This is a genomic window from Pseudoalteromonas sp. XI10, assembly GCF_001469895.1.
GTDB lineage: Bacteria > Pseudomonadota > Gammaproteobacteria > Enterobacterales > Alteromonadaceae > Pseudoalteromonas.
Map to the genome: position 1 here is coordinate 57,672 of NZ_LOPY01000038.1, position 57,671 is coordinate 115,342.

Here is a 57,671-nt window from a genome sequence, read left to right on the forward strand (position 1 = left end):
CTGGTTGTGAGTAGCACGCCGTGTTCATTGATTTCGACGCCACCGCCTTCAAGAACCAGATCACTTTGCTGATAACCATTTTTAGGGCTTGCGACTTGATTTACAAGTACTTGATTAATTTGATTATCAAGATCACTTGCAAATTTATTGCCCCAACCATTAAAAATAAAATCCATTACTTTTAACTCTGTTGCGTCATCAATATTTACACAGGTCAATGGGCCATGGTCACGTGCCCAAGTATCGTTACACGGTGTCACCACAAAGTGAATGCGATTAGCATCGACATCCGCATTTGCAAGTAAAGCTGCAATATGTGCTTTAAGAGCATTATCATGAGCTACAATCACAACATCTTGCTGTTGGCTTATTGCTTGGCAAAGTGCTACATACACAGGCTCAACAGCGGTTAAATTTGCTGCCCAATCTGTGTCTTGATGAGGCCAAGTGAGCATAACGGCATCTTGCTCAGCCCATTCAGGTAAAAGTCTAAATTTCATGAAGGTATTAAACAAACTAAGGTGGGGCTAGTTTAGCATTTTAGCCATAGATGTCAGCTTTTTGTGCGCGATAAAGCGTGATTTTTAACTGTCTTGCTGATTGTTTTCTTGCTGACGTTTTTTAAGTTGGCGTGTTTGTGCGTGCAGGGCTGCTCTTACGACTAAATCTTGGTCAGCATCGCGAATGGCAGTAAACAATAATGTGTATTGGTATTTATCATCATCGCATTTTTCAATGGCCACTAATTCGGTATAGCAATAAATAGCTGATGCTTCGTGTTGTAAGAATAACTTAGTGCGAAATGTTTGCCCTAATTCATACACATCAGCGGAGGTAAGTTTTACACCGCCACCGCCATAACTATCACAATAGTTTGCGTTATCATCAGGTTGTTCTGAGGCTAAGATGTGACTCATGATTAAATCAATTTTACGAGACTGCGCCTGTAAAAAGGCTGCCAGTTCTTGTGCAACATCACCCAGGTTACGCAGTGGTCGTAAGCTTGTTTGCTCAAGTTCGTTTACTTCGTTGGCAAGTTTAAATAGGGCAGGGATATCCGCTTCAAGTTCAGCATTGGTTTTTGGCACAGCACTTGGTTCAACCGCATATAAATTGACACGGTTGCTTTCGTTGATTTGAAAATATTGTTCAAATTCGGCTAATTTTTGATTATTCATGCTGTACTCCACACATCTTTCCTTAATACTAGCGTTCGAAGCAGTAAATTGCTAGTAATCAAATAATCAAAAAAAAGGGCAAACTCATTGTTTGCCCTTCATTTTTTATAGGTTACCCTCTTGGGTTTTAACATGTTCTTGTTGATGATGTTCTGCTATCTCATCAGCAAGCTCTTGCCTTGAACGTTTTTCAGTTAACTTACGCGCCGTTAACCAATAAAAGAACAGCGGCACAAAGAATACTGCAAGGAATGTCGCTGCCATCATACCGCCCATGACACCGGTACCAACACTGTGACGGGCACCTGCACCTGCGCCAGAGCTCAGTACTAAAGGTACTACGCCTAAAATGAAAGCAAGCGAAGTCATAATGATTGGTCGAAAACGTAAACGTGCAGCCTCAAGTGCAGCCGTACTTGCGCTCCAGCCTTGTTGATGTTTCATCAAAGCATATTCAACAATAAGAATCGCGTTTTTACTAGCAAGACCAAGTAGTGTTACTAGACCAATTTGGAAGTACACATCGTTTGTCATGCCAACAACCCAAACCGCTATAAGCGCACCAAATGTACCAAATGGCAGGGCAAGCATCACAGACAGTGGTAGTGACCAACGCTCATACAGCGCTGCTAGAATCAAAAATACCATGATCACAGCAAGGCCTAAGGCAATTCCTGTGGTGCCTGAACTGCGTTTTTCTTGGAATGCAGAGCCTGTCCACTCGTAGGTCATATTAGGTGGCAATACTGCTTGTGCAATACGCTCAATTTCAGCAATCGCTTGACCCGAACTGTAACCCGGAGCTGCATTACCCATCAGTTTAACCGCTGGTAAGTTGTTATAACGATTTAGGTTTTCAGGGCCACGGCTATACTCGATAGTGGTAAAGGCTGAAAGCGGCACCATAGTACCTTGGTTGTTTTTAACATAGATACGACCAATGTCGTCAGGCTTCATTCTAAATTCAGCGTCTGCAGACATTAGTACTTGCCATGCGCGACCAAATTTATTGAAGTCGTTAACATAATAAGTCCCTAAGTTACCTGCAAGGGCAGTGAACGCATCATCAATCTCTACACCCATGGCGCGGGCTTGTTCACGGTCAACATCAACACGTAGCTGTGGTGCGTCAGGGCGCCAAAGTGTTTGCAGGCCACTGATGATAGGGCTCTTTTGTGCTTCAGCTGTCATCAACTGCATTGCATGTTGTAGTTTGTCTGGGTCGCTATCACCTTTGTTTTGAATGTAAAACTCAAAACCACCTGTGTTACCTAAACCAAAAATAGCCGGAGGATTAAAGGCGAGTACGAGCGCCTCTTTTATACCTGCTGTTTTCATGAAGAGCTCTTGCACCAGTGCCTTGGTATCAACTTCACGCTCATCCCAGTGCTTTTGTGTCACGAATAAGGTTGCAGCACTGTTTTTGTAACCACCGCCAATAAAGTCAAAACCGGTAAACGCCACCACGTTTTCGTTCGCTGGGTTTGATTGCACGGCCTCAACAACCTGTTGTGTGACTTGCTCTGTGCGCTCAAGTGATGAACCGTCAGGTAAGAAAATTGCTGAGATGTAATAACCTTGGTCTTCATCTGGCACAAGTGAACCTGGGGTGTTTTGCCAAAGGCCAATTGTTGCTGCAATCATACCTGTCATTAAGATAAGCCCTAACAGGCCACGGCGCACCATAAAGCCAACAGCACCAACATAACGGCCGGTGATCTTGGTAAACATATCGTTAAACCATAAGAAGAAGCGGGCAGTTTGCTTGTGTTCTTGTTTTAAAATAAGTACACAAAGCGCAGGTGTCATCGTTAAGGCCACAACACCCGATAAACTTACAGCAATCGAAATAGTAATAGCGAACTGGCGGAATAGCTCACCGGTTAAGCCACCTAAAAACGCAATTGGCACAAACACTGAACAAAGTACTAAAACAATGGCTACTACAGGGCCGCTTACTTCGCCCATCGCTTTAACAGCGGCGTCTCTGGCACCTAGCCCTTCTTCGTGCATGATACGCTCAACGTTTTCAAGTACCACGATGGCATCATCAACAACAATACCAATCGACAGCACCATACCGAATAAGGTGAGTGAGTTAATTGAGTAACCCAGCATATACATGCCGGCAAATGTGCCCAGTAGTGATACTGGCACTGCAAGGGTTGGAATAAGCGTTGCGCGCCAGTTTTGTAAGAATAAATACACCACTAAGAATACCAATACCATGGCTTCAAGTAGTGTTTTTACAACTTCACGGATTGATACTTCAACAAAGCGGGTTGTGTCGTAAGAAGTTAAATGTGCAAGCCCGGTAGGGAACTGGCTTTTCATTTCTTCAATAACACTGTTTACTTCTTCAGCTACATCAAGAGCGTTTGCACCCGGTTGTAAGAAGATACCTAATAGTACCGCTTCTTTACCGTTAATCGTTCCTTTGAAGTTATAGTCTTTTGATCCGAGCTCAACGCGGGCTACGTCTTTTAAGCGTAAGCTACTACCGTCTGTGTTTGAACGAATAATGATATTTTCAAACTGCTCAGGCTCAGACAAACGCCCTTGTGCAGTCACACTGTAAACCAGCTCTTGTGGAGATTGTGTAGTAGGTGTGGCACCAATTTTACCTGCCGCGTATTGTGAGTTTTGTACGCGAATTGCCCCTGCAATTTCTTCAACAGTAACACCTAATTGGCTCATTACATCAGGGCGCAACCAAATGCGCATTGCGTAATCTTTGGCACCAAAAATTTGTACACTGGTGGTACCAGGAATGCGTTTAACACGGTCTAGCACGTTCATAGTGACATAGTTTGATGTCCATAAACTTGAACGTGTTCCATCTGGTGAGTAGAAGGCATGAACTTGTAAAAAGCTAGAAGAACCTTTTTGAACTACCACACCTTGGCGGCGTGTTTCTTCAGGTAAACGTGCTTCAACCTGCTTAACACGGTTGTTTACGTTTACAGCTGCTTGGTCAACATCAGTACCAATTTCAAAAGTAACTTCGATGGTCGTTGAACCTGCACTGGTTGACGTTGATGACATATACATCATGCCTTCAACACCGGTAATGGCATTTTCAATCGGTGTCGCAACCGTTTGTTCAAGTACATCAGCAGATGCACCCGGGTAGGCTGCGGTTACTTGTACAACCGGTGGTGCTATTTCAGGATATTGCGCAACAGGTAAGCTGCGCATCGCAGCAAGGCCCGCAAGCACAATAACAATAGATATAACAAACGCAAAAATGGGTCTGTCTATAAAGTAACGAGAAAACATAAGACTCCCTGTGCTTATTCTGCGTGGCTTGGGTTAGCGGCAGGTTGGCCAACATTGACTGGCATACCCGGGAAGAAAATACGTGCCATGCCATCAACAATAACTTGGTCGCCTTCTTTTAAACCACTGCGAATTAACCAAAAGTTTTGGTATTGCTCGTTTTCTGGTTTTTTGATCCATTCACCTACAGTAACAGGGGCAGGTAAAGCGACATCCATGCCTTGCTCGTTTTTACTTACTACATAAACAAACTTACCAGTGCCGTTATCAAGTACTGCACGTTGCGGAACAATGAAAGCGTTTTTGCGTACTGCACCACTTAACTCAACGCGAACGAATTGGCCCGGGCGAAGTTGAAAATCAGGGTTAGGAATAATTGCCTGAAACTCACTGGTACCTGTGTTTGGATTAATACGCACATCAGAGAAGTTAACTTCACCGGTTTGTCCGTATAACGAACCATCTTGCAGTTTAATTTGTGTTTTCCAGTGGCCTTGCTCAGGTAAAGTCAGTGAGCCATTTTTAACATCTTGACGCATTTGCAGTTGTTCACGCTCAGATAAGCCAAAGCGAATACGAATAGGGTCAAACTGAGTCATTTGAGTTAGTAATAAATCTGGACCAGAAACATAGGTTCCTTCAGAAACAAACTCACGTCCCATTACACCTGCGACAGGGGCTTTTACTTGCGCATATTCAAGATTAAGCTGCGCTTCTTTTAACGCAACTTTTGCAGCGGCTAAATCTGTCTTAGCAATATCATTGGCTGAGCTTGCGTTATCGTAGTCACGTTGTGAAACGGACTTTTCGGCACGTAGTTTAGCTAATCGTTTAACGTCACGATCAGCTTGAACAAGCGCTGCTTTTGCACCATCAAGTGCAGCTTGTGCTCGATCAACCGCAAGTTGATAAGGTTCAAGGTCAATTGTAAACAGTGATTGGCCTTGTTTTACACGCTGACCTTCTTCAAAGTTGCGTGATTCAAGAATACCAGTGACACGGGCACGAACTTCAACCTCTTTTGAACCAGACAGCGTCGCTGGTAGCTCAATCGTAAAAGGGGCATCGTGAGTTTCCATTGTCATAGTCGCGACAGCAGCGGGGTGCATTTGACCCTGTTGTTGCTGTGGCGCTTCAGAACAACCTTGCAGTAGCAAAGGAGCAGAAACTAATAACAACGCAGATAATGATAATTTGGCAGGTGCGAAAGGCAGACGCATGTTTACTCCACAGTCCAATTGTTAAGTAGGTATGCATAAAAAATAGTCTATTAGCATGAAAGACGTCACTATGCATATTCATTTAGCGTTTAGTTTATACCCAAAAAAGAGAAAGGTACACCCTGTAGTTTACTTTTTTGTTAGGCGCAAAAAAACGCAAAGCATTTTCGCTTTGCGTTGATATAACGGTTTAAATCGTTATTTACTTTTTCGTTAGTAAAGAGGCTAACTCTTCTAGGTTTTTAACAATGTAGTCTGGTTGCTTTGCCAGTGGGTAAAGCGCTTTACCGGGCCTTGCGATAAACGCTGTTTGCATACCCGCTTCTTTAGCGCCTGCTACATCCCAACCGTGCGCAGCAACCATTAAAGCTTCGTGAGGCGCTACATTTAATTGTTCAAGCAACCACTTGTAAGCGCGCAGATCGGGTTTATACACTTTAATATCTTCAACACTGTAACGGTGAGTAAAGTAATCTGTTAAGCCTGCATGTTGAAACTGCGTTTTTACACCGTTATTTGACGAATTTGTAAAGCTGACTAGTTTATAGTCTTGCTTTAATTTCGCTAAAGCAGGTTTAACATCGCTATGGGCAGGTAAAGATAAAAGCGGTGGCACAATCGCTTGCTTTGCTTGCTCTTTAGTTAACGAAATTTGATTATTACTTGCCACCATCATCAGTGCAGCAACGCCAATTTCACCAAAGTCATGATAGTCATTCGACACCGTACTCACTAAGGAATGATGCAGCATGGTAGAAAACCAAAGCGGTAATAGCTGGGTATTACCATTAAGCGCTTCAGCGACTGAGCTTTGCATTTGTTCAAGATCAAGCAAGGTTTCGTTGACATCAAACACAATTACTTTTGGTTTTGCTTGGTGTTGAGACTCTGCCATTGTGCCTCCCGAGTAAGTTAGGGTTACCAATAAAACTAGACTAAAAAATGCTTTTTTAAACATGGTTTAGTGCCTTAACAGCGTTAAGAACATCTAAAGGCTCTGCTCTAAGTGTGTAATCTTCATGAGCAAATGCAAATTGAATCACTCCTTGGCTATCAATAACATAGCTTGCTGGTAGTGGTAATTCGTAGCTTTCGTCACCATTGGCTTTTGGAATATCTAAACCAAGTTGATCGTAAACAGGGATTAAGCGTTCATCTAATGTGAATACCAAGCCACACTTTTTAGCCAAAGAGTTAGACACATCAGAAAGCACCGTATAAGCCAGCTCGTTTTGCTGTTGGGTAGACAGTGATTCATCAGGTAACTGCGGCGAAACAGCAATTAACTGTGCATTTTGATCAGCAAACGCTTGTTGCATATTGTTAAGCGCGCGAAGCTCTAAGTTACAATACGGGCACCAGCCACCACGGTAAAAACTCAGCACAAGCGGGCCTTTCGCTAGCAACTCAGCCGAGCTGATTTGTTTGCCCTTGCTGTCGGGTAATTCAAATGCTGGAAACTTATCACCGACTTTTAAAGCATGTTTACTTAATTGTTCTGCAATCAGTTTTTCAGTCGTGACATCCATCAAATTTAAGATATCAGCTGGGACATTGGCTTTCTTTTGCACTTCAAATGCGTCGATTTGGGTTTTTAAAGACATACATACTCCAATCATTTTTTACAATTTGTAGCAAGTATAGAGTTTTAAATTTTTATATATACAATACAAAACTGAAACCTAAATTCGAAAATATTGAATCAAAGCCATGTACAGTTTATGTGATTTAGAAACCTTTATTGCCATAGTTGAAAACCAAGGTGTAGTTGCCGCCGCTAAAGCTCAGGGCCTGTCACCTGCGACGGTAAGTCATCGCTTAAGTAAGTTAGAAAAAGCATTAAGTACTGTATTGTTGTTTCGTGACAGTCGGCGAATACGCTTATCACCTGCAGGGGAGCTGTTTTATCAACGAGCTGGTGCCATTTTAGAAGCTTTATATGATGCTGAGCATCAAATTGGCGCAAGGGGTTCAGCAGTGTCAGGGCTTTTACGAGTCACTATGCCGCCTTGGGTCTTTTCGAAATTTGTGATGCCTGAGCTTGGCCACTTTGAACAGCAATTTCCCGACTTAAAACTCGATTTTATGATTACAGATCAATTTGTGAATATTGTTGATGATGCCCAAGATGTGGCTATTCGGGTAGGTCAGTTGGCAGATTCAAACCTGCTTTCTCGTAAGCTTGTTAGTAACTCTCGTATTTTGTGCGCAGCACCGAGCTATATTGAAAAATATGGGCAACCTAAGTCGGTGGCTGATCTTAAAGACCATTACTGGGTGTGTTTGCCATGGCAGCGACAGGTTAAATTTAACGAAGGCGGACAAGTCATTAATTATAATGCGAGAACGCGTTTTACTGTATCTAACTCAGATAACATGACACAGGCGGCGATTGCAGGCCATGGCATAGCGATTAAATCTTATATTGCAATTAAAGATGATTTAGCCGAAGGGCGGTTAATCGAAATACTCTCTAATAGCCTTGTTGATGCTGACGCGCCAGTATGGTTTTTAAAACCACAAAACAGCCTAGTGACGCGCAAAACAGAGGTTTTTTATGAGTTTATGAAATCTTTGTTTACCTGAGGTACAAAAACTTAACAAATGGCTTGTAATTAAACTGAAATCTCGTACCCTAAAGCAATAAAAATATAATAAAGGTGAGTTAAGGATGACAGATAGAACTGGGGTTATCACCGCTTTTACCGAGATATCGAGCAAGCTTAGGCGCTTTGTATCACGTATCGTCAGCCCTGATGATGTAGAAGATATTGTGCAAGAGACGTTTATAAAAAGTTATGAAGCTGATCTTAAGCAAAATATCGAATATACTCACAGTTATATGCTGAAAACAGCTAAGCATTTGGCGCTAAATCATATTGCTAAATGGGACAATAAATACAAAGAATCGTTAGATGAACAACAGCAGGTTGAGCATCACATGCGTTCAATGGCACTTGAAGATGAAGTGACTTCTAAAGAGCGTTTTTTGTTTTTTTGCCGAGTGACTAACGAATTAAGCCCTCAGGTTAAAAAATGTTTTATCTTAAAAAAAGTCTATGGCTTAAGCCAAAAGGAAATTGCAGCTAAAATGAGTCTTAGCGAAAGTACTGTTGAAAAACATATAGCCAAAGGCTTATTACATGTTCACCGAGCAATGAAATCACACGATGTACAACCCCAGGCATTTACCCCAACCACAGAGTTCACTGCAAAAGAGGTGAACAAATGAGTAATGTCCATCCATTTTCATCAAAAGACATGATTCAAGAGCAAGCGAGTCAATGGATCAGCGCAATTGATCGTGGCCTATCTAAAGATGAAGTAAGCCAATTACATTTGTGGGCTCACCAAAGTGCAGCTCATCAAGAGGCATTGTTTGAACTTGCGACCTTATGGGATGAAATGAGTGTGCTTAATGAGTTAAGTAGTTTGTTTCCTTATAAAGCACCGCAAAAACAACCTGCAGTGTTTGGTATGGCAACCGCCGCCAGCTTTTTAGTCGCAATGCTGCTTGGTTCTATCATTCTTATTTATTCAAGCTATTGGCAAAGTGAAGAAAACGATTACGCCAAATTCGGCAAAATTTACCGCACAAAAGTGGGTGAGCAAGCTGAATTTGTGTTACCAGACAGCACTATTGTGCAGCTTAATACCAATACTAAACTCGAAGTTGCCTACTCAGGCGATCGCCGTCAGTTGATTTTGAGCCGAGGAGAAGGGCGCTTCAATGTAGCCAAAGATCCGAGCCGTCCGTTTACGGTTATTGCTGGTGATAAATCATTTACTGCACTTGGTACAGTGTTTAATGTTCAGCGAAATACTGCTTCAGACTTAGAGCTAGTAGTGACTGAGGGCAAGGTGATGATTGCTGATCCGAATACTCAGGTTGATGCTAGCGACTTTAATCGTTTAAAAGATGCCTCAGATAACAGTGCAGATATTAAAGCACTTCGCGCTAATGTTGTTGTATCTGGTGAGAAAGCCCTGATAAAACAAAGTAAAACTGAGCCAATTAAACAGTTATCGGTTGATGACGTTCAGCGTGATTTGGCATGGCAACAAGAAATGCTGATTTTTAATGGTGAGTCTTTAGGCGAAGCTCTACAAGAAGTAAGCCGTTATACTGCAACACGTTTTGAATTAAATGACCCAGAACTTGCCTCATTAAAAGTGGCTGGTGTGTTTAAAACTGGCGACATTAAAGGTTTGCTTGATTCTTTACAGGCCAACTTAGGTGTAGAACATCAACGTTTAGGTGAACATCGTGTTAGCTTAACTATCGCTGCAAAAGGTTAGTTCTGCCCATGAGAATACGCCAATGTAATGATGTTAATTGTGCGCCACCTTCTCGTCACAAAAAATTAATTAAAAAAAAGTTAAATTTACATAGCGGATTTTTCTTCCTCACTTGTTTGTTTAAATTGCGCAGTAAGCAATTGCCGTTGTTACCTGCCTCTTTTGTTATTTATGGCCTCACAGCAGGCCAAGTAGCAATAGCGGCTGAAAAACAAATGCTGCAATTTGACATCAAAGCGCAACGAGCTGATTTGGCGTTAATCGAATTTGCAAAGCAAACCGAACAAACAGTCATTTTTTCTTTCGAATTAGCAAAGCAATATCAAGCGCAATCTGTGTTTGGCTTTTACACCAAACTTGATGCACTGAATGCGATGCTAGAAGGCACTGAGCTCGATGCGGTTGTTGATCAACAAGGCTTGCTGAGTATAAAACTCAAACAAGTAGATAGGATAGATAATAACATGATCAAAGTATCAGGGGTCAGCGCTGCAGTCGTGCCATTACTGCTTGCCGCCAATACGCAAGCGTTAGCAGAAGATCAATCAGCAGAACAAAACATCGAAAAAATTGCCGTTGTCGGTAGCCGTGTAGCAGGACGCTCGGTTGAAGATTTACCGGTTCCGGTTGATATTTTAAGTGCCGAAGCACTCGAGAATACAGGTCAAACAGAAGTAGGCCGTATGCTTCAGGCTATTGCACCGTCTTTTAACTTTTCAAGCTCGTCTATCAGTGATGGTACTGATGCACTTCGTCCTGCAACATTACGTGGCTTAGGGCCAGATCAAACCTTAGTTCTTATCAATGGTAAACGCCGCCACCAAGCGAGCCTTATTCACATTAATACGTCAGTAGGTCGTGGTACGGCGGGTACCGACATGAATGCTATTCCTGCTGCTGCAATCAAACGTATTGAAGTATTACGTGATGGTGCTGCTGCGCAATATGGTTCAGATGCCATTGCAGGTGTTATTAATATCGTATTAAAAGATGCTGAAGAGGGCGGTAAAGCGGCTATCAACTACGGTGAGTATTCAGAAGGTGATGGCGAAACTGTAACTGTTGATTTCAACAAAGGTTTTGCTTTAGGTGATGAAGGTTATTTAAACACCACAATTAACTACCGTGACCGTGCGCCGACAAACCGTGCAGGCCTGCATGGCTCATGTCAATTTTACGGCTGTACTGAACTTGATGACGGTACGCTTTTAGCAGGCGACCCTCGTGAGTTAACGGCACCTCGTGATACGTTTAGAATTGGTGATGCAGATTCACAACAATTCGCTCTAACCGTTAACACAGGCTATGAGCTTGCTGGTGGTGAGCTATATGGCTTTATCACTTATTCAAATCGTGAAAACGAATCAGCTGCGTTTTTCCGTCATAACGCAAATGCTAATGGTAACCCTGTATTACAAGATGGTGATGCAACCATTCCTATGGGTTTCTTACCAAAAATTAATACTGTCATTGATGACGTGTCTTATAACTTTGGTTATAAAAAGTCGTTCGATAATGACTCAAGCATTGATTTATCGTACACCTACGGTGAAAACAGCATTGATTACACCACAAGCGACACTATCAACGGCTCTTACGCTAACTACCTTCGTTATGACCAAGGTTTAACGGCTGATGAAATTCGTGCCACTATTCCGCGTTCAGCATATGCATATGGCCTTGAATTATCACTGCAAACTTTAAACCTTGATTACACTAAAGATTACGACAACTTTTCATTAGCACTAGGTGCTGAGCTTCGTACCGATGAGTTTCGTATTCTTGAAGGTAGCGAATACGCTTACCGTGATTACGACACTGTTGATGGTATGAGCATCTATTCTGGCTTAAATGGCGGTGTAGGTAGTGTTGACGCTGCAAGCGGTACGCAAGGTTTTGGTGGTTCAGATCCGGCATCATCAGTTGATGAGTCGCGCGATGTGATCTCATTCTATATGGATGCAGAAACCTATGTTATCGATGATGTAATTATTTCAGGTGCGGTACGTTACGATAACTACAAAGGCTTTGGTGACACAGTTAACTTTAAGTTAGCGGGTAACTGGTCTGTAACTGAAGATGTGTCTTTACGTGGTGCATTAAGCACAGGTTTTAGAGCACCTTCAATGCAACAACTTTACTTTAATAACGTAAGTACACAGTTTGTTGTAGGAGATGATGGCAGCTTAGTGGCTGAGCAAGTAGGTACATTCAGAAACGACAGTACTTTAGCGCAATCAATTGGTATTCCTAAGCTAAAAGAAGAGAAGTCACAAAACCGCAGTTTAGGTATTGTGTATAACGTAACCGACAATATCAATTTAACCGTTGATTACTACTCGATTGATATCGACGACCGTATCGTTATTTCTAACCGTTTAGGTAAAGGTTTATCAGATACGCTAGATGCTGCACTTGAAAGCTCAGGCGCAGGTGCGGGTCAGTTCTTCTTAAATGGTGCAGACACAGAAACAGAAGGTGTTGATTTAGTTGCCACATGGAACACAGAAGGCCTTGGTGGTACGCTAGATTTCACCTTTGCTGCTAACTTCACTAAAACAGATGTAGTTGATTTATTCACGCCATCAGGCAGTGGTCTTGAGACTATTCCGGTAGAAGATGTGTTTTCTGCTCAAGAAACATCAATTATCGAAGAATGGCAACCAGAAGACCGCATTAACTTAAGTGCGCTTTACCGTTTAGAAGATTGGACAGTAAACCTATCTCTAAACCGTTACGGCGAATACACAGTTGAAGATGGTGGCCGTCAAACATACGGTGCTGAAATCTTAACTGATGTTAAAGTTAACTACTTCTTTAACGAAAACCTGTCATTTAACATTGGTGCAAATAACTTATTTGATGTTTATCCAGATAAGAACACCATTGGTAATTCACGCTCGGGTACGATTGTTGATGCTAGCGGCAACACAATTGTTTCAAGCCCTGGTGTATTCACTTACTCACGTCGTTCAGCACCATTTGGTTTTAACGGTGCGTACTACTACGTAGGTGCAGAGTACAAGTTCTAAACTCCCTTTAGATTCCTTTATTATTTAACTTGCAAAGGGCCGTTAGGCCCTTTTTTAGTTATAAAGAGGTGCTTATAGAAATTGGCACATCTTGATATTGTTTTATTTTATCAAGCAAGGTTACTAAGGTTTTGTGGCTGCTTTGCTCACTTGCTGTTACTTGCACATTGGTCATTTCAAACTGTGCAGCAAATAACGCAAGGTTAGCTATTATTTGCTCTGGTGTGACAAGCCGGTTTGCAAAGTAAATACTGTCGTTTTCAGTGATAGTAAATTGCGCTTGTTTTTTTGGGTTTTCAAGACTTGGTTTTGCTAAAGGGCGATTGACTTCAATAGCGTGCTCTTTAACAAATGAGGTTGTGACGATGAAAAATATCAGCAAGATAAACACAATATCGAGCATAGGAGTCATATCTACATCAGCGTTTGCAGTGGATTTTTTATGTTGTTTCACCATAATTAGGTCCTTGTTGTTTTTGACCAAGCCACAAAATTTATGATTAAGTGGACTAGCCATAGTCGTGTGAAGAACACGGATTATTTTTAAAATGCTGGGCGCCACAGCAGTTTTTAGGATCCTAAATTTAAAGTTAGCAGCTTTTAAAAACACGGTGGTTAAATAAATATTCTAAGTTTATTAAATGTTTGTAGCGTTTTTGTTGGTAAAAATATTTATTAGCTTTGATGAAATGATTTTCAGGTTAGTCAGGTCATTTTTGTTGGAACTAAGTTTAAAGGATGGATAAATGCTAAAAGTTAAGTCTTTAGTTTGTGCTATGTGCCTTGTTTTACCAACAGTAAGTTTTGCTGAGCAACCAGTAAACGGGCAAGATTTTATCAATTTATTTGAAAAGCTTTCAGGGAAGCACCCCGGAATCAGAAAAGGTCACGCCAAAGGGGTGTGCGCTGTTGGCACATTTACACCTAATCAAGCAGCAAAGCAGTATTCAATCAGCCCTTTATTTAACGCACCGTCAAAAGCAAATATTCGCTTTTCTATGGGCGGGGGTAACCCTAATGCTGATGAAACATCACGCTCGCCGCGAGGAGTGGGGGTGCAGTTTGTACTAGAAAATGGTGATGTACACAATATTGCAGGGCTAACTACGCCGGTATTTGCAGGCAACAGCCCAGAAGCGTTTTTTGGCTTGCTTAGTACCTTAGTACCTGACGCAAAAACAGGTCAAATCGATTTTGCAAAAGTAAAAGCATACAGAGAGCAAAACCCGAGTACTTTAGGACAATTTAATTGGCTACAAAGCCATAACCCGCCAGCATCGTATGTGTCTTCGCGTTATTTTGGCGTGCATACCTTTTACATGGTAGATGAAAAGGGCGCTAAGCATGCCTTTAGATGGACCATGGTGCCAGAAGAGCCAGAACTGGTGCTAACAGAAGAGCAAATGAAAACCTTCCCTAAATCATTTTTGGCTAAGCGACTTGAAGAAGATTTAGCAAAAGGGAAGGTGCATTATCGTTTTCAAGCACAATTAGCCGAGCCCGGTGATGCATTAACTGATCCTTCAGTACAATGGCCTGCTGATCGCAAAACAATAAATTTAGGAAAGCTCACCATAGAATCGACAGGTGAGTCAGGCTGCGACCTCACAAATTATGACCCAAATCTACTATCTAAAGGCTTTATGCCAAGTGATGACAAAGTACTTAAATTACGCTCAACAGCTTATGCGATTTCATTTGCAAAGCGTTTGACGGGGCAATAAAAAAACTAAATCGCTTGGCGGTGCTCCCGATTATTTGATAGCAAAATAAACTTGGTGGCTTAACGACCAAGCGACTTTAATTTAAAAGTTGTCGTAAATAGTTAAAGTCATATCTTTCAATTATGTATTGTTTTTATTCACTTTACCCATATCTATACATTTACTGAAAAATAAATAAAGGGAATTTTATGAATGTAACTTTGCGTGATGTTACGAAGGATAATTGGCTGGATGTAATTCACTTAGAAATAACTAAAGAGCAAGAGGATTACGTAGCGTTAAATTCAGAGTCTATCGCTGAATCAAGCTTCTATCCCCATTATGTTAATCGGGCAATATATCGTGAAGATGAGGTTGTCGGTTTTATTCAATATTACCAAGAGCTTGAAGAAGGGCTACCTGATGAGTTTTACATTGCTCAGTTTATGGTTGATGTAAAATATCAAGGCCAAGGTATAGGTAAAATCGCAACAGAATTAGTAATTAACGAGATGAAAAAAATTCCAGAATGTAAAAAAATAACCATACTCTACATGCCTGGCCACCATACGATGCGCAAATTTTATTCTCAGTTTGGTTTTGTGGTCACCGAAGAGGACGATGAAGACGGTGTTGTAATGGAACTTGATGTTAAATAGTTGAAACGCACTTTTTGGGACATAAATGAGTTAGAGTATTTATTCTGTAACGCCCGAATCATGGGCGGATTTTGCTTGGTTACACTTAGCGAAGAATGAGCGCCAGCCAAATGTTACGCGTCCCGTCAATTTTAAGTGCCTTACTATGTGTGCTTCAAAACTGAACCAAACCGATATATTAGTATCCATATTTGTCGGGGGTTTGGAAAATTGTTTTTACGATTTTTAAAGCTTCTTCTCTGGCTAGCTCACATTGAATTAGAATGTTCACTGCCTGATGAGTACTTTTAGATTTAATTGCTTCATCGAATGCTTCAAATTTATTGAGTGTAAAAAGCCGCTCATTTACAGTCATTCCTTTCAGCTCGTTCATTGCATCACTCCTAAACACAAATACATCGCAATATGGGCCGTATTAAGCTTGGTTAATATTAGCGACGATGGAATACAAGCTATGCGTTTTGCGCCCATACTCATTACGCACTGAACCAGATTTGTTGCATAGCTGATAAGAACTCTTCTGTAACAGGATAACCAGAATCATCGCCAATGACTGAATCTATGTCACAAGTTGGACAAAGAGCTGTATCCCCATCATCTGTCCAATATAGGATATTTTTGTAATCGAATATATCGAGGCAATAGAAACAACCACATTTGTTGCTATTTCGCAAAGAATCTCGGTGATATATCGATTTTTTGTGAGCCGCTTTCGCAGCATATAGTAGTTCAATATCCATATTTTAAAAGGGTATATAATGCCCCGTTTAGGTGGTAGTTATGGGCTAAAAAACGAAAGCAGCGAGTAAATTCAACTGTTTTGCGTCCATTGATTGATTAATTTATTTGTTAGCTATACACATTCCATTCTGTAGCTCAAAGTTAAATTAGTTATGCTATCAGAGTTTGCAATGTAACGAATAATAGCCTTTTCGCTGTACCAGTCACCAGACCATTTAAATTTGAACTCACCATCTAGAGTTTCAGATTCATACGCTTCACCGTTTAGCATCAAATGTATAACGGAAGAACCGGTAGAGTTTCCATAGCCTTCTATCTTAATAGCTATAACTTTATCTCCACATGTACTCGTTAATGTAAAAGTTTGAGATTTTGTTAAATTCTTATAATTGATTGTAGAAACTTGATAATTATTACTACAAGCTATTAAACCAACTAATAAAAAGTAGACTAAAACTCTCATTCGATTACACCATATAGCTAACGCCGCGATAAACGGCAAAAAGTAGTTGCAAAATTTGTGACGCACGAACAAAGCCAACTGTTTTTGTCCGCACTTTTAATTTACCTTGTTAGGTGTATGTATTCCAAATTAGAGTAAACAAAACAAAAATTGAAAATGTTGCATACGAGACGATACCTAACCAAAAACAACCGGGTGATTCACTGCGCTTAACAGTTATTGCTTTAATTACAACGTTATCATCTTTTTTAACAGAACTGATTGGTGACTTACACTTAGAACCAGTTTTCGGAGAGATTCCTTTATTTCTATTGTCTATTTCTTTAAGTACAATTTGATACCTATGATGACATTTATCCCGATCAATATGCTCTAAAACATCTAAAAGTTCCTCATGAGTATATTGAGAATAATTTGGTTCAGAAGTAAACACCAAGTACACCTAACGCCTCATTCAGAGGCAAATAATTGTTGGCTAAAATTGCGATGCAGGAGCAAAGCCAACTGTTATTTGTCCTGCTGTAATGACTTGTTAGGCATATTTTCACCCAACTTGTTTATTAAAGAATTTGGTACCATTATTTTAAACAAATCCAATGGTAAAAATTTACTGATTTCACGCATTGATTGATTATGCGATTTTGAAGTTCCGTAACTAATACCGGGATAATTTAAGGCTGTATTTGCAAAGTACGCAGCTTCCATAAGTAATTCCTTGGTATCAATTTCGCCCATATAAACGGGTGGAACAAGTAAACGACCTATAGTAGTTCTTTGTAAGTTAACTTGACCAATATACTCACTAATTTTAGGGTCAGTATCTTTGCCGTATTCAAATAAAAAAGCCGAACCTTCAGAATACCAATCGGTTTCCATAGCGTCTTCCCATGAGATTTCACCTTTGCAAAGTTTCTCAGCAGCTTCAACACCTTTTCTACTACCTGAGTCAGGAAGTAGCTCCCAGATTCGCCTACAGCATTCAAGTAAGTATTTTTGAATAATAGTCATTGATTCGGGATCTTTAAGGTGTCCACGCTCTCTTAAAAGATAAATAATCTCCCAAGAGGATTCTTCACATGCTTGATCTACAGGTTGAATATTATCGACAGGGTTCACCATATGCCTAACATGTTTATAGCGAGCAAATTGCGCGTTTTTCTTATTGGTTTATTTTTAACAAACTTGTTAACTAATTGCTAGTGTTATAAAAATCTAGTAGTGCAAGCTTTTTAACTGTATAAAACGAGCGAAAGGGTCGTTTCTTGACTATGCGAGTGATTAAATTGTAGCTTTACGTATATACAGTTGAAGGATTGTAAATTAAAAACTCTCTCCGTATTTTAATTACATTGAGGACTATATACTCTATCGACAGTACTCATTAAAAACTACAAGTACTTAATTTAGGTAAGTTCGCGATTGTTGTTCACTTTCGCAACATACGTCACCAAGATTAATAGAGGATACAGAAGCCGAAGCTTTTATATCTTTAGCTCTGTGTGAAAAGGCACGGACTCACGAACTAGCTAAGCAGCAATATAAGTCTAACAATTTAACGAAGAAAGAGTATGGGTATATAGTTGCAAATATAGATCTTGGTTTGGCTACAGTGAAAAAGTGCACATAATTGTTACTCTAAAGGACGTGAAATGGTTAGCATGAACTCCTTAGTTGCACATATAAGCCTTTTAATTTAGACCCGGTTAGTAGTTCGTTCTATTGGTGAGAATCGTGCATATTGCTATAAGTTTTAAAAGTACAAAGTTTGACGTCTCAAAAGAGCGAACAAATCCAATTAATCCGATTTTTGGTGAATCACTTTTAAAGTGGTTTAAATCTGAAATTGAACCTGACTTTGACGTTACTGAACCAGATGCAGAGGATTGGGGTTGGTATAGCTATATTGACTGGAAGGGACGTCAATACATGCTTGGTGCATCTACTTATTTTGAAGAAGGTGATGATCCAAAGTCAGAACTCGAGTGGATTTTACAAATAGATAAAAGCCTTACTTTCATTGAGAAGCTCTTTGGAAAAGCAAAAATAACTGAGACTGATGAATGTGTTTTGTATTTAAAATCGAAACTTGAGTCAGAGCCTAAAATTAGCTCAGTAAGTTTTGAGTAATAACACAAAACAACCGTTGTAGTGAGGTGTTTTTAGTGGTTGGCTTTATTTATTGCGTTCTTTTTTATCTAAGTATTAAACGCTGGTGTAATGTGTTCACGGAGAAGCGGCGCATTTAGGAAACTGGGATAGCGCAATTATTAAAGCTTGTCATTGGTAGACTTTGGAGTGATTGTAATAACACTGGTGATGGGTTCGCTCACTACAAACGAAAGTGATATAGCTGGCTTATTTACATCAAGTCGCGGGTAATACATATTAGATAAAAGAGAGGTTAAATTGAAGCGGAGTGTTCATTTCAAAGTAAATTTGGGTTTGTTAGTGTTTTGCATAATAGGCTTTCAATTTCAATCTATAACCGTTGATGGCTTCTTTGTTAACCCATTTTATATAGGTAGCATGGTACTTGGTTTTCTATTAGTGGTTAGAGCTTTGCGTTATACCTGCCAAAAGTGTTTAAGAAATCAAATAATGCTAGGCTTTTACAAATATCGTTTACCAACGTCAAAGTGCTACAACTGCGATTATGAAATTGATCAACATCATAAATAACAAAAAATTCACTGCAGAACAAAAACATAGAATTAGAATATGGTCCGCTTCACATTTTAGCTTAAACATTCTTGCCGGTTACAAAAGCTTTAGCAAACATCTGATCTTTAAATCAAGTATAAATAACAAACCGCTCATCTAAACAGATAAAAGCCCAGCTTAACTGGGCTTTGCACTCTCACAATTTAATGCTTTTTCATTTTACTCATTTCAGCATGACAACTTTGAATTGTCAGTAGGGTTTTTGATAACGCGGCTTCACAATCATGTGGTTGTGGCTTTTTAAGCGCGTGTTTGATCTCTGCTAGTGTTTTATCTTCAACTTCTTCAAGCTCGCTAACGTAGGTGGCATTTTTGTCGGCACCGAGTTTGGTGATTACTGATGTATAAGCTTTACGCGCTTCTACAGCAAAGTCAGAGCCATTTTCACGCTCGCCATTTTCGTTAATAGCATAAGGTTGTAAGCGCTCAACACTTACTTTTCGCGCATCTATCATGCGTTGAAATAAGGCAATTATGCTTGGGTCGGTTACTTTTTCCTGTGCTTTTTCATAAAAATCGATACCGCTATTCATAACTTGGATGATATCTGCAATATGATGAACGTCTTGTCCTTGATGAGTATTCATAATGACCTCTTTTTGAATATTAAAAACAATGCAATTAGATACTTGCAAAGCATATTCCAGTTCATTACCAAAATATAAAGTCATTGTATTTCAAGTGGTTATTGGTTTTTAATAGGAGGGGTACTGCTGATAAGCTAAGCTAACATCTTGCTTATCAGCAATAATTACAATTTGGTTGGTAAAATCTTACTTAAGCTCGTCGGCTACTTCTGCAACCTTTTGGCGTAACCAAATATGGCTTGCATCACGGTGTAATAGCGGGCTCCAAATCATATCTAGCTCAAACGGCGGAATAGGGAATGGCGGCTCAAGAATTTTAAGGCCCGGATCGTCTAAATAAATATTCGCGGCTTTTGAAGGCAGCGTTGCAACCAAATTTTGCTCTTTCGCTAAGTGGATGGCAACGTGGTAGTTACGGGTAAAGGTGGCAATATTACGGTGTTTACCAAAGTGAGCGAGCGCCTCATCTACCCAACCTAGCTTTTGCACATCTTTAGGGTCCATACCAACGCCCACACCAAAGCCTGTTTTACTTACCCAGATATGGCGCGCTTTTAAATAGCTGTCGAGGCTGAAGTCTTTGATAATCGGGTTATCTGCTTTTACTAGGCAACAAAAGCTGTCTTTCCAGATTTGTTTATAGTGAAACGATTGCGGTAAGTTTTCAAAGCGGTTGATAGCCATATCTACCTTACCGTTTTCAACGTCGTGGAAGGTTACATCACTCGGGGTCAAAATATCGAGTGTGGTATCGGGCGCTTCTTCGTGTAATTTACTTAATAAGCGTGGGGCAAGAGTGCTTGCTGCGTAGTCACTGGCCATGATACGAAAAACACGTTTACTTTGTGATGCTTCAAACTCGCGGTTTGGTGCAAGTGTTTCTTCAAGAGTCATTAAAATACCGCGGATCACCGGCTGTAGCTCTTTTGCGCGCTCTGTCGGTACCATACCTTCACTGGTACGCACTAAAATAGGGTCGTTGAATAAATTACGGAGTCTTTTTAGGCCATTACTCATGGCAGGCTGGGTAATGCTTAGCTGGTTAGCAGCTTTAGTTACATTACACTCCCTTAGTAAAGTATCTAGGTAAACAAGTAAGTTTAAATCTATTTTACTTATATTCATTGTGTGTCCTTGGTGTTTACCAATAATGGATAAAACGTTGTGCAGCAGGGTATGGATAAATGTGGCTAACTACACCTTGCTTATAATTGTATTGTGCTTGTCGCCAATAGGCTGGATCTTCAAGCTCTGGGTGTGTACTCAATAAATATTGCTTATACACTGGGTTTGCTGTCACAAAGGTACATAATTGCTCTGGAAACACATCTTGCGGTGCCACAGAGTAGCTTTGCTCATTGGTTAAGTAATCATCGTACGACTTTGCTTTTGGTAAGGCGCGAAAGTTCATGTCTGTTAGGTACTGAACTTCATCATAGTCGTAAAAAATAATGCGATTATGTTTACTTACCCCAAAGTTTTTCAACAGCATGTCGCCTGGGAAAATATTTACGGCGATCATTTCTTTTAAAGCTTGGCCATATTCTTCTATTGCTTCAAACGCTTGTTGTTCACTGGCATTTTCAAGATACAGATTTAACGGTGTCATGCGTCTTTCTATATACAAATGCTTGATGATTAACCATTCGCCTTCAATAATCATCGAAGAACCAATGGTTTTATGTAACTCTGCAAGTAATTTACTATCAAATCGGGCTAGTGGAAATACGACGTTCGAATACTCTATGGTGTCGGCCATCCGGCCAACACGGTCATGGCTTTTTACTAATTGATAGCGTTTTAATACGGTATCGCGGCCAAAGGGTTTGCTTTCTCCAAAGGTGTCTTTAATTACTTTAAACACATAACCAAACGAAGGCAGGGTAAATACCATCATCACCATACCCGGTGTACCTGGGGCAATTACAAGTTGATCGTTTGAATGATCTAAATGACTTAAAAACTCTCGGTAAAACTCGGTCTTACCTTGTTTATGAAAACCTATGGCATTGTATAGCTCTGCCAGGGTTTTGTTTGGCATAAGTTGATTTAAAAATCGTACTAACGCAGATGGTGCATGGGTTTCAACCATAAAATAAGCACGCGCAAAACCAAAGATAACCCGCATTTGCGATGATTTGGTGAGTAGGGCATCAAGGTATAGCCCTTTGTCTTCATGGTGCAATACCGCAATAATAAATGGCTGTACGCCACTTTCTGATACCACGCGGCCAACAATATAAGCCGCTTTGTTACGGTAAAACGGGGCTTGCAGTATATCAAAGCGCATTTGCCATGCTTGATGATGTGTGTCGGGCGCTTGTTTATAAAAGGCTTTTACCAGCAAGCGAATATCGCGTTCTAAATCAACAAAGGGTGCTTTAAAATCAAACTGATTAATAATTTTGCGTATCGTGGGTCTTAAGCCATCAACAACAGGGTGGTAACTGCGGTATTCAACTTCCATTGGTAGCGCGGGGGCATCTGCAAGCGTTGCTTTTACAAAGATAAAGTCATTATTAAAATAACGACGATGAAATAAACGACAAAAAACAGAGTTGTAAAAGGTTTCGGCAAGTTCTGCCTGAGGGTGAAAGCACAAAAATTGCTGATAAAGCTGTTTGGTTTCGAGCCAGCAGGTTTGATCTAAGGTAATAATTTGCTGTTCGTTGAGTGACTTTAGCTTAGCAATGGTTTCGTTAACCCGATCATCGTAATGGCTAATTCTAAGTTTGCTAATCTCATTTATTTTTTGCCAATCACGATGCGCAAACGCAAGTGGTGCTTTGGCAGTAATTGCTTGAAAGAGTTTATAGTGATTGCGAAACCCAGATAAAATTAACTCTGCAATGTGTTGTGGCTGCATATAAACTCCTTACTTATACCCTCGTAGAGCAATAACTCTATTAGTGTTAAGAATATGTTATTTATTCTTCAAACCCAATAGTAAAGTGTATTTAATTATAGCGAGCTAGTTTTTTCTCAAGTTTTGCGAGTTTTTTATTAACACTTTTCACGTCGCGCCCGTATTGCTTGTTAATTGCTTTTAGCTGTTTTTTAATGTCTTTATTAATTTGTTTCGCTTCTTTATCAGACAAAATTCGGTTTAAGCGCTGCTCTTGCTGGTACTGGGCTCTGTCTCGATCACGGCTTAAAATATCTAAACGGTGTTTATAGCTGCGAATTTCAGCTTCGAGGTTTCTGATAATTTGCTGGCGCTCAAGCTCATTGAGCTCTTTAACAAAGTTTTGCGGAGCTTGTAAGTCTGGGTCGGTTACTTGAATTTTGTGCTTGGTTGCACGGCTACCACAGGGGAACTCACTAAATACCGTGCCTCTGTCTGTGACACATTTATAGTATTCTGTGGTGGCAGCAAGTGATGTGTTGGTAAAACAAAGTAGTGTAAGCGATATTAAATAAATGATTATGGCTTTCATGACGTCCGTGTCTCCTAATCAATTAATGTGTCTAATATCTAAAGCTAGCTCGAAATAATGATTTATCAATAAGAGCTAGGGCGTATATTGTTTCAGCTTTTTAATGCTTTGCACTAAGAATGGAATATCTAATCCTTGTTCAATGGCAAAGCCTTGTGCTGCTGAAATGTTTTTAAAGTTACCGTCTGAATCTATCAGGGTAATTCTGTCTTTTTTAAATGCGATAAATACATTTTGCGAGTAGTTAACACCGGTGTCGTCATGGCGTTTGTATAAGTTGCTACCCAACATGCTTTGTTTTGCGAGTGTTTTACAACCAAGGTAATGCCCCACGCTGGTGGCGATAATATCACTTGGTTGAATAAGGCCTTCGGTTTGTACAACTTTTTTATCTGAGCTGTATAAACGAGAGGCTGTAACAATACCATTGCTCTGCTGTGCAAGACTAAAGGCAAATACGGCATTAGCAGATTCACGTGCTTGTGTTGTAGCGTCTGCGCGTACAAGGCGAACCGCTGGGTTTTGGTCGTCGTTATTAATAAATTCGAATTGCTCAAAACCATTAATTTGAATTGAGCGATTATCAGCAAGCCACACAGGCAGTTGCTGTTTGTCTAGAATAGGGACTTTGTAAAATGCTGGCAGGCCATACACTAAACTAAATAGCGTATCTTCGGTTTCTACAGGTTGTAAGAACAAGTCTGTCTTACGTAGTGCAGGCTCAGTGGCAACAAATTGCTCTAGGTCAGCATTATTTTCAAATACTAAAATATCGATAGTCGCACTCGACTCAGCTTTACACTCGGCAAGTGGAGTAGGTGCTAAGTAATCAATATTATGTGGGTCAAGCCTCACATCGTGTGCTTCTTTGTAGCTTTCTAAATCGAGCAAATCGTTTTTAGCTAATAAGCTTTTTGCTGTAGTAGGGTAAGACAACGGCAATACATTATCTTGTTTAGTGATATCAAATTTTAAATTGGCATCTGCCCAAATATGAATACTGTGGCTAAGTGCAAAGCACACTAAAATAGTGCTGGTTGCATAGCGCGGGAACTTATATTGTTTTAAACGCGCTAAGTGGTGCCAGGTGTAGTTACTGACTAATAATTGGAACGCTAAAATTAGCAGCACAATGCCGCCTGCAAGAATTGTTGTTAATGCCGGTGAGCTTGTTAAACGGTGCCACAACAAAGAAACGATTTCAGGTAGAGCAGACGTATTTAAGTGATAACCCAAGTTAAAATAAACATAGGCATCAAGCGTTAAGAATGACGCGCCAAGGGTTGCAATAATGGCTGCCATCCCTCGGATATGCCGAGGGTATGGAAACACTAAGCTTAATGGAAATATCGTTAAAACAAAGGCAATAAAAGTAATAAAGCTGGTGTGGCTTAACCAGGTCACGAGCATGTATAAATAGCCCATGAAGGTTGTCGGTGCACTGTCTGCAACTAAGTAGCTTAAGCTAATAAATAGCACTAAACCTATGTTTGCAAAGGTGAACCAATGGCCCCAACTTAAAAGCTGACTTACTTTTGAAGAAAACTGACTTTGTTGCGATAAATTCATAAATCTTATTTAACCGACTGCGCTAATGCTTTGGCAAAGTTGTCGGCAACAGCTTGTCTTTTCTCTGATGGTACATGCTCTTTTAATATATGCGTGATAGAATTTCCTAAACACATAAGGCTTAAATCAACAGGCGCTTTGTGCTCTGTTAGTACATCAATCAGCTGATCAACGATTTGTTCTACTTGGTCATTAGAATATTTTGATATGATAGGCATCAGTTGGTTCGATAAAAAGAGTTATATTCCCGTATTTTAACACCAGAGGCGTGAAAAACAAAGATGACAATAGATGTTAAAAAATTAGTCGTTCATTATGTAGACAAAAAAGATGACGATACAGATATTCATTTACGCAATGATGAGATGGTTGTTAACGATAAAGTAGCCGTTTTTATAGAGCAGCTACACCATGCATATAATGGTAAGCCTGGTAAAGGCTACTGTGCATTCAGCGGCGAGAAAAACAGCATTGTTGCTTCGGCAATGCAAAGTTACCGTAACGACGAACTTGGCTTTTGGCACATGACAGAGCAAGCAACGAATGTGCTAAAAGAAGAGTTAAATAAGTATGCCTTTAACGAAACGGGTTATTTAGTTTTTTGCCATTATCAATATGTTGCAAGCGACTTCTTGTTAATTGCGATGATCAATATTAAAGAGCATTACTCAATTACTTCTGAGCTTGATTTAGCGTCATCTCGTCACTTAGATATTTCGCGTATGCAACTAGCTGCACGTGTAGATTTAACAGCGTGGGATACACAACCAGAAGATAATCGCTATGTGTCGTTTATTAAAGGTCGTGCAGGTCGTAAAGTAGCTGATTTCTTTTTAGACTTTTTAGGCTGCGAAGAGGGCATTGATCCTAAACAGCAAAGCCAAGTTATGCTTAGTGCTGTAGAAGATTATTTATCTGAGCAACAATACGACAAGTCAGAGAAAGATGAGCTACGTAAGCAAGTTTTTGATTACTGTAATGATTGCGTAACCACAGGTGAAGATGCCAACGTTAAAGAGCTTTCTGCAACCTTATCGAAAAATGACGACAGCCCATTTGAAAGCTTCTGCCAAGAGCAAAGCTATGACTTAGAAGAGTCGTTCCCTGTTGATAAGAAAACAGTCACTAGTATGGTGAAGTTTTCTGGCATGGGCGGCGGTGTTAGCGTGAGCTTTGAACGTAAACACTTAGGTGAGCGCGTCATGTATAACGAAGCAACCGATACACTGGTGATTAAAGGTATTCCACCTAATCTTAAAGACCAGCTTCAGCGTTTTATGGAGCAAGACGAAAGTTAATCGGGTTTAAGCTTCAAGTTTTAAGCGATAAGACGATAGATAACCGTTTTTAGCCCAGCACTTGCTGGGCTTTTTAGTTTTGGGTACTTTAAAACACTATCTACTACAAGGAAGAAACATTGCATCACTATAGTTTTGTAGCGGTAAATAGTTTAGATACTAATATGTTAAATAACTTAGAGTCTCGGTTTGAGTTGCAAGAATCTGTATGCCTGAATAATTTAGAAGAGCTCAAATTATTGCTTGCAATGCTCGGGCTGAGTTTAAGCAAAACAATTAATCTCGATTTAATAGATATAGAGCATTGTTGGTTAGTAGAAGGGGCCTCAAAAGAAATTGCTTATTCTGACTTTGATGACTTTTACCAGCATTGGTTAGGTGTATCTCACAGAGAATCAACTATGGATGAATACGGTCAGTTAATTTATTTAAACTCTTTTATGAATCGCTTTAAAAAAGCAAAGTTTAAACTTATATGCCAAGAGATTAAGGATCAAAAGCCATCTTAATACCATGCTAGGTTGGCACGCTAAGAAGCTTGTAATGGCACATGATAAACTTTTGTTGGGTGATGCTCATTTGTTCTTAGAGAAGTATTTTGAATGGTTAAATAACAACAAAAATTAGCTCGTATAGTAATGACAAAGAAACTTATATTATTCATATCACTGTTTGTTCTTGGTTGTTCACCGCTTTGGGAAGAACCTCCATATCAAGTCTATTTTAGTGATAACTCAAAAAAGTTAGGCTACTCGCTTGGTGAAGGTGCATTCATTGGACGTATAGATGAACCTAAATTGATTGCGTCTAACGATAAATACATTTCTGTTTTGGCTTGCCCTGAAAATATTTGTTCTTACTTTTATATTGATAAAGTGAACGATCATAAATATGCAGAACATAATGAGTTCGTTTTTGGGCCCTACACTAGAAATGAATTTACAGCTTTAGAATTTCAACTCGCTTTACCTAAGCTTAAGTAAAAATTTACTTCTAATATTTACTTTGCTTTTGTTCATCGGACAGTTCATGTTCTGACGGCGGCGGTGATTGCGGTGGCGGAGATTAGATAAAGTAGTTCCATTTGCCATCATTGATTTAGTAAAACATCTACAGATGGTTTTTAGCATGATTAATATAAAAATTCGAATAGTGGAAGGCGTAAAAGTGCTTTTCTTTTCTTTCAGTATCGCTTAGTTTTAATACACTCAAGGTACAAACTTCCCCGATGGCTAAGGAGAGTCATAAATGAAACTTGCTCAATTGAATATCGCTCTTGCTAAATATCCATTAGATGCGCCAGAAATAAAAGATTTTGTTGATAATCTTGATTTAATAAATGGCGTTGCTGAAAGCAGTGCTGGTTTTGTATGGCGATTAAAAGACGAATCTGGTGATGCCACAAATATTAAAATGTTTGATGATCCGAATATGATAATCAATATGTCTGTGTGGGAAAGCGTTGAAGATCTCAAAAATTTTATGTTTCGTACTCACCACAGAGATTTTATGCGCAGAAAAGGTGAATGGTTTCACTGCTTAGCAGAAGATAGCTATGTTTTATGGTGGATTGAAGATAACCATATTCCAACCCCTCAAGAGGCATTAGAGAGGTTGCAGTATCTGCGAGAAAACGGCGACACACCACATGCTTTCACATTTAAAAGCAATTTTACAGCTGAAGAATTTAAAAAATAAATAACAATTAACTGCGATAAAAATAAGGAAAAACTATGCATGTTGTATTAGGTGTTTTAGGTATTGTAGTGACCATTTTGGTGTTACTGAATCGACTTCAAGAAGGTGGGATAGATATTGGTTGGTTGAATCCTTTTAGCTGGCACCGACGTCGTAAGTTCAGAAAACACCATGATTTAAATCCTGCATTTAAGTTAGATTCACCCATGGATGTGGCTGCGTTATATATGGTCGCAGTGGCCAAAATAGACGGTGAAATGAGTAAAGAACAAAAAGAAAAAATTTTAGCTCTTTTTAACAGTGAATTTCATTTAAGTATGAAAGAAGCAACAGATTTATTACGCTCAAGTGTGCATTTATTAGGGCATACTAGTGACGTTTACGATAAACCTCACAAAGTTATTGAGCGATGCTTAGATAAAGTAACAAAAGATCAAGCAGCTTCAATTTGTTATCTCGTCGATGAGGTAGCTAATGTTGAAGGTGAGCCGACGTCTCAGCAAAGAAAGCTTGTTGCAGAGATAAAAAATGCATGCCCTCAGGAGGCCGCAGGCAAGTGGTAATTAATCCACAAAACCAAACAGCTGAAAATTATAATGACAATTATAACCCCTTAACTGATTTTGAAACGTTTTAGTGAATATCGTGAAGATGTAACAACAAATCTAATTTTTAAAGGTGTTTATAAGGGAGTTTTTATGAAAAAACAGTTATCGGTGGCTTTTTTGGTTTTATCGTCTTTTGCTAACTCAACAACGTGGGGAGAGTTAGAAGTAGATGACCCAATAGTTAAGGATGCAAAATGCAAGGTTGCTGAGCCTGCAAGCTATGGTGGTTATATTTACAGTTGGCCATCAAAATATGACCAGGTATTTTGGCCACATACGGATAGTAATGGCATTTGGTTTTGCGAAACATCGGGTTTTATAGCTTTAATTGGTGATTTTGACGAACTTAAACCTGTAGAAATTGAGAGAATATCGGAATTTCTTTCGTCTCAACACATTTCGAAGCCAACTCTCGAGCAAAAATTAGCTTTGCTCGAGCAAACTTACGCACTTCGCGAAAAAGATGAATTTTTTAAAAATAAGTTACTAAGAATCCTTGCTCGTTGGCAGCAGTCTTTAGGGAACCTTGATAAGGCAAATAATTATCGAGCTAGAGCATTTAAAGATATTCAACATGCCCTTCACGGAGATTTAGATGGATATAAACGACTTGAATATCTTTATCTGGCGACTAACTACTCAAAACAGTTTGCAGAGCAAAATAAAAATGTAGATTACTTAGACGATTTGGAAACATCATTGAAATTGGTGACTGATCCTGAGTTAAAAGGCTATGCAGGGTACTTGTCTGAATTGATAAAGGACAGCGTTTATATCAACGAAGGCGGGAAGCTCGACCCTGACTTACCGAAACAGTAATGAATACCGAATAACAAGGTTGATTATATGAAGTACAGGGTTCTAGTGTTGTTAATGCTTGCGTCAAGCTTTCAGGCTAAATCGGTTCAGAAGCTGTCTAATACTGAACTTAGCTTTATACTTTCTTCTATGGAAGTGCTTTATAAGAATAAATCTTTCCCGCAAATTAGGGTCATTCAAAGCTGGGAGTCGCAGACTGAATGTGATGGTGAATATCAAACTTGCCCAAATGCTAGGTTATTCATATCAGTAAATACAGGCGATCTTTACGAAGTTCCAGCCTTATTTGAATTACCAAAATCCAAAGGTTGGCAATACGTTAGTTTTGTAGAACATGATGATTCATTCTTACTTATGATTAAAACAACGCTAGATCATGCAAATGTATCCGCTGAGTCGAGAAGTAAGTGGCGCAGTAAAGCCTATGCAATAAAAATTTCAAAATATGAATACGATGTACTAGAGGTCATAGAAAAGTAACTTCATTTAATAATTTTGCCTTGCAGCAACATGGATATTCAGGGCAGAAGTAATGTAAAAAATGAGTACTAGGAATAAAGCAATAGCTAAATAAGGGACGCGACCATGGTAAAACGTAACAAAGCTAATACTGGGCTATTTTTTTGTATCGGTGCCGCTATTGGATTTTCAATCTTCATTGCATATCAGCAACTGCTTATAGGTCTTTTATTTGCTGTAATAAGCGTTAGTGTTGCAATCTTAATTGTTTCAAATAAATGGCTTAACTAATGCTTTTCTGGGTGATGAAAAATGAATTTATCTTTCACTACGAAAAGATTAAATGTGATTGAAATAGACGCAAGCTCGTCAATGGTTGAGCATCATCAATTAACGATTGCCTTGCCGGCGATATTAACCCCCGCTGTAGTTGCTAATTTACCAGGTTATTTTCAAGGTATTGATTCTATAGCTGCTGCAGAAAAGTGGTTGGCTAACATGCTTAACGAGTGCCGCCTACTAATACTGCAATCTCAACATCAAGAAGTTGTTGGGTTTTTATTTATATATACCGAAAACCGTGATGCTCATATTGGTTATTTATTAGCTGAGCAGCACTGGGGGCAGGGTCTTGCATTTGAGTTATTGCAGGGATTTATAAGCTTGGCTGGCACTCAGTCACACTGGCATAAGCTCATTGCTGGTGTTGATGAGTCAAATACACCATCAATTAAACTTTTAAAAAAGTTGGCTTTTGAAGAAAAAGCTTCTGAAGAAAATGGCATGCTGTTCTATCAATTAGATTTAAGAAAATAACCTGTTGAGGAAGAAACTCTATGACTTACGAAGCTGTAAACTTTAAAGACAAGTTTTCTAAATTCACCGAGCAATGGTCGCCACGGGTTATTGCTGAAATGAATGACTATCAATTTAAGCTTGCTAAAGTTGAAGGGGAGTTTGTATGGCACGATCATCCAGATACTGATGAAGTATTCATCGTTATTGAAGGCTTACTTGAAATTGAGTTTAGGGATGGTGTAGTGATTTTGGAAGCTGACGAGTTATTCGTAATTCCTAAGGGTGTTGAACATAAACCTAAGGCAAACACAGAATGTAAAATAATGCTTGTTGAACCCAAAGGAGTTGTAAATACTGGTAATGCGGGTGGGCAATTGACCGCGGTTAATGATGTATGGGTGTAGCGGTAGCTTAAATGTCGAATTTAGAACAGCAAGAATTAAATAACTTAAGAAAGTCAGCACATCGTAGTTTTTTGGTGCTTTTAGTATTAAATGTCAGCCTGTTGCTATTGTTTTTATTCACTAATTCTGAGCTCTTTATTGTTGCTGTAGTGATACAAGTTAGCATTATGATTTTATGGCTTCTACCAGTATTTTTGTTTCAAGTGATTTATAAAAAACAGCCAATTTGGGTTTCAGTCTACAAGTCACTTATCTCATATCGCAATATTATGGAGCAGGTGCAATGGCCATAGCTCTTTACTTAAGTTTGGAAATACAATAATGACAATAACTGCATTTTTAGTTAACTCGTTTAGTGCAAATAATACAGGCGGCAACCCAGCAGGTGTCGTGTTGAATTCAGATAAACTCACAAACGCAGAAAAACTGACGATTGCAAAAGAAATTGGCTTTTCAGAAACCGCATTTGTGGCGCAAGATCATGAAGTTGACTTTGCTGTGTCATTTTTTACGACAACGGAAGAAGTTGATTTTTGTGGCCACGCAACCCTAGCGGTGTTTGCTACGCTCTTCGAACAAGGGTTATTAAAACCTGGTTATTACACTCAGCGAACAAAAGCGGGCTTGTTAGGCGTAACAATTGCCGAAGACGGTCAAGTTACCATGGAGCAAGCCTTGCCAAAATACTTAGGTAATTTTGCTTATGACGACATTGCAGGCTTATTAGGGCTTGATGAAACGACTCTGGTAGAAACAGGCTTGCCAATCGATGTAATAACTACAGGATTGCCAGATATTATAGTCGCTGTACCGAATGGCTACTTAGATCAAATTGTCATTGATGAGGCAGCGCTTAGCGAGTTCTGCCAACAACATAACGTGATAGGTGTGCATGCCTTTGAATTATGTGAAGAGCAAAGTGAGCTGACCGCAAGTTGTCGTAACTTTGCGCCTTTGGTTGGTATACCCGAAGAGTCAGCAACCGGTAGCGCAAGTGGCGCGCTTGCATGCTACTTATCAAAACACGTATTTGTACAGCAAGAAAACCATTTCAAGTTTGAACAAGGCCGAGCAATGGGGTGCAGTTCACATATTTCTGCCAGTGTTTATTCGGATGAGCAGGGGGTTTATAAGGTTCTTGTAGGTGGCTATGCCAATCACCTAGGTACTCAACAGGTTGTTATTTAAAAGCATTACATACAAAAAAGCCGCGTTATATAACGCGGCTTTTTTATTAAGCGACTAAATTAATCAGCCGCTAAGGTTTTTGCCATATCAGCACGGGCTCTGCCAGCAGGTTTAATTGAACCTGCTCGAAGGCCGCTATCTGGAATAGCTGTACGCTTGTCATGGGCCATAGCTGCTGGTGTTGGCTCTGGCTCACTATCTGCAACTGGCGTAGGTTTTGCCATTGCAGCGCTTGCTGAACCTTTCACTAAAACAGTTTTTTCATTTTTAGCAGGTTCTTCAGCTTTAACTGGTTCTTCAGCTTTCACTGGCTTCTCAGCTTTCACTGGCTCCTCAGCTTTCACTGGTTCTTCAGCTTTCACTGGCTCTTCAGCTTTCACTGGTTCTTCAGCTTTCACTGGCTCTTCAGCTTTCACTGGTTCTTCAGCTTTCACTGGTTCTTCAGTTTTAACTGGCTCTTCAGTTTTAACTGGTTCCTCAGCTTTCACTGGCTCTTCAGTTTTCACTGGTTCCTCAGCTTTCACTGGCTCTTCAGCTTTCACTGGTTCTTCAGCTTTCACTGGTTCTTCAGTTTTCACTGGTTCTTCAGCTTTCACTGGTTCTTCAGTTTTCACTGGTTCTTCAGTTTTCACTGGCTCTTCAGTTTTCACTGGCTCTTCAGTTTTCACTGGTTCTTCAGTTTTAACTGGCTCTTCAGCTTGAACTAGTTCTTCAGTTTGAGCTTGTTTCGCTTTTAGCTCAGCTTCATATTCAGCAGCAGCTTGGTCAGCAACTGGAATAAATGCTGGCGCATCAGCTTTCTCATCAGTTGATTTTTCATCATGCTCAGGGCGACGGCGACGTTGACCAGCTGCACGTAAATGACGTGGTGAACGACGAGAGCGTGTACGAGGTTGAGCTTGTTCTTCATCCGTTGATGATTCAACTACCGATTCAGTTTGCTCTGCTTGTTTAGGCTCAGCGTCAGCTTTTACTGGTTCTGCAGGTACTTGCTTTTCAGCAACTGGCTGTTTTTCTTGTTCAGTTTCAACTGTTACTTTTTCTTTTGCAGGCTTAGCTGGTTTTTCAGCTTTAGGTGCTTGCTCAGTTGTTTCAGTCGTTTGTACTGCTTTTGCTTCATCTGCGCTTTCATCTGTTACGCGAACTTTTTTGCGTAAGTTGCGACGTTGACGACGAACCTTAGGTTTAGTTTCCTTTGGTTGCTCAGATTTCGTCTCTGGTGCAGTGTCTTTATTCTTTTGTTCTACATCATCATTACGTTTTTCATTACGTTTTCTGTTGTTAGAATTACGACGACGTTTGTTGCGATTCTCGTTACCTTCTTTTTGCTCAGGCTTATTTGAAGTATTTGTGTTTTCTTCTTTAGCTTGTGCATCGTCAGGACGTTTATTACGAGAGTTGCGACGGCGTTGGTTGTTGCTACGACGACGGTTGTCGTTGTTGCGACGATTATTGCTACGTCTTTGTGCTGCTTTTTTCTCTTCTTGCTCTTTTTCAGCTTCTTCTTCGGCATTGCTGAATAACGACTTGAAGAACTTACCAAGTGCAGCAAATAATCCACCTTCAGACTTTTTAGCCGCAGGAGTCGTTTGCTCAGCTTTTGGTGCAGCTTGAGGTGCAGGTGTAGTAGGCATAACAACACCTTTAAGAACCGGCTCTTCACGAACTGGTGCTGAAGGCGCTTTAGCCATTTCAAATGCTTCTGGCTCAGGAGCAACAACTTGCTCGTAGCTTACTGTTTCGATTGTTTCGTCTTTACGTAAGCGAACTACTTCGTAATGTGGCGTTTCCATGTGTTGATTAGGAATGATCACAACATCAACGTTATGGCGCTTTTCGATGCGCTGAACACTACGACGTTTTTCGTTTAATAGGTAAGCGGCAACAGCCACAGGCACTTGTGCATTTACTTGTGATGTGTTGTCTTTGATTGCTTCTTCTTCGATTAAACGAAGGATAGACAGTGCAATTGATTCGTTAGAACGAATCGTACCTTGACCATTACAACGAGGACATGGACCTTGGCTTGCTTCACCTAATGATGGGCGTAAGCGCTGACGCGACATTTCAAGCAGACCAAAGCGTGAGATCTTACCAATCTGTACACGGGCACGGTCAGGACGAGCAGCGTCTTTTAGACGATTCTCTACTTCGCGTTGGTGGCGTGGTGGAGTCATATCGATGAAGTCGATAACAATAAGACCACCTAAGTCACGTAAACGTAATTGGCGGGCAATCTCGTCTGCTGCTTCTAAGTTGGTATTAAGTGCTGTTTCTTCGATATCACCGCCTTTAGTGGCTTTAGATGAGTTGATATCGATAGACGTTAGCGCTTCAGTTGGGTCAATTACAATTGAACCACCTGATGGTAAGCGAACTTCACGTTGGAAAGCTGACTCAATTTGGCTTTCAATTTGGTAGTGGGTGAATAGTGGTACATCGCCCTGATAAAGCTTAACGCGGCTCATGAAATCTGGACGGAAACGCTCAATATGCGCTTTCGCTTCTTCAAATACGCGTGCTTTATCAATTAAAATTTCACCAATATCACGACGTAAATAGTCACGGATTGCGCGGAAAATTACGTTACTTTCTTGGTGAATTAAGAACGGAGCAGGGCCGCTATCAGCAGCTTGCTGAATCGCTTGCCAATGCACTAATAGTGCTTTTAAGTCGTACTCTAGTTCTTCAAATGATTTACCAACACCTGCAGTACGAACAATTAAGCCCATGCCTTTAGGTAGTTCTAAACGGCTCAGTGCTTCTTTAAGTTCAGTACGCTCATCACCTTCGATACGGCGAGAAATACCACCGGCACGAGGGTTGTTAGGCATAAGTACTAAATAACTACCTGCAACGCTGATGAAAGTCGTTAACGCAGCGCCTTTTTGGCCACGTTCTTCTTTATCAACTTGCACAATGACTTCTTGGCCTTCTTTGATCACGTCACGGATATTTGGACGACCTTGGAATGTATAGCCTTGTGGGAAGTAGGTGCGAGCTATTTCTTTAAGAGGAAGGAAACCGTGTCTTTCAGCGCCATAATCAACAAAGGCAGCTTCTAATGACGGTTCGATACGGGTAATTTTACCCTTGTAAATATTTGCTTTTTTTTGTTCGTGACCTGGGCTCTCTATGTCTAAATCATACAGGCGCTGGCCATCAACCAGTGCAACGCGCATTTCTTCTTGCTGCGTCGCATTGATTAGCATACGTTTCATATTGTTACTCTACTAATTCTGTCGCTGACATGACGATATAAACTCGTCTGTTCAGTGGTTTCTGACGGTTGTTTTTGTGCAGTCTCACGACTGGGTAAAGTCAAAACCTGAAGTTGTTTGCTTACATTGAGCATCACTAAGTGTGGCTGACAATAACATGTTCTCACGTTATTAAATTCTTATAGGTGTCAAAACTGCCGCCAATTCTGCGGTTTTAATTTACGAGTTTTGTCCCGAAGTCGACCATGTTCAAATTTTTATTCAATGTCTTGCTACAACAGCTGCTTCTGAATGACGTTGCTACGTCGTCACTATCAGTCAATTTATCTTGTTCAATTGCTTTTTATGTTCATTAATCAACATTCGTGCTCAAATTATTCAGGCAATATATTACGCGCATCGCCGATAATTGAACGCTCGTGTTGGCTGGGTAATTATAAAAGCTTTGGAAAACTTAGCGCGGATCTGTATGATCGGCAACCCAGAATATGCTTCACGAATGTATTAATGTGATAAAAGCACCGTTGTTACTTGCAAACTTTATGTTCGCGACGGTGATTATCCCACTATTACAGTCGCGTTAGCAACTAAATTATTTACTTAAATCAGTGATTAGGCAATGTCAGAAAAAACCGGCTTACAAGTTTCGTTTGTTACCATAGGTGAAGACCATCTAGGTCAACGTATTGATAACTTTCTTATTACTCACCTAAAAGGTGTGCCTAAAAGTGCAGTTTATAAAATCCTTCGTAAAGGCGAAGTGCGAGTAAATAAAAAACGCATAAAACCTGTCTACAAACTACAACTAAATGATGTGGTTCGTATTCCACCTATTAAAGTGGCCGAAAAAGAAGAGCTTGTGCCAAAGAAACTCGATAAAGTAAAACAACTTGAAGACGCCATTTTGTTTGAAGACAAGTATTTAATGGTGATCAACAAGCCTTCGGGTATGGCTGTGCATGGTGGCAGTGGCCTAAGTTATGGCTTAATCGAAGCACTTCGCGTACTTCGTCCTGAAGAGCGTAGTTTAGAGCTTGTACACCGACTAGACCGTGACACATCAGGTTGTTTGCTTATTTCTAAACGTCGTTCAGTGTTAACTGATTTACATAAACAGTTACGTGAAAAAACCATGGAGAAAAACTATTGGGCATTAGTTGATGGTCAATGGGATTCTAAAACGAAAAACGTTACCGAAGGACTTCGTAAGAATACCTTGAAGTCTGGTGAGCGTGTGGTTCGTGTTGATAATACCGAAGGTAAACCATCACACACGCGTTTCCGTGTGCTTGAGCGATATGCTGAGTGCTCATTAGTGCAAGCGTCGCCAGTAACGGGGCGTACTCACCAAATTCGTGTACATACGCAATGTAAAGGTCATCCAATTGCGTGTGATGATAAATATGGCGTTGCAGAGTTTGATCAATACGTAAATAAGCTGACTGGTTTAAATCGTTTGTTTTTACACGCCCATGATTTACGTTTTATGCATCCTAAAAACGAAACAACTATGCATGTTGAAGCACCACTCGATAATGCACTTCAAAACTGTATCAAAAAGCTACGTGCCGATAATGAACAAGTTTAAGCTGGTTATTTTTGATTGGGATGGCACAGTGATGGACTCTGTGCCAAAAATTGTTACCTGCCTGCGAAATACTGCGCGAGACTTAGGTATTCCTGTTCCAACAGAGCAACAAGCAAAAGACGTTATTGGTTTATCGCTGGCAAAAGCCACTGAAGTGCTTTTTCCGGCGCATTTACATTTAAGCGACGAACTCGTTGCAGGTTATAAAGCACAGTACCGTGAGTTAGATGTTACACCTACACCTTTATTTAAAGATGTAGAAACTGTGTTAGAGAAACTACACGCAGCAGGTATGCAATTGGCGGTGGCTACCGGTAAAGGACGTGAAGGTATCGATAGACTTCTTAATGAGTCAGGCCTTGGGAAGTATTTTGTGAATGTAAAATGCTCTGACGATGCTGAGTCGAAGCCATCTCCAGATATGCTTGAGCAAATTTTACGTGAGCAGGGCATCGCAAAAGGTGATGCTGTGATGATTGGCGACAGTCAACTGGATATGGCAATGGCTAATGCCGCAGGTATTGCTTGTATAGGAGTGAGTTTTGGTGCTCATAGTCCGGCGCAGTTGCAACAACATACGCCGTTATGTGTTGTTGATTCATACCAACAACTTTTGCAGGTTTTAACTACGCCCCTTGCAGCGTCAACACTTCAACACCAAACTCAGCCAGCACTTTAGTTAATGTAATCAGTGGCAGGCCTATCAATGTATTAGGGTCATCGCCACTGAGCTTTTCAAATAAACAGATGCCTAATCCTTCACTTTTAAAGCTACCTGCACAGTTGTATGGCTGCTCTGCATCGCAATAAGCATTGATCTGCTCATGTGTGAGTGTTTTAAATGTCACATCAAATGGCACCACGGTGGTAATTGCTTTATCGCTTTGTATATCAAAAACACTTAAACCCGTTAAAAAGGTCACTGTATGGCCACTGAAAGATGATAGCTGCTTAATGGCATTCTCTTTAGTATGAGGTTTACCTAAAATTGTATCGTTGAATACCGCAACTTGATCAGAGCCAATTACCAAACCTTCACTAAAATGTTGTTTGGCAACTCGGGCTTTTTGCTCGCTTAAACGAGCCACTAATTGCTCTGGTGTTTCAGCTGCGATAGGGGACTCATCAATATTTGGAGAAAAACTTTGAAAAGGTAAGTTAAACTTCGTTAATAATTGCTGTCTAAATGGTGAGCTTGACGCTAATATAAGTGTTGGTTTCATAATAAATTCTGGATGAAAATTGTATTTTGCCAAGGATAAGCCACAATGAATCCGAAAACAAAGCAGAAGATCGTTAAAAACCTACCAAAATTGGTTTTTTACTTTGACTAACTTACTAACTATCTATATGATGCAGCCCCTATGCAAAAGGTGAAAATTCCCATCACTCTTCATCCCAGCAAAGCAGCTCAACATCGTTTAACGTATGACGGTATTGTCCCGCTTGAAAAACTTTCTCGTTTAGAGCAAGTTGTGCAGGAGGAAGCAGGTGAAATAGCGGTAAAGATTCATTGCAAAATTGACGAGCAAGGTTTAGTGGTAATAAGTGGTAACTTATCAACACATGTAACTGTAACTTGTCAACGCTGTAATGGAGAATTAGGGTTGGATTTGGAACAAGACTTTGTGTATTCGCCAATTGGTTTGGATGCAGAGTCAGATCATCTACCTGAAGGTTACGATGAAGTAGAGCTGGACGAAAACGGTGAAATCAACGTATTTGAGTTAATCGAAGACGAACTGATTTTAGCTATTCCAATAGTGCCTACACACAACGAAGCTTCATGCAGTTATTCATCAGAGCCTACAAGCTTTGGTAAATTAGCAGCAAAAGATGACAAACCAAATCCATTTGATATTTTGAAACAACTTAAGAAAGATTCTTAGGAGAAGACTAATGGCTGTACAAAAAAGCAAAAAGTCTCGTGCAAGACGCGGCATGCGCCGTTCACACGATGCGATCAGTGGTCCAACTTTAACTGTAGATCAAGTTTCTGGTGAGACTCACCGTCGTCACCACGTAACTGCTGACGGTTACTACAAAGGCGTTAAAGTAATTTCTAACTAAGAGATTGCTATATGCTGACCAATCTAACCATAGCGTTAGATATGATGGGGGGCGATTACGGCCCCCGTTCATCTATCCCCGCTGCCGTACAAGCGGTAAATGCTAATACCAACTTAAGACTCATCTTATGTGGTAATCAGCAAGTTATTCTAAAAGAACTCGAAGCACTCGATTCTGTTTCACACCCTCGTTTAATTATTCGCCATTGTAGCGAAGTCGTCACAAATGCGTGTGAACCTGCTTCAGCGGTTCGTTCTAAAAAAGATTCATCAATGCGAGTTGCCCTCGATTTAGTTAAATCGGGTGAAGCGCAAGCGTGTGTAAGCTCTGGTAATACAGGCGCGTTATTTTTTATGGCGCATTATGTATTAAAGATGCTTCCAGGTGTAAAACGTCCTGCATTAATCTCTGCTGTTCCAACCGAACGTAAAAACCCTGTTTATTTACTTGATTTAGGCGCTAATGTGCATTGTGACGCACAAACCCTTTATCAATTTGGCATTATGGGTTCTGTGGTAGCAGGGCAGGCACTTGGGTGTGATAACCCAAGAGTTAGTTTATTGAATATTGGCTCTGAAGACATCAAAGGGCATGAAGGAATAAAACAAGCTGCACAGTTAATGCAGCAGTGTGAATATCTCAACTACACAGGTTACAGTGAAGGTAGTGATATTTTCAGTGGAAAAGCTGATGTTATTGTGTGCGAAGGATTTGTAGGTAATGTGGCATTAAAAACCTGTGAAGGTATTGCCAAACTGATCATGCATAAACTCACCAAAGCCTTACACAAGCATTTCTTATACAAAAGTTTAGCGTTTTTATTGCGTCCAGTGATAAAAAAACTCTACAAGCGGGTGAACCCCGACCAGTATAACGGCGCAAGTCTGGTAGGATTGCGCGGTATTGTTGTTAAAAGCCATGGCAATGCCTCACCAAAGGCGTTTCATGCTGCTATTGATGAAGCCGCGCGGGAAGTCGAACGCCAACTCCCTGAAAAAATCGCTGCGATTTTTGAGCAAACACATCCAACAACAAAGTAGTGCAGCATATCTAAAACTTGTTATGCTGCCTGCTACAGAATATTTTTTTGTTTAATTATAAGAGCAAAGTATGGCACATAAAATTGCACTCGTATTTCCAGGTCAAGGCTCACAAACTGTGGGCATGTTATCTGAACTATTAGCTGATTCACAAATTGCTAAAGCAACATTCGCTGAAGCATCTGAAGCTCTTGGCTATGATCTAGCTGCACTTGTACTAAATGGTCCAGAAGAAGAATTAAATCAAACCCATCGTACACAACCAGCACTTCTTACTGCTAGTGTTGCTATTTACCGTCAATGGTTAGACGCAAACCCTGATGCCGATGTTGTTATGGCTGGTCACAGTTTAGGCGAGTATTCAGCATTAGTTTGTGCTGGCGTTGTAAGCTTAAGTGAAGCAGTTAAACTAGTAGAAAATCGTGGTTTATATATGCAAGAAGCAGTACCTGCGGGTGTTGGTTCTATGGCTGCAATCATCGGCTTAGGTGACGACGAAATCAAAACAGCGTGTGAAGCATCAGCAAATGGTGAAGTCGTTTCACCAGTAAACTACAACTCACCAGGTCAGGTTGTTATTGCCGGCCACAAAGCGGCAGTTGAGCGTGCATCAGAAGCATGTAAAGAAGCAGGTGCTAAACGTGCTTTACCACTTGCAGTAAGCGTACCTTCTCACTGTGAACTAATGAAACCAGCTGCTGAAAAATTAGCTGCTGATTTAGCTGCTTTAACATTTAATACACCTAAGTGTGATGTAATCAACAACGTTGATGTAAAAGCTGAGCAATCAAGTGAAGCAATTAAAGATGCATTAGTACGCCAACTGTACAGCCCGGTACGCTGGACTGAAACTGTACAAGCATTAGTTGCGCAAGGTATCACACAAAGCTATGAGTTTGGCCCAGGTAAAGTATTAACGGGTCTTGCTAAACGAATTGATAAAGCAATGGTATGTGGTGCGGTTAATACGCAAGCTGCTATTGATGAAGCGAAATAAGTAGGAATAGAATGACAAATTTATTTTCTCTTGAGGGCAAGGTTGTCCTAATCACTGGTGCAAGCCGTGGTATTGGTAAAGCGATTGCAAATACGCTAGTTGCACAAGGTGCAAAAGTAGCCGGTACTGCAACAAGCGAATCAGGTGCTGCTAAAATCAGTGAATACCTGGGTGACAACGGTAAAGGTTATGCCCTTAACGTTACAGATCCTGAATCGATTGAGGCGACACTTGCTGCGATCAAGGCTGATTTAGGCGATATCGATGTATTAGTTAACAATGCGGGTATTACTCGCGATAACTTATTAATGCGTATGAAAGACGGTGAGTGGGATGACATCATCGACACGAACCTAAGCTCAATTTTCCGTTTATCTAAGGCTGTTTTACGCCCTATGATGAAAAAGAAAAATGGCCGTATCATTAATATCGGTTCTGTTGTGGGCACAATGGGTAATGCGGGTCAAGCTAACTACGCTGCAGCGAAAGCGGGTGTAATTGGTTTTACTAAGTCATTAGCACGCGAAGTTGCATCACGTGGTATCACAGTGAACGTTGTTGCACCTGGTTTTATCCAAACAGATATGACAGACGAGCTGACTGAAGACCAAAAAGCAGCTACGCTTGCAAATGTACCTGCAGGGCGTTTAGGCCAACCTGAAGAAATCGCTGCTGCGGTATGTTATTTAGCATCTGACGCTGCTGCGTATGTATCAGGCGAAACATTGCACGTAAATGGCGCGATGTACATGGTTTAATGAAAGTTAGCAAAAATTTGCTAACGAAAGATTATCGAAAATTGTTGAATTTTTTGTGATCTTGCTTTAAACATACTTGAATTCGCTATTAAAATAAGCGATAAATGAACAAATACTATTCGAGAGGTTTGACCAGATAAGTAATTATCAGCAAATCCTTGAATCACAGAATTATGCGGCGTAAACTACGCCGCAATCTGAAAATAACGCATTGGCGTTTTTAATAAAGGAAAGAAGAATGAGCGACATCCAAGAACGCGTAAAGAAAATTATCATTGAGCAACTAGGTGTTAAAGAAGAAGAAGTAAAACATGAAGCTTCTTTCGTTGACGACTTAGGTGCTGATTCACTTGACACTGTAGAACTAGTAATGGCTCTTGAAGAAGAGTTCGACACTGAGATCCCAGACGAAGAAGCTGAAAAGATCACTACAGTTCAAGCTGCAATCGATTACGTTACAGCTCACGCTGAGTAATTTTACGCATTTTGATTTTAAGGGCAGCTTCAAGCTGCCCTTAGTCTATCTATAGAATGATACTAATAAATTTGGTATACACCCCACCTAAAATAATTTCCTTATTGGAGGCAACCCGTGGCTAAACGTCGAGTCGTCGTAACTGGCTTAGGAATGTTGACACCGCTAGGTAATGATGTTGAATCTACTTGGCAAGGTTTGTTAAACGGTAAAAGTGGTATTCAAACTATCACGCATTTCGATACCTCAAGTTTCGGCACCAAATTCGCAGGTTTGCTGAATGACTTTGATGCATCAGCTTACATGTCACCGAAAGATGCAAAGAAAATGGATTTGTTTATCCAATATGGCATTGCAGCGGGTGTACAAGCACTACAAGATTCTGGTCTAGAGATCACTGAAGAAAACGCCACTCGTGTTGGTGTAGCAGTGGGTTCTGGCATCGGTGGTTTAACTTTAATTGAAGAAAACCACATTAAATTATTAAATAGCGGCCCGCGTAAGCTTTCTCCGTTCTACGTGCCTTCGACCATTATCAATATGATCTCTGGTCATTTATCGATTATGCACGGTTTACGTGGCCCTAATATTTCAATCGTTACAGCCTGTACTACAGGTCTACATAACATTGGTCACGCTGCACGTATGATTGCATACGGCGATGCAGATGCAATGGTAGCCGGTGGTGCTGAAAAAGCATCGACTCCAATTGGTATGGGTGGCTTTAATGCAGCACGTGCATTATCAACTCGTAACGACGATCCACAAGCAGCATCTCGTCCTTGGGATAAAGACCGTGATGGTTTTGTTCTTGCTGATGGTGCTGGTGTTATCGTACTTGAAGAATATGAGCATGCTAAAGCACGTGGCGCGAAAATCTACGCTGAACTCGTTGGTTTTGGTATGAGTGGTGATGCATATCACATGACGTCTCCACCTGAAGACGGTGCAGGCGCAGCTCTAGCGATGGAAAATGCCCTAAACGATGCACAAGTTAATGCAGACCAAGTTGGTTACATTAATGCTCACGGTACATCGACTAATGCAGGCGATAAAGCCGAAACATCAGCTGTTAAAACTATTTTTGGTGATGCAGCGAAAGATGTGATGGTAAGTTCATCTAAATCAATGATGGGTCACTTGTTAGGTGCAGCAGGCTCGGTAGAGTCGATCATTACTATCTTGTCACTTGTTGACCAGAAAGTAAGCCCTACAATCAACCTTGATAACCCAGATGAAGGCTGTGATTTAGACTACGTACCGCACACTGCACGTGACGCTAAATTGGATTACGCACTATGTAATTCATTTGGTTTTGGTGGTACTAATGGCTCGTTGCTGTTTAAAAAGGTATAATTCTTTTTAACAACGGACTAAAAAGAAGAGCCCAGTTGTTTAACTGGGCTTTTTTGTATGAGTAAATTAAAACAAACAATAAAAATAATCACACCAGACACCACAATAAGCACGCAAGATCGTGGCTTAAATTATGGTGACGGCTTTTTTACCACAGCCTCTGTGGTGAATTCTGTCGTTGAGCACTGGGATTTACACAAAGCGCGTTTAGAAGAATGCGCGCAAAGACTATTTTTCCCCGAATTAGATTTAACCGCAATTGAGCGTGAAGTTAACCACGCAATCAGTGATACACAAACCGGTATTTTAAAAATAGTTATCACCCGTGGTGCAGGTGGGCGTGGTTATGGCTTACCAGATACACCAAGTATTCAAGTGCTGATCAGTATCATGCCTGCAGTTTCACACTATAAAAGTTGGCAGCAGCAGGGCGTAAGCTTAGCAGTTAGCGACGTGAAACTTGCACATCAACCGTTACTTGCAGGCTTAAAAACATTGAACCGTTTAGAGCAAGTGCTTATCAAAAAGCAAATGAGCAGGCTTGAATGTGAAGAGGTTGTTGTTCTTGATTATGATAACAATGTGATTGAATGTTCGGCTGCAAATTTATTTGCTATTAAAGACGGTCAAGTTATGTCACCTAAGTTAGACCGCTGCGGTATCACAGGGGTTTATCTCAGTGCTTTATGTGATAAGTTAGCCATTGAATTTAAAGCAATCCAACTAGATGAGCTTTTAGCTATGGATGCCGTATTTATGTGTAATAGTTTAATGGGCGTGGTTCCCGTTGCACGGATTGCTGATACACAGTTTGATATTGAATGCAGTAAAGCGCTTTTAACGGCGCAGTTTGCCAAGGAGAGTGTGTGATAAAAGTCATTGTTAGCGTGCTATTATTAGCATTGCTATGTTGTGGTATTGGCTATCAACAGCTTCAATCAGCATTAAAAATGCCGTTAAAGGTTGAAAACAGTACTTTATTTAAAGTAGAACGTGGCACTGGCTTTAATCAGCTTTGCCAAGCATGGCAAACAAAGCAGTGGGTTGATAGCTGCTTCAAATTTCAGGTACTTGCTAAATTAGATCCTACGCTTACTGATCTAAAAGCGGGTCTATATGAACTGGATACAAACGCTGTTATTGATAATATTCGTCGTATCAATCAAGGTGCACAAGTAAGCTTTAGCTTTACAATTATTGAAGGTCAGCCACTTCGTGACGTTGTTGCTAATATTCAAAAGCAAGCACATTTAACACAAGACTTAGACACAGAAAATTTAGCGACGCAGATAAGTAGCACACAAGAAAATTTAGAAGGCTGGTTGTTCCCTGACACCTATCACTACCACAGCGAAGATAGTGCCAGCGGCGTATTAAAACGCGCATACAACAAAATGCAGCAGGAATTAGACACCGCATGGCAAACTAGAGCGCCAGATTTGGTATTAAGTTCACCGTATGAAGCGTTAATACTGGCTTCTATCATCGAAAAAGAAACGGGCCTCGCGTCTGAGCGACCATTAATTTCTGCGGTATTTACCAATCGCTTAAAAACCAATATGCGCTTACAAACCGATCCAACGGTTATTTATGGTATTGGTGCTGATTTTGATGGCGATATAAAACGAAAAGATTTAACAACCTATACACCTTATAACACGTATAAGATAAAAGGCTTGCCGCCAACACCCATAGCCATGCCTTCGAAAGCAGCGATTTTGGCCGCGGTTAATCCACCTGAGTCTGAGTATGTGTATTTTGTTGCGAAAGGGGATGGCAGCCATCAATTTTCGAAAACATTGCAAGAACATAATCGTGCGGTAAAGCAGTACCAATTAAACTAACAACCAGAATTGAGTCATATGACAGCAAAATTTATTGTGATTGAAGGCCTTGAAGGGGCCGGAAAATCAACGGCCATTGCCGTATGCCAAGCTTATTTAGAAAACAAGCAAGTCGATTTTATTAATGTGCGTGAGCCTGGCGGTACAGCTATGGCTGAAGAGCTGCGTAATATCGTCAAACAGGCTCACCAAGAAACAGTGACGGGCGAAACAGAGCTGTTAATCATGTATGCAGCACGCTCGCAATTAGTTGCTAATGTTATAAATCCGGCCCTTGAAAAGGGTACTTGGGTTTTAGGTGATCGCCATGATCTTTCATCACAAGCATATCAAGGTGGTGGTCGTGGTATTGAACAGACTAAACTCTCTTTTTTAGCTGATATGGTGCTAAATGGTTTAAAACCTGATTTAACCATTTATTTAGACATTGACCCTGCAGTTGGGCTTGCTCGTGCAAAAGGCCGTGGTGAACTTGATCGTATCGAACAAGAAGCATTAGGCTTTTTTGAGCGCACTCGCACACGCTACCTTGAAATAGCTAAAACTGATAGCAGTATCAAAACAGTGGATGCAAACCAAACAATGCCTGAAGTACATGCGGCAATCACAACCGTGCTTGATAACTTTTTTGCAGGTTTAAATTAATATGCCTTTGCCGTGGCTTGAAGGGCTTTATCAGCAACTAGCGCAAAGTTTTGCACAGCAACGCTTTCATCATGCCCAGCTATTTAATGGTGATAAAGGCGTTGGCAAACAAGGTTTAGCCGATTCGCTCGCTGATGGCTTACTTTGCGCGTCACCTGTAAACTTAAAGGCCTGCGGCAATTGTAAAAGCTGCCAACTTAATCAAGCGGGTACTCACCCTGATAAACGCGTTGTAAAGGTGGAAGGCCAAACAATAGGCGTTGATGAAATTCGTGAGATTAGTGATTTTATCAACCATTCAGCGGCGCAAAATGGTAACAAAGTAGTGGTGCTCGAACAGTGTCACAAAATGACCACTGCAGCTGCTAATGCTTTATTAAAAACCCTTGAAGAGCCAAGTTTGCGCCGTTATTTATTGTTAACGTGCGAACAAACAGCATTATTACCTGCGACAATTTTAAGTCGCTGTGCCGTACACGAAATAAAAGTTAACTCTGAATATACGAAAAAATGGTTAGCATCATTAAGTATTGCTAATTATTCATGGTTAGAGTTATTCGCTAGGCAGCCACTTCTTGTTCAGCAGTGGCAAAATGACAACCAACTTGAAGCAGTCGATTCTCTTTATAAATTTGCAACTGAGATAAAAGACAGCCATAATTTCAGTGCGTTAGTCGACATCCTTAATAAAGATCATAGCTTGGTTAATGTATTTGCTTTGTTCTTAACAGAGCATCTTAAAACGCAATTAATGTTAGGAATGGACTTTTTCAATTATCAGAAAGCACAAACTGCAATTTCAGAGTTTCTTTATAATAACTCACATGTGCTTGGCTTGAATATGGAACTAGCCATTTCACAATTAGCGTTTACTTTACGTGAAAGCCAAAATTAGGAAGTATCGTGCAAGAATTATTAGTAGATATTGAAGACTTAGAAGAATTATATCGCTGTTACATGCCTTATCTAAAAAATGGTGGTTTGTTTGTTCGCACTAATATGCGCTTTGAAATGGGTCATTCATTGGCTTTAAAGGTCACATTACCAGATGCACTAGAAGATGATGTAGTAACGGGTAAAGTTGCTTGGATCACACCGCAAGGTGCACAAAGCTCAAACCCACCAGGTATCGGTGTTAATTTTATCGATGATAAAACCAATTTGAATGCGAAAATCGAAAAACTACTCGGTACTATGTTAAACTCCGGCAATCCGACCTATACCATGTAATAAAAGTAGTACCATGATTGTAGATTCTCATTGCCATTTAGATCGTTTAGATTTTGAAAAACTAGACTTAGACTTAGACCAAGTACTCGATAATGCTCGCGCTAAAAAGGTTGAACACTTTTTATGTGTAAGTGTAACTTTAGATCAATTCCCAAGTATGCTGGATAAAATTAAGAACTATCCAGATGTTTCTGCATCATGCGGTGTGCATCCACTCGATCAAAAAGACGCACTCGATAAGCAAAAGCTTATTTCACTTGCAAGCCACGACAAAGTGGTTGCTATTGGCGAAACGGGTCTTGATTACTATTACTCAAAAGACACCCATATTGTTCAGCAAGAGAGTTTTGTTGGGCATATCGACGTTGCTAATGAGCTAAATAAGCCGCTTATTATTCACACACGAGACGCTAGAGAAGACACTATTAACTTAATGCGCGCTCACAATGCCGAGAATTGTGGTGGTGTATTGCATTGCTTTACAGAAAACTGGGAAATGGCCAAAAAAGCCATTGATATGGGCTTTTATATTTCGATTTCGGGCATTGTTACGTTTAAAAATGCAGTAGAGTTAAAAGACGTTGTAAAGCAAATTCCGCTAGATCGCTTACTAATCGAAACAGATTCACCTTATTTAGCGCCTGTGCCATATCGTGGTAAAACAAATCAACCAGCCTATGTTGAAAATGTCGCTTACTACATTGCTGAATTAAAAGGGCTTACTTTTAACGAATTAGCTGAAGCAACAACTAACAACTTTTATTCGTTGTTCAATCAGGCTAAAAGAGCGTAATAGTGGACGGCGTATCGAACTTACCTCAGTTAGTTATGGGGCCAATGGTACGCCGAGCAGATGCAGGGCGAGTATGCTTTCAATTTGTAACCACTGAGCCTTGCCAATACCGAATTGAGTTTAAAGGTGTTGAAACATTCTCGAGCCTAGAGTCAATCCAGTTAGGGCAACAGCTTTACTTAAATTTCATTAATGTCATGCCAGTCAGTGGCCAGTTTGCAGTTGATTCACTGATCTACTATTCATTACATGATGAAGAAAAAAGCCTTGATTTGTCGTCTTATTGCTATGAACGTGCAGAATCTCCGGCATTTGTGATCCCAAATCGACTCGATAGAATTCTGCATGGTTCGTGTCGTAACCCTCATCATCCTGCAAAAGACAGCCTTGTTGCTGCAGATAATTGGCAAAATGATCAGCGCCAATCGCTTAATGCAGGCGCTGATTTATTATTGTTATCTGGCGACCAAATATATGCTGATGATGTCGCAGGGCCAATGCTGCTTGCGATTGAAAAAGTGATTAGCCTATTTGGTGTGTTTCAAGAGCCAGCGCTTGATTTAGATTTGCCAGAAGAATATGAGCAGCAACTTTATCAGCGCCATTTACACTTACCTAAAGTACCTTGGCAGAAACGGAGCAAATTTGGTGTTGGTTATTGGCTCAAAAAAGATGAGCCACACTTCTCAAGTTTAAAAGCTGAAAACCACTTAATTCATTTTCAAGAATTTATAGCGCTTTATTTATTAAACTTCAGCGCTGTTACTTGGCAGCTAATTGAGTTTGAATCAATTGAATGCCCTGCATTAGCCCCTAAATACGCTAACTTATTTAAACTTGAAAAAGACGCACTGGTTGGCTTTGCAAAGGGTCTTCAAAGCGTTGAAAGGTTATTTGCCAATGTGTCGACATTAATGATGTTTGACGATCATGATGTCACCGATGATTGGAACTTAACCGCAGGCTGGGAGCAAGCTATTTATCAGCACCCAGCTAGCCGTCGTATTGTAAATAATGGCTTAATTAGTTATTGGTTAATGCAGGGGATTGGTAATGATGCAGGTGATAACTCACTGTCTTTATTACCCAGCTTTAAACAAAGCCTGCAGCAACAGAGCTGGCATTTTAAAGACTTTGATAAGCTAATACTCAATTTTAACCATTGGCATTACGAGCTTAATACCATCCCCAAAGTTGTGGTGCTCGATACCCGAACCCACCGCTGGCGCAATGAACAAAACTTCAATGAACCATCAGGTTTACTTGATTGGGAAAGGCTCACTGAATTAGAAGAAAGCTTATTGTCTCACGATAAAGTGATTATCGTATCTCCAGCTCCTGTGTTTGGTGTTAAATCGATTGAAGCAATCCAAGCGATTTTTAATTTTTGCGGGCAACCCTTGTTGGTTGATGTTGAAAACTGGATGGCCCATGAAGGTTCTGCTAAAAAGCTGCTAGATACCTTTCGCCGTGAAGATACGCCAAAAGAAACCTTGATCCTCTCTGGTGATGTTCATTATTCATTTTGTTTTTCAGTGCAAAAGCGCTTTGGTAAACATAAAAACCGAATTTGGCAGTTGACTGCTAGTGGTATTAAAAATGAGTTCCCACGCAAACTTATTAATGTACTCGATAAGCTCGACTCAATTTTATATGCGCCAAAAAGCCCACTTAACTTTTTCACTAAGCGTTGGCAGATGGAAGTTGATAAACACCAAACCATAGGCGAAGGACAAAAGTATTTGGTCAGTAATGCGGCTATCAGCTTAATTGAGCTCAATGATGGTTTGCTTGCTAAATATGAACTTATTCACGCTGATAACCAAATAACTGAATTTGATTTAAACGATAATTAATCGATTGCTTTGCGATTCGCCTCAACGTAGTCAGCAACATTACTTACTGTATCTAACCAAAACCCATTTTTAGGATCTTGTAGATAAACTATGAGCTGCTCAAGGGCGTCGGTGCCGGTAGTGTACTGATCTCGTTTGCCAATATCGTGGCCTGCCAGAATGATCCAACTATTGTTAGTTCGGTGCTGCTCTATGGATTTTTTGATCTCTTCGAAAGTAAGCCCATCAATGGGTAAGCTAGTTAACTGCGAAAAGTCTGTAAAGTTAGGGTTATTCGCCGTTTCGTCTAGCCAAGTTCGACCTGTTTTAAAGTGCTTGGCGATTAAAGGCACATAGCTTTTAGTATTTGCACCACGGCCAACAAAGGTGTTTCCGCAAGGGTAGGCAAAAGCGGTTGGTGTCACGTTGAGTGTGGCTTTTATATAGTCTTGCCCCTTTAAGATATCTTGCTCCATTTCTTTTAACGTAAATTGTTCAAGCGACACCCCAAGTTTACGAAGCCATTCAAAGTTGCCGGTACACAAGTGGCTTGCCGTATGATTAGCAATTTCGTGACCTGTTTTTACAGCCATTTGCCACTTTTCAACACGTTCTTTTACGTTAAAAGGGGATACATAAAATGTCGCTTTTATTTGGTATTTGTTTAAAAGCGCTAAACCGGTATCAACTTGGCTATGTCTTGCATCATCAAAAGTGATACTGACAGCATTTTTAGCCTTATTAGGGTAGTCAAAGCCTAGGTAGTCATTGCTTTTTGCCAGAGTTTGGCAGCTTATTAAAAATGGTAGTACGACGCACAAGGGTTTAAGCATAATCAATCCTTTATCATTGTTTTTACAATGAAATCAAAAAGGCTAATGCTTTGCTATGCGACTTTTGAATAAAAAAACGCCCAGAACGAATCCGCATTGTTCTGGGCTTAGGGGGTGGCTCGTGTGAGCCTGCGCTAACTATAAAAAAACACCTTCTAAATTCAGTAGGGAGAAGTAGAAAGTACTTTTAAGTGTAGTTAATCAGCAGGAAATTGCACGGTAAATGTACAAATTTTATACTAGTTTAAAATCAGTCTGTTACAGCTTTTTACCTAAATCAGTGCCTTGTTTATACAGTCTTTATGCGCAACTTATACCCAAGTTATCAACTGGGTATTTTGGACTAAATCGCGAGGTAAAGAGTTCTTAATTTTGTTCTTTTGCCACTTACCTAGGCCTACCGGACAACCACATAACATTAAAACTACTTCACCATTATCTTGCGTTGGTTTTTCGAGTCGAATATCTTTACCGTTAAAGTAATCGTTTGCTTGGCAAGCAGACATCTCAAAGGTATTTTTATCACAATATTGGCCAAAGACAGTGGCAAACTCGTGAGTTAAGCGAACACCACCTTTGTGGATCACACCAAGTTGAATACCTAAACGTGAGTATTTAATTTTATCTTGCAGTTCATCAAAGCCATCTGGAAACAACCAAAGCTCTTTATCACGCTGCATTAACGTGCCTTTGAGTGATTTTAGACCGAACTGTTTTTTAATTGTTTGCATAAACGCTTGGCTTTGCTTTTTATCAAACTCAGCAAACGGAAATGCGCCTTTTTTAACTTTTTGATTAGGGTTATCGCTTGACGCTATTTTTTTAAATTTAGCGATGAAGAAACCTTCACTGTCGTAAGTTTGCGGCCAAACATGCAAATAACCTTCGCTGGTTGTCGCTTTGTCTGCACCATCAAAAAGGCTATCGAGCGATTGTACTTCGATGCAATCAGGGAACTCTGCTAATAGATACTCACACACTTGTTGGTTTTCAAGAGGTGTTAAAGTACAGGTCGAGTAGACTAATGTACCACCTGGTTTTAAGGCATAAAAGGCACTTTTAATAAGGGCTTTTTGCACAGCAGCAATATCAATATTAGATTCGATTGACCAATTCTTTAGGGCGTCTGCATCTTTACGAACCGTGCCTTCACCTGAACACGGGGCGTCAAGCAAAATACTATCGAAACACTCATACATGTAATCCCCAAAGATCACACCGTCAAAATGTGATAATGCACAATTACCTACGCCCATACGTTTGAGGGTTGCTGCTAATACTTTTAAGCGTGACGATGACAACTCATTGGCTACTAACACACCGCTATTATCCATCATTGCGGCGATTTGTGATGTTTTTGAACCTGGAGCCGATGCCATATCAAGTACTGCATCGCTTTGCTTAACTTCGGCTCTCAGTGCAACCGGCGGTAACATTGAGCTGGCTTCTTGCACATACATAGCACCACTTAAGTGTAAATCGGTATTACCGATGGCAAGGGCCGCTTCTTCGTCGGTTGGGCGTGTTAGCCAGAATCCTTCTTCGCACCATGGAATTGCTGTTAATTGCCATCCTTTTTTGGCGCATTGACGCTGAAATTCTGCGACTGACATTTTTAATGTATTCACGCGAACAGATCGTCTTAGTGGGCGGCGACAGGCTGCAATAAAGTCGTCTAATGATAAATGTTCAGGAAGGTAGCTTTTTACATCATCAATAAATGAGTCAGGAATATATGTATTAGCGTCCACTAAATGGCTCTCACATCACGTAATAATAGCTGGATCATACCATTTATAGCGCTATCAGGGGATATTTTTAGCTTTTTAACAGTGAGATTGATGTGTCGACATATTGCCAATATAAATGTTCTTTATAGCCATTATTTTTGAGAAATATCAATTTATGTCGACATTTTGCTGGTTTTTTAGCCTGTTTTTCCGATCTCAAGGTTGACACTTGCAATGATAGGGCGCATAGTGAACTTACAAATTGTCGACAATCTTAATTTAGTACTTTGATAGACCTATTATGACAGAGCAAAAAGCCAACGATAACTACAACGATATCACGATAACAACAGCATCAGACCAAGTGTTTGTCGACATGCGTCGTGAAATTGTCCAAGGCACCATCGAGCAGGGCAGCAAAATTTCTGAGCCAGAACTTGCTAAACGCTATGGTGTAAGCCGTGCCACCTTACGTGAGGCGCTAAATCGTTTAGAGAGCTGTTATTTGGTAGAGCGTAAAGCAAATGTTGGTTGCCGTGTTGTTGCACTAACAGCCGAGCGTTTAATCGAAGTCTATCAGGTTCGTAGTGCCTTAGAAGGGTTGGCTTGTCGGTTAGCTGCCGACAACATGGAACCTGAAGAAGTGCAGGGTTTAAAACAGTTATTGAACCAGCATTTACAAACACAGCGTGTAAAAGAAGGTGAATCATACTACCAAGAAGCGGGCGACCTTGATTTTCACTATCGCATTATTAAAGGGTCGAAAAACGCACACTTAATTCATCTTTTATGTAATGAGTTGTACCAGTTAATTCGAATGTACCGTGTACAAATGGGGATGGTTGGGCCACGTGTATCAAAAGCGTTTGATGAACACTTGGCTATTATTAATGCCATTGAAAACCATGACGGTGAATTAGCCGAAATGCTTATGAAGCGCCATATCAGTGCGTCTCAGGCAAATATTCAGACTAAGTTTGACTTACTCGCAGCAAAAAATTAGTAGCGCCTTAGTTAAACAGTCACAATTTAGATTTAAAAAATAGAGTTAGCCAAAGAGCTAAAACCGTTCAAAGATAGGAGTTATCCAATGTCAGCAGGATTAAAATTCAAACAGGCAATTGCCAACAACAAGCCATTGCAAGTGGTTGGCACCGTCAACGCGTACTGCGCAATGATGGCAGAAAAAACAGGACACCAAGCACTTTACCTCTCAGGTGCGGGTGTTGCTAACGCATCATATGGCATGCCAGATTTAGGTATGACTAGCCTTGATAACGTACTTGAAGATATTCGTCGAATCACCAGCGCTACCGACTTACCGCTTCTTGTTGATGCTGACACAGGTTGGGGCGGTGCATTTAATATTGCTCGTACCGTTAAAGAAATGACCAAAGCAGGTGCTGCGGGCTTTCATATTGAAGACCAAGTAGCACAAAAACGTTGTGGTCACCGTCCTAATAAAGAGATCGTGTCTAAAGATGAAATGGTTGACCGTATTAAAGCTGCGGTTGATGCCAAAACAGACAGTGATTTTTACATTATGGCGCGTACTGATGCATTCCAAAAAGAAGGCTTAAATGCCGCGATTGACCGCGCAGCAGCGTGTGTTGAAGCAGGTGCTGACGCCATCTTCGCAGAAGCGGTACATGATTTAGCGGATTACCAAGCGTTTGCTAAAGCGTTAAATGTACCAATTCTTGCGAATATCACTGAATTTGGTCAAACGCCACTTTATACAAAAGAGCAATTGAGCGAAGTGGGTGTTGAAATTGTACTTTATCCACTTAGTGCATTTAGAGCGATGAACAAAGCAGCACTTAATGTGTATTCGTCTATTCTTAGCGAAGGCTCGCAACAAAGCCAAGTAGACAATATGCAAACACGTGCGGAATTATATGAGTTTTTAGACTATCACTCATATGAAAACACACTCGATAACCTTTTCTCAGCTAAAAAATCATAACGACAACATATAAGGAGAACACTCATGGTAGATAAAGCATTAGGCGGCGCAGGTTTACGTGGTCAAGTAGCAGGTGAAACAGCACTGTGTACAGTAGGTCAATCAGGTTCAGGTTTAACTTATTGTGGTTATGATATTAGTGAATTAGCAGATAAAGCGCAGTTTGAAGAAGTGTCTTTTTTACTGTCGCGCGGTGAATTACCAACAGAGTCTGAGCTGACTGAATATAAAGCAAAGCTAAAATCACTACGTGGTTTACCAGACGCACTAAAAACAGTGCTTGAGAACATTCCTAAAGACGCGCATCCAATGGATGTAATGCGTACTGGTTGTTCAATGCTAGGTAACCTAGAAATGGAGCAAGATTTCTCAGAAGCGAATGATGCGATTGACCGCCTAGTTGCGGTATTCCCAAGCATTATTTGTTACTGGTATCGTTTTAGCCATGACGGCGTTCGTATTGAAACTGAAACAGATGATGATTCGGTAGGTGCACATTTCTTACGTTTATTACATGACGAAGCACCATCAGCACTGTTTGAGCAAGTAATGAATGTGTCTTTAATTCTTTATGCAGAGCATGAGTTTAATGCATCAACATTCACTGCGCGTGTGTGCGCATCAACATTGTCTGATATTCACTCTTGTGTAACGGGTGCTATTGGTAGCTTACGTGGCCCATTGCATGGTGGTGCTAACGAAGCGGCTATGGATATGATTGAAGGCTTTACAAGTGCAGACCAAGCTGAAGATGCGCTGATGGGTATGCTTGAGCGTAAAGACAAGATCATGGGCTTTGGTCACGCCATTTACCGTGAATCAGATCCACGTAACGTGATCATCAAAAAATGGTCAGAAAAACTGGCTGCAGAAGTGGGTGATGATGTGCTTTATCCTGTGTCTGTTCGCTGTGAAGAAGTTATGTGGCGTGAAAAGAAACTATTCTGTAATGCTGATTTCTTCCATGCATCTGCGTATCACTTCATGGGTATCCCAACTAAGTTATTCACGCCAATTTTCGTGATGAGCCGTGTAACAGGTTGGACAGCGCACGTGAAAGAGCAACGTGCTAATAACCGTATTATTCGCCCAAGTGCAGATTATACGGGCCCAGAAGCGCGTAGCTATACGCCAATTTCTGAGCGTTAATTGTAATTAAATCAGTGAGAGGGGTAGCTTGGCTGCCCCTTTATGAAGGGGTGAAATAAATACAAAAACAATCAGCCCACCTTTGTTCACCGTCACCAAGTACAAGTAGAATCATCATGAATACAAATTTTAGAAAACCATTAGCAGGCACCGGCGTCGATTACTTTGATACGCGCGCTGCTGTTGATGCAATTAAACCTGGCAGCTATGCCACACTTCCTTACACATCGCGAGTACTTGCCGAAAACTTAGTTCGTCGCTGTGATCCTGAAATGCTAAATGATGCACTGTCGCAGTTAATTGACCGCAAGCGTGATTTAGATTTTCCATGGTTTCCTGCTCGTGTCGTGTGTCACGATATCTTAGGTCAAACAGCACTAGTTGATTTAGCAGGCCTGCGTGATGCCATAGCTGCAAAAGGCGGCGATCCTGCAAAAGTGAACCCTGTGGTACCAACACAGTTAATTGTTGACCACTCATTAGCTGTTGAACACGCAGGTTTTGAACCTGACGCATTTGAAAAAAACCGTGCTATTGAAGACCGTCGTAACGATGACCGTTTCCACTTTATAAATTGGACAAAAACAGCATTTAAAAATATTGATGTGATCCCGCCGGGTAACGGCATTATGCATCAGATTAATTTAGAGAAAATGTCACCGGTAATCCAAAAACGTGATGGCGTGGCATTCCCGGATACCTTAGTTGGTACAGATAGCCACACACCTATGGTTGATGCGTTAGGTGTTATTGCAGTCGGTGTAGGTGGTCTTGAAGCTGAAAGCGTGATGCTTGGCCGTGCATCTTACATGCGTTTACCTGACATTGTGGGTGTTGAACTAAAAGGCAAGCCACAACCGGGTATTACTGCAACCGACATTGTATTAGCGATCACCGAATTTTTACGTAATGAAAGAGTTGTGTCGACCTACCTTGAATTTTATGGTGAAGGTGCCGATGCACTTACCCTAGGTGATAGAGCTACTATTTCTAATATGACGCCAGAGTTTGGCGCAACAGCAGCGATGTTCTACATCGATGACAACACACTTGATTATCTACGTTTAACTGGCCGTGACGAAGAGCAAGTTAAACTAGTTGAAACATACGCAAAAGAGACTGGCCTTTGGAGTGATAGCCTTAAAACGGCTGAATATGAGCGTGTGTTAACCTTTGATCTATCATCAGTTGGTCGCAATATTGCGGGCCCTTCGAATCCACATCGCCGTGTTGCAACTAGCGAACTTGATAAAGCGGGTATCACTGGCGTTGTTGAGAATGAAGAAGGCTTAATGCCAGATGGCGCCTGTATCATAGCAGCAATCACAAGTTGTACTAATACAAGTAACCCACGCAACGTTATTGCTGCAGGTTTACTTGCGCGTAATGCCAACGCTAAAGGTTTAACTCGAAAGCCATGGGTTAAAACATCACTGGCACCGGGTTCTAAAGCGGTTAAGTCTTACTTAGAAGAAGCCAATTTATTACCTGAGCTTGAACAACTTGGCTTTGGTATTGTTGCCTTCGCGTGTACAACCTGTAACGGCATGAGTGGTGCGCTTGATCCTAAAATTCAGCAAGAAGTGATTGACCGTGACCTATACGCAACGGCTGTACTTTCGGGTAACCGTAACTTCGATGGTCGTATTCACCCTTATGCTAAACAAGCATTCTTAGCTTCACCACCACTGGTTGTTGCTTATGCTATTGCCGGTACTATTCGTTTTGATATCGAAAAAGATGTATTAGGGCATGATCAACAAGGTAACGAAATTCGCCTTATGGATTTATGGCCATCAGATGAAGAAATTGATGCGGTGATCAAACAAAGTGTTAAACCTGAGCAATTTAAAAAGGTTTACGAGCCAATGTTTGATTTAAGTGTAGATTACGGTGAAGACAACGATCCACTTTACCAATGGCGTCCACAAAGTACTTATATTCGCCGTCCTCCTTATTGGGAAGGTGCATTAGCGGGTGA

The 57,671-nt window shown here is 40.5% G+C and carries 60 protein-coding genes (2 of these 60 cut by a window edge); 39 read left to right on the top strand and 21 right to left on the bottom strand.

From position 1 onward, the window contains the following. The 6 genes from AUR67_RS08020 to AUR67_RS08045 form a co-directional block, all read right to left on the bottom strand. Nucleotides 1–500, bottom strand: the 5' end (the start) of a protein-coding gene (locus AUR67_RS08020) for an agmatine/peptidylarginine deiminase (protein WP_058584864.1). It extends 559 nt beyond the left edge of the window; the window shows 500 of its 1,059 coding nt (coding positions 1–500); the start codon lies at nt 498–500; the stop codon falls past the left edge of the window. Between the two features lie 84 nt (nt 501–584). Beyond that, nucleotides 585–1,178, bottom strand: a complete 594-nt coding sequence (locus AUR67_RS08025) for a PilZ domain-containing protein (RefSeq protein WP_058584935.1) — start codon at nt 1,176–1,178, stop codon at nt 585–587. A 105-nt stretch (nt 1,179–1,283) separates the two neighbouring features. Then, a complete protein-coding gene (locus AUR67_RS08030; protein WP_058584865.1) occupies nt 1,284–4,457 on the bottom strand; it encodes an efflux RND transporter permease subunit in 3,174 nt (1,057 codons plus the stop codon). 14 nt (nt 4,458–4,471) lie between these two features. Beyond that, the gene (locus AUR67_RS08035; protein ID WP_058584866.1) at nt 4,472–5,677 is read right to left on the bottom strand and encodes an efflux RND transporter periplasmic adaptor subunit; all 1,206 of its coding nucleotides are present in this window, start codon (nt 5,675–5,677) and stop codon (nt 4,472–4,474) included. A gap of 202 nt (nt 5,678–5,879) precedes the next feature. Then, nucleotides 5,880–6,572 (bottom strand): haloacid dehalogenase type II, encoded by a 693-nt coding sequence (locus tag AUR67_RS08040; protein ID WP_058584936.1) that lies wholly within the window; start codon nt 6,570–6,572, stop codon nt 5,880–5,882. A 55-nt stretch (nt 6,573–6,627) separates the two neighbouring features. Next, the gene (locus AUR67_RS08045) at nt 6,628–7,281 is read right to left on the bottom strand and encodes a peroxiredoxin-like family protein (RefSeq protein WP_058584867.1); all 654 of its coding nucleotides are present in this window, start codon (nt 7,279–7,281) and stop codon (nt 6,628–6,630) included. Nucleotides 7,282–7,387: 106 nt separating this feature from the next. On the opposite strand from AUR67_RS08045, the gene AUR67_RS08050 reads away from it, so the two are divergent. The 4 genes from AUR67_RS08050 (at nt 7,388) to AUR67_RS08065 (ending at nt 13,008) form a co-directional block, all read left to right on the top strand. Next, a complete protein-coding gene (locus AUR67_RS08050) occupies nt 7,388–8,263 on the top strand; it encodes a LysR family transcriptional regulator (protein ID WP_058584868.1) in 876 nt (291 codons plus the stop codon). A gap of 85 nt (nt 8,264–8,348) precedes the next feature. Further along, nucleotides 8,349–8,909 carry an RNA polymerase sigma factor gene (locus tag AUR67_RS08055; protein WP_058584869.1) on the top strand — a complete coding sequence of 187 codons (561 nt, stop codon included), beginning with the start codon at nt 8,349–8,351 and terminating at the stop codon, nt 8,907–8,909. Then, complete coding sequence (locus AUR67_RS08060; protein ID WP_058584870.1) at nt 8,906–9,976, top strand: FecR family protein; 1,071 nt, start codon at nt 8,906–8,908, stop codon at nt 9,974–9,976. The genes AUR67_RS08055 and AUR67_RS08060 overlap by 4 nt, the downstream gene beginning before the upstream one ends. Before the next feature lie 125 nt (nt 9,977–10,101). Then, entirely contained in the window at nt 10,102–13,008 is a 2,907-nt protein-coding gene (locus AUR67_RS08065) for a TonB-dependent receptor plug domain-containing protein (protein WP_370317257.1), read from the top strand. 58 nt (nt 13,009–13,066) lie between these two features. Here AUR67_RS08065 and AUR67_RS08070 read toward each other — a convergent pair whose 3' ends face one another. Continuing rightward, a complete protein-coding gene (locus AUR67_RS08070) occupies nt 13,067–13,465 on the bottom strand; it encodes an ExbD/TolR family protein (protein ID WP_058584872.1) in 399 nt (132 codons plus the stop codon). Nucleotides 13,466–13,754: 289 nt separating this feature from the next. On the opposite strand from AUR67_RS08070, the gene AUR67_RS08075 reads away from it, so the two are divergent. Beyond that, nucleotides 13,755–14,732 carry a catalase family peroxidase gene (locus AUR67_RS08075; protein ID WP_058584873.1) on the top strand — a complete coding sequence of 326 codons (978 nt, stop codon included), beginning with the start codon at nt 13,755–13,757 and terminating at the stop codon, nt 14,730–14,732. A gap of 188 nt (nt 14,733–14,920) precedes the next feature. After that, nucleotides 14,921–15,370, top strand: coding sequence for a GNAT family N-acetyltransferase (locus AUR67_RS08080; protein WP_058584874.1), 450 nt, complete (start codon nt 14,921–14,923; stop codon nt 15,368–15,370). A 178-nt stretch (nt 15,371–15,548) separates the two neighbouring features. On the opposite strand, the gene AUR67_RS08085 is transcribed toward AUR67_RS08080, so the two are convergent. The 4 genes from AUR67_RS08085 to AUR67_RS08105 all read right to left on the bottom strand — a co-directional run bounded on the left by AUR67_RS08085 (nt 15,549) and on the right by AUR67_RS08105 (nt 17,693). Next, a complete protein-coding gene (locus AUR67_RS08085) occupies nt 15,549–15,743 on the bottom strand; it encodes a hypothetical protein (protein WP_058584875.1) in 195 nt (64 codons plus the stop codon). Between the two features lie 480 nt (nt 15,744–16,223). Then, nucleotides 16,224–16,574 (bottom strand): hypothetical protein, encoded by a 351-nt coding sequence (locus AUR67_RS08095; RefSeq protein ID WP_058584877.1) that lies wholly within the window; start codon nt 16,572–16,574, stop codon nt 16,224–16,226. Nucleotides 16,575–16,683: 109 nt separating this feature from the next. Beyond that, the gene (locus tag AUR67_RS08100) at nt 16,684–17,007 is read right to left on the bottom strand and encodes a hypothetical protein (protein ID WP_058584878.1); all 324 of its coding nucleotides are present in this window, start codon (nt 17,005–17,007) and stop codon (nt 16,684–16,686) included. Nucleotides 17,008–17,081: 74 nt separating this feature from the next. Then, nucleotides 17,082–17,693: a hypothetical protein gene (locus AUR67_RS08105; RefSeq protein ID WP_058584879.1), complete on the bottom strand. Its 612-nt coding sequence runs from the start codon at nt 17,691–17,693 to the stop codon at nt 17,082–17,084. Between the two features lie 612 nt (nt 17,694–18,305). On the opposite strand from AUR67_RS08105, the gene AUR67_RS08110 reads away from it, so the two are divergent. Then, nucleotides 18,306–18,701, top strand: a complete 396-nt coding sequence (locus AUR67_RS08110) for a hypothetical protein (RefSeq protein WP_058584880.1) — start codon at nt 18,306–18,308, stop codon at nt 18,699–18,701. 737 nt (nt 18,702–19,438) lie between these two features. Here the strand turns inward: AUR67_RS08110 and AUR67_RS08115 are convergent. The 6 genes from AUR67_RS08115 to AUR67_RS08140 form a co-directional block, all read right to left on the bottom strand. Next, complete coding sequence (locus AUR67_RS08115; protein WP_058584881.1) at nt 19,439–19,882, bottom strand: ferritin-like domain-containing protein; 444 nt, start codon at nt 19,880–19,882, stop codon at nt 19,439–19,441. A 186-nt stretch (nt 19,883–20,068) separates the two neighbouring features. Further along, a complete protein-coding gene (locus tag AUR67_RS08120; protein WP_054554698.1) occupies nt 20,069–21,007 on the bottom strand; it encodes a LysR family transcriptional regulator in 939 nt (312 codons plus the stop codon). A 16-nt stretch (nt 21,008–21,023) separates the two neighbouring features. After that, complete coding sequence (gene aceK / locus AUR67_RS08125; protein ID WP_058584882.1) at nt 21,024–22,748, bottom strand: bifunctional isocitrate dehydrogenase kinase/phosphatase; 1,725 nt, start codon at nt 22,746–22,748, stop codon at nt 21,024–21,026. Between the two features lie 91 nt (nt 22,749–22,839). Beyond that, nucleotides 22,840–23,319: a DUF4124 domain-containing protein gene (locus AUR67_RS08130; protein WP_054561350.1), complete on the bottom strand. Its 480-nt coding sequence runs from the start codon at nt 23,317–23,319 to the stop codon at nt 22,840–22,842. 75 nt (nt 23,320–23,394) lie between these two features. After that, nucleotides 23,395–24,888: a DUF3413 domain-containing protein gene (locus AUR67_RS08135; protein WP_058584883.1), complete on the bottom strand. Its 1,494-nt coding sequence runs from the start codon at nt 24,886–24,888 to the stop codon at nt 23,395–23,397. Nucleotides 24,889–24,893: 5 nt separating this feature from the next. After that, nucleotides 24,894–25,106, bottom strand: coding sequence for a DUF1414 domain-containing protein (locus tag AUR67_RS08140; protein ID WP_054554702.1), 213 nt, complete (start codon nt 25,104–25,106; stop codon nt 24,894–24,896). Between the two features lie 63 nt (nt 25,107–25,169). On the opposite strand from AUR67_RS08140, the gene yejK reads away from it, so the two are divergent. The 12 genes from yejK to AUR67_RS08195 all read left to right on the top strand — a co-directional run bounded on the left by yejK (nt 25,170) and on the right by AUR67_RS08195 (nt 32,160). Continuing rightward, nucleotides 25,170–26,186 (top strand): nucleoid-associated protein YejK, encoded by a 1,017-nt coding sequence (gene yejK, locus AUR67_RS08145; RefSeq protein WP_054554703.1) that lies wholly within the window; start codon nt 25,170–25,172, stop codon nt 26,184–26,186. 164 nt (nt 26,187–26,350) lie between these two features. Then, a complete protein-coding gene (locus tag AUR67_RS08150) occupies nt 26,351–26,695 on the top strand; it encodes a hypothetical protein (RefSeq protein ID WP_152966932.1) in 345 nt (114 codons plus the stop codon). A 129-nt stretch (nt 26,696–26,824) separates the two neighbouring features. Beyond that, complete coding sequence (locus AUR67_RS08155) at nt 26,825–27,169, top strand: hypothetical protein (RefSeq protein WP_054561353.1); 345 nt, start codon at nt 26,825–26,827, stop codon at nt 27,167–27,169. A gap of 265 nt (nt 27,170–27,434) precedes the next feature. Then, on the top strand, nt 27,435–27,884 hold the full coding sequence (locus AUR67_RS08160; protein WP_058584884.1) for a DUF3291 domain-containing protein: 450 nt from the start codon (nt 27,435–27,437) through the stop codon (nt 27,882–27,884). A gap of 35 nt (nt 27,885–27,919) precedes the next feature. After that, nucleotides 27,920–28,447: a TerB family tellurite resistance protein gene (locus tag AUR67_RS08165; protein WP_058584885.1), complete on the top strand. Its 528-nt coding sequence runs from the start codon at nt 27,920–27,922 to the stop codon at nt 28,445–28,447. A gap of 135 nt (nt 28,448–28,582) precedes the next feature. Then, the gene (locus AUR67_RS08170; RefSeq protein ID WP_058584886.1) at nt 28,583–29,311 is read left to right on the top strand and encodes a hypothetical protein; all 729 of its coding nucleotides are present in this window, start codon (nt 28,583–28,585) and stop codon (nt 29,309–29,311) included. 27 nt (nt 29,312–29,338) lie between these two features. Next, on the top strand, nt 29,339–29,791 hold the full coding sequence (locus tag AUR67_RS08175) for a hypothetical protein (protein WP_054561358.1): 453 nt from the start codon (nt 29,339–29,341) through the stop codon (nt 29,789–29,791). 105 nt (nt 29,792–29,896) lie between these two features. Next, nucleotides 29,897–30,061, top strand: coding sequence for a hypothetical protein (locus AUR67_RS21180; RefSeq protein ID WP_161936937.1), 165 nt, complete (start codon nt 29,897–29,899; stop codon nt 30,059–30,061). 21 nt (nt 30,062–30,082) lie between these two features. Beyond that, the gene (locus AUR67_RS08180) at nt 30,083–30,586 is read left to right on the top strand and encodes a GNAT family N-acetyltransferase (RefSeq protein WP_058584887.1); all 504 of its coding nucleotides are present in this window, start codon (nt 30,083–30,085) and stop codon (nt 30,584–30,586) included. A 20-nt stretch (nt 30,587–30,606) separates the two neighbouring features. Further along, nucleotides 30,607–30,972 (top strand): cupin domain-containing protein, encoded by a 366-nt coding sequence (locus tag AUR67_RS08185; RefSeq protein ID WP_058584888.1) that lies wholly within the window; start codon nt 30,607–30,609, stop codon nt 30,970–30,972. Between the two features lie 11 nt (nt 30,973–30,983). Continuing rightward, nucleotides 30,984–31,265 carry a hypothetical protein gene (locus AUR67_RS08190; RefSeq protein ID WP_058584889.1) on the top strand — a complete coding sequence of 94 codons (282 nt, stop codon included), beginning with the start codon at nt 30,984–30,986 and terminating at the stop codon, nt 31,263–31,265. A 28-nt stretch (nt 31,266–31,293) separates the two neighbouring features. Continuing rightward, nucleotides 31,294–32,160, top strand: a complete 867-nt coding sequence (locus AUR67_RS08195; RefSeq protein ID WP_058584890.1) for a PhzF family phenazine biosynthesis protein — start codon at nt 31,294–31,296, stop codon at nt 32,158–32,160. A gap of 59 nt (nt 32,161–32,219) precedes the next feature. On the opposite strand, the gene rne is transcribed toward AUR67_RS08195, so the two are convergent. Continuing rightward, nucleotides 32,220–35,381, bottom strand: a complete 3,162-nt coding sequence (rne, locus tag AUR67_RS08200) for a ribonuclease E (RefSeq protein WP_058584891.1) — start codon at nt 35,379–35,381, stop codon at nt 32,220–32,222. A 619-nt stretch (nt 35,382–36,000) separates the two neighbouring features. Here rne and rluC point away from each other — a divergent pair. Together rluC and AUR67_RS08210 are read left to right on the top strand one after the other, a co-directional pair. Next, on the top strand, nt 36,001–36,969 hold the full coding sequence (gene rluC, locus AUR67_RS08205; protein ID WP_058584892.1) for a 23S rRNA pseudouridine(955/2504/2580) synthase RluC: 969 nt from the start codon (nt 36,001–36,003) through the stop codon (nt 36,967–36,969). Next, a complete protein-coding gene (locus tag AUR67_RS08210) occupies nt 36,956–37,648 on the top strand; it encodes an HAD family hydrolase (RefSeq protein ID WP_058584893.1) in 693 nt (230 codons plus the stop codon). The genes rluC and AUR67_RS08210 overlap by 14 nt, the downstream gene beginning before the upstream one ends. Here the strand turns inward: AUR67_RS08210 and AUR67_RS08215 are convergent. Next, nucleotides 37,596–38,192 carry a Maf family protein gene (locus AUR67_RS08215; protein WP_058584894.1) on the bottom strand — a complete coding sequence of 199 codons (597 nt, stop codon included), beginning with the start codon at nt 38,190–38,192 and terminating at the stop codon, nt 37,596–37,598. The two genes, AUR67_RS08210 and AUR67_RS08215, sit on opposite strands and share 53 nt — an antisense overlap. Nucleotides 38,193–38,333: 141 nt before the next feature. Here AUR67_RS08215 and yceD point away from each other — a divergent pair, with 141 nt between their 5' ends. From yceD to AUR67_RS08285, 14 genes are all read left to right on the top strand, one after another. Then, nucleotides 38,334–38,858, top strand: coding sequence for a 23S rRNA accumulation protein YceD (gene yceD / locus AUR67_RS08220; RefSeq protein WP_054554711.1), 525 nt, complete (start codon nt 38,334–38,336; stop codon nt 38,856–38,858). A 10-nt stretch (nt 38,859–38,868) separates the two neighbouring features. Further along, the gene (rpmF, locus tag AUR67_RS08225) at nt 38,869–39,039 is read left to right on the top strand and encodes a 50S ribosomal protein L32 (RefSeq protein ID WP_036967969.1); all 171 of its coding nucleotides are present in this window, start codon (nt 38,869–38,871) and stop codon (nt 39,037–39,039) included. Nucleotides 39,040–39,050: 11 nt separating this feature from the next. Continuing rightward, a complete protein-coding gene (plsX, locus tag AUR67_RS08230) occupies nt 39,051–40,079 on the top strand; it encodes a phosphate acyltransferase PlsX (RefSeq protein WP_054554712.1) in 1,029 nt (342 codons plus the stop codon). 70 nt (nt 40,080–40,149) lie between these two features. Next, nucleotides 40,150–41,076, top strand: a complete 927-nt coding sequence (fabD, locus tag AUR67_RS08235; RefSeq protein ID WP_058584895.1) for an ACP S-malonyltransferase — start codon at nt 40,150–40,152, stop codon at nt 41,074–41,076. 11 nt (nt 41,077–41,087) lie between these two features. Continuing rightward, entirely contained in the window at nt 41,088–41,834 is a 747-nt protein-coding gene (gene fabG / locus AUR67_RS08240) for a 3-oxoacyl-ACP reductase FabG (RefSeq protein WP_054554714.1), read from the top strand. Nucleotides 41,835–42,072: 238 nt separating this feature from the next. Beyond that, nucleotides 42,073–42,309, top strand: a complete 237-nt coding sequence (gene acpP / locus AUR67_RS08245) for an acyl carrier protein (protein ID WP_016707440.1) — start codon at nt 42,073–42,075, stop codon at nt 42,307–42,309. Between the two features lie 117 nt (nt 42,310–42,426). Then, the gene (gene fabF, locus AUR67_RS08250; RefSeq protein WP_054554715.1) at nt 42,427–43,665 is read left to right on the top strand and encodes a beta-ketoacyl-ACP synthase II; all 1,239 of its coding nucleotides are present in this window, start codon (nt 42,427–42,429) and stop codon (nt 43,663–43,665) included. A gap of 57 nt (nt 43,666–43,722) precedes the next feature. After that, complete coding sequence (gene pabC, locus AUR67_RS08255) at nt 43,723–44,535, top strand: aminodeoxychorismate lyase (protein WP_058584896.1); 813 nt, start codon at nt 43,723–43,725, stop codon at nt 44,533–44,535. Beyond that, nucleotides 44,532–45,509 carry an endolytic transglycosylase MltG gene (mltG, locus tag AUR67_RS08260; RefSeq protein ID WP_058584897.1) on the top strand — a complete coding sequence of 326 codons (978 nt, stop codon included), beginning with the start codon at nt 44,532–44,534 and terminating at the stop codon, nt 45,507–45,509. Before pabC ends, mltG begins: the two co-directional genes overlap by 4 nt. 18 nt (nt 45,510–45,527) lie before the next feature. Next, complete coding sequence (tmk, locus tag AUR67_RS08265) at nt 45,528–46,154, top strand: dTMP kinase (RefSeq protein ID WP_058584898.1); 627 nt, start codon at nt 45,528–45,530, stop codon at nt 46,152–46,154. Nucleotide 46,155: 1 nt separating this feature from the next. After that, nucleotides 46,156–47,049: a DNA polymerase III subunit gene (locus AUR67_RS08270; protein WP_058584899.1), complete on the top strand. Its 894-nt coding sequence runs from the start codon at nt 46,156–46,158 to the stop codon at nt 47,047–47,049. An 8-nt stretch (nt 47,050–47,057) separates the two neighbouring features. Continuing rightward, on the top strand, nt 47,058–47,384 hold the full coding sequence (locus tag AUR67_RS08275; RefSeq protein WP_054554720.1) for a PilZ domain-containing protein: 327 nt from the start codon (nt 47,058–47,060) through the stop codon (nt 47,382–47,384). Between the two features lie 13 nt (nt 47,385–47,397). Then, nucleotides 47,398–48,177: a TatD family hydrolase gene (locus AUR67_RS08280; protein ID WP_058584900.1), complete on the top strand. Its 780-nt coding sequence runs from the start codon at nt 47,398–47,400 to the stop codon at nt 48,175–48,177. After that, on the top strand, nt 48,177–50,033 hold the full coding sequence (locus AUR67_RS08285; protein WP_414858330.1) for an alkaline phosphatase D family protein: 1,857 nt from the start codon (nt 48,177–48,179) through the stop codon (nt 50,031–50,033). The genes AUR67_RS08280 and AUR67_RS08285 overlap by 1 nt, the downstream gene beginning before the upstream one ends. On the opposite strand, the gene AUR67_RS08290 is transcribed toward AUR67_RS08285, so the two are convergent. Beyond that, nucleotides 50,030–50,845 carry a polysaccharide deacetylase family protein gene (locus tag AUR67_RS08290; protein ID WP_058584901.1) on the bottom strand — a complete coding sequence of 272 codons (816 nt, stop codon included), beginning with the start codon at nt 50,843–50,845 and terminating at the stop codon, nt 50,030–50,032. The genes AUR67_RS08285 and AUR67_RS08290 overlap by 4 nt on opposite strands. Nucleotides 50,846–51,156: 311 nt before the next feature. Next, on the bottom strand, nt 51,157–52,596 hold the full coding sequence (gene rsmF / locus AUR67_RS08295) for a 16S rRNA (cytosine(1407)-C(5))-methyltransferase RsmF (RefSeq protein WP_058584902.1): 1,440 nt from the start codon (nt 52,594–52,596) through the stop codon (nt 51,157–51,159). Nucleotides 52,597–52,876: 280 nt separating this feature from the next. Between rsmF and AUR67_RS08300 the strand changes: the two genes are divergently transcribed. The 4 genes from AUR67_RS08300 to acnD form a co-directional block, all read left to right on the top strand. Beyond that, on the top strand, nt 52,877–53,578 hold the full coding sequence (locus AUR67_RS08300) for a GntR family transcriptional regulator (RefSeq protein WP_054561374.1): 702 nt from the start codon (nt 52,877–52,879) through the stop codon (nt 53,576–53,578). Nucleotides 53,579–53,665: 87 nt separating this feature from the next. Further along, nucleotides 53,666–54,541, top strand: coding sequence for a methylisocitrate lyase (gene prpB, locus AUR67_RS08305; protein ID WP_054561375.1), 876 nt, complete (start codon nt 53,666–53,668; stop codon nt 54,539–54,541). 24 nt (nt 54,542–54,565) lie between these two features. Further along, on the top strand, nt 54,566–55,690 hold the full coding sequence (gene prpC / locus AUR67_RS08310; RefSeq protein WP_058584903.1) for a 2-methylcitrate synthase: 1,125 nt from the start codon (nt 54,566–54,568) through the stop codon (nt 55,688–55,690). Between the two features lie 116 nt (nt 55,691–55,806). Next, on the top strand, nt 55,807–57,671 hold the 5' portion of the coding sequence (gene acnD / locus AUR67_RS08315) for a Fe/S-dependent 2-methylisocitrate dehydratase AcnD (RefSeq protein WP_058584904.1). Its footprint extends 727 nt past the window's final position; 1,865 of the gene's 2,592 nt are visible here — the first part of the coding sequence; its start codon is at nt 55,807–55,809; its stop codon lies beyond the right edge, outside the window.

What these genes read in the sequence shown, in the direction of transcription:
- rpmF (WP_036967969.1), top strand. Translation starts at nt 38,869, where the DNA reads ATGGCTGTACAAAAAAGCAAAAAGTCTCGTGCAAGACGCGGCATGCGC.
- AUR67_RS08140 (WP_054554702.1), bottom strand. Translation starts at nt 25,106, where the DNA reads ATGCCTATCATATCAAAATATTCTAATGACCAAGTAGAACAAATCGTT.
- plsX (WP_054554712.1), top strand. Translation starts at nt 39,051, where the DNA reads ATGCTGACCAATCTAACCATAGCGTTAGATATGATGGGGGGCGATTAC.
- prpB (WP_054561375.1), top strand. Translation starts at nt 53,666, where the DNA reads ATGTCAGCAGGATTAAAATTCAAACAGGCAATTGCCAACAACAAGCCA.
- acpP (WP_016707440.1), top strand. Translation starts at nt 42,073, where the DNA reads ATGAGCGACATCCAAGAACGCGTAAAGAAAATTATCATTGAGCAACTA.
- AUR67_RS08050 (WP_058584868.1), top strand. Translation starts at nt 7,388, where the DNA reads ATGTACAGTTTATGTGATTTAGAAACCTTTATTGCCATAGTTGAAAAC.
- yejK (WP_054554703.1), top strand. Translation starts at nt 25,170, where the DNA reads ATGACAATAGATGTTAAAAAATTAGTCGTTCATTATGTAGACAAAAAA.
- AUR67_RS08270 (WP_058584899.1), top strand. Translation starts at nt 46,156, where the DNA reads ATGCCTTTGCCGTGGCTTGAAGGGCTTTATCAGCAACTAGCGCAAAGT.
- AUR67_RS08175 (WP_054561358.1), top strand. Translation starts at nt 29,339, where the DNA reads ATGAAGTACAGGGTTCTAGTGTTGTTAATGCTTGCGTCAAGCTTTCAG.
- pabC (WP_058584896.1), top strand. Translation starts at nt 43,723, where the DNA reads ATGAGTAAATTAAAACAAACAATAAAAATAATCACACCAGACACCACA.
- fabD (WP_058584895.1), top strand. Translation starts at nt 40,150, where the DNA reads ATGGCACATAAAATTGCACTCGTATTTCCAGGTCAAGGCTCACAAACT.
- AUR67_RS08130 (WP_054561350.1), bottom strand. Translation starts at nt 23,319, where the DNA reads ATGAAAGCCATAATCATTTATTTAATATCGCTTACACTACTTTGTTTT.
- AUR67_RS08195 (WP_058584890.1), top strand. Translation starts at nt 31,294, where the DNA reads ATGACAATAACTGCATTTTTAGTTAACTCGTTTAGTGCAAATAATACA.
- AUR67_RS08085 (WP_058584875.1), bottom strand. Translation starts at nt 15,743, where the DNA reads ATGAACGAGCTGAAAGGAATGACTGTAAATGAGCGGCTTTTTACACTC.
- AUR67_RS08035 (WP_058584866.1), bottom strand. Translation starts at nt 5,677, where the DNA reads ATGCGTCTGCCTTTCGCACCTGCCAAATTATCATTATCTGCGTTGTTA.
- AUR67_RS08210 (WP_058584893.1), top strand. Translation starts at nt 36,956, where the DNA reads ATGAACAAGTTTAAGCTGGTTATTTTTGATTGGGATGGCACAGTGATG.
- AUR67_RS08080 (WP_058584874.1), top strand. Translation starts at nt 14,921, where the DNA reads ATGAATGTAACTTTGCGTGATGTTACGAAGGATAATTGGCTGGATGTA.
- AUR67_RS08075 (WP_058584873.1), top strand. Translation starts at nt 13,755, where the DNA reads ATGCTAAAAGTTAAGTCTTTAGTTTGTGCTATGTGCCTTGTTTTACCA.
- AUR67_RS08060 (WP_058584870.1), top strand. Translation starts at nt 8,906, where the DNA reads ATGAGTAATGTCCATCCATTTTCATCAAAAGACATGATTCAAGAGCAA.
- AUR67_RS08300 (WP_054561374.1), top strand. Translation starts at nt 52,877, where the DNA reads ATGACAGAGCAAAAAGCCAACGATAACTACAACGATATCACGATAACA.
- AUR67_RS08170 (WP_058584886.1), top strand. Translation starts at nt 28,583, where the DNA reads ATGAAAAAACAGTTATCGGTGGCTTTTTTGGTTTTATCGTCTTTTGCT.
- prpC (WP_058584903.1), top strand. Translation starts at nt 54,566, where the DNA reads ATGGTAGATAAAGCATTAGGCGGCGCAGGTTTACGTGGTCAAGTAGCA.
- rne (WP_058584891.1), bottom strand. Translation starts at nt 35,381, where the DNA reads ATGAAACGTATGCTAATCAATGCGACGCAGCAAGAAGAAATGCGCGTT.
- AUR67_RS08055 (WP_058584869.1), top strand. Translation starts at nt 8,349, where the DNA reads ATGACAGATAGAACTGGGGTTATCACCGCTTTTACCGAGATATCGAGC.
- fabG (WP_054554714.1), top strand. Translation starts at nt 41,088, where the DNA reads ATGACAAATTTATTTTCTCTTGAGGGCAAGGTTGTCCTAATCACTGGT.
- AUR67_RS08115 (WP_058584881.1), bottom strand. Translation starts at nt 19,882, where the DNA reads ATGAATACTCATCAAGGACAAGACGTTCATCATATTGCAGATATCATC.
- AUR67_RS08160 (WP_058584884.1), top strand. Translation starts at nt 27,435, where the DNA reads ATGAAACTTGCTCAATTGAATATCGCTCTTGCTAAATATCCATTAGAT.
- AUR67_RS08030 (WP_058584865.1), bottom strand. Translation starts at nt 4,457, where the DNA reads ATGTTTTCTCGTTACTTTATAGACAGACCCATTTTTGCGTTTGTTATA.
- AUR67_RS08280 (WP_058584900.1), top strand. Translation starts at nt 47,398, where the DNA reads ATGATTGTAGATTCTCATTGCCATTTAGATCGTTTAGATTTTGAAAAA.
- AUR67_RS08155 (WP_054561353.1), top strand. Translation starts at nt 26,825, where the DNA reads ATGACAAAGAAACTTATATTATTCATATCACTGTTTGTTCTTGGTTGT.
- AUR67_RS08150 (WP_152966932.1), top strand. Translation starts at nt 26,351, where the DNA reads ATGTTAAATAACTTAGAGTCTCGGTTTGAGTTGCAAGAATCTGTATGC.
- AUR67_RS08190 (WP_058584889.1), top strand. Translation starts at nt 30,984, where the DNA reads ATGTCGAATTTAGAACAGCAAGAATTAAATAACTTAAGAAAGTCAGCA.
- AUR67_RS08040 (WP_058584936.1), bottom strand. Translation starts at nt 6,572, where the DNA reads ATGGCAGAGTCTCAACACCAAGCAAAACCAAAAGTAATTGTGTTTGAT.
- AUR67_RS08135 (WP_058584883.1), bottom strand. Translation starts at nt 24,888, where the DNA reads ATGAATTTATCGCAACAAAGTCAGTTTTCTTCAAAAGTAAGTCAGCTT.
- AUR67_RS08070 (WP_058584872.1), bottom strand. Translation starts at nt 13,465, where the DNA reads ATGGTGAAACAACATAAAAAATCCACTGCAAACGCTGATGTAGATATG.
- AUR67_RS08165 (WP_058584885.1), top strand. Translation starts at nt 27,920, where the DNA reads ATGCATGTTGTATTAGGTGTTTTAGGTATTGTAGTGACCATTTTGGTG.
- yceD (WP_054554711.1), top strand. Translation starts at nt 38,334, where the DNA reads ATGCAAAAGGTGAAAATTCCCATCACTCTTCATCCCAGCAAAGCAGCT.
- AUR67_RS08290 (WP_058584901.1), bottom strand. Translation starts at nt 50,845, where the DNA reads ATGCTTAAACCCTTGTGCGTCGTACTACCATTTTTAATAAGCTGCCAA.
- rluC (WP_058584892.1), top strand. Translation starts at nt 36,001, where the DNA reads ATGTCAGAAAAAACCGGCTTACAAGTTTCGTTTGTTACCATAGGTGAA.
- aceK (WP_058584882.1), bottom strand. Translation starts at nt 22,748, where the DNA reads ATGCAGCCACAACACATTGCAGAGTTAATTTTATCTGGGTTTCGCAAT.
- AUR67_RS08025 (WP_058584935.1), bottom strand. Translation starts at nt 1,178, where the DNA reads ATGAATAATCAAAAATTAGCCGAATTTGAACAATATTTTCAAATCAAC.
- AUR67_RS08105 (WP_058584879.1), bottom strand. Translation starts at nt 17,693, where the DNA reads ATGGTGAACCCTGTCGATAATATTCAACCTGTAGATCAAGCATGTGAA.
- AUR67_RS08185 (WP_058584888.1), top strand. Translation starts at nt 30,607, where the DNA reads ATGACTTACGAAGCTGTAAACTTTAAAGACAAGTTTTCTAAATTCACC.
- AUR67_RS08120 (WP_054554698.1), bottom strand. Translation starts at nt 21,007, where the DNA reads ATGAATATAAGTAAAATAGATTTAAACTTACTTGTTTACCTAGATACT.
- AUR67_RS21180 (WP_161936937.1), top strand. Translation starts at nt 29,897, where the DNA reads ATGGTAAAACGTAACAAAGCTAATACTGGGCTATTTTTTTGTATCGGT.
- AUR67_RS08095 (WP_058584877.1), bottom strand. Translation starts at nt 16,574, where the DNA reads ATGAGAGTTTTAGTCTACTTTTTATTAGTTGGTTTAATAGCTTGTAGT.
- AUR67_RS08045 (WP_058584867.1), bottom strand. Translation starts at nt 7,281, where the DNA reads ATGTCTTTAAAAACCCAAATCGACGCATTTGAAGTGCAAAAGAAAGCC.
- AUR67_RS08180 (WP_058584887.1), top strand. Translation starts at nt 30,083, where the DNA reads ATGAATTTATCTTTCACTACGAAAAGATTAAATGTGATTGAAATAGAC.
- tmk (WP_058584898.1), top strand. Translation starts at nt 45,528, where the DNA reads ATGACAGCAAAATTTATTGTGATTGAAGGCCTTGAAGGGGCCGGAAAA.
- AUR67_RS08215 (WP_058584894.1), bottom strand. Translation starts at nt 38,192, where the DNA reads ATGAAACCAACACTTATATTAGCGTCAAGCTCACCATTTAGACAGCAA.